The following is a 56,373-nucleotide window of genomic DNA, read 5'->3' on the forward strand; positions in this document are numbered from 1 at the left end:
ACGAAGGTGACGCCCCGGCGCCCGGCCCAGGCCTCGATGCGGGAGGCCTTGAAGTCCGAGGACCAGCCGATCTTGGAGCAGAGCGGCGCGACGATCTCCTCGACGCGGGCGACCGCGCCGTCCGCCTGGCCGAAATGGTTGGCGAGCACGATCTCGCCGCCCGGCCGCAGCACGCGCAGGAACTCGTCGAGGGCGCGCTCGGGGTCGGGCACCAGGGTGATCAGGAACTGCGCCACCACCGCGTCGAAGCTCGCATCGGCGTAGCCGAGCCGGCAGACATCCATCACCTGCAGGCCCCTGACATGGGCGAGGCCGCGGCGGCGCACCTTCTGGGCGGCGCGCCGGAGCATGTCCTCCGAGAGGTCGACCCCGTAGAGCTCGGTCCCGGCCGGGTAGTAGCCGAGGGAGAGGCCGGTGCCGACGCCCGCTTCCAGGATGCGGCGGCCGCAGGCGACCGCGGCCGTCACGGCGTCCCGCGCGGCCGGCTCGGTCAGCTTGTCGTAAACCACATCGTAGACCGGCGCCCAGCGCGCATAGGCCTTGCGCATCAGGGCGGTGGTCGGGCCGGCCGCCCGCGGCTCGCTCAGCATCTGTGGTGTCTCTCCCTGGGCAGGCCGCGGGGCCGGCGCTGCCGCCCGCGACGCCTGCGCTCCTGCATCGTCCGGCGCTCAGGCCGCCTCGCGCCGCGCCGCCTCGACCTTCTGGATGGTGCCGCCGCCGAGCACCCGCGCGCGCGGCCCGTCATCCGCGTAGATGGCGCAGGCCTGGCCGGGGGAGACGCCGTCCTCCGGCGTCTCCAGTACGACCTCCGCGCAGGCGAGCGCCCGGTTCCAGCGCAGGGCCGCCGGGCGCGGCTCCCGGGTCGAGCGGACCCGCACCGCCACGGGCATCCCGTCGAGGTCGGCCAGGGGCTCGTCGCCGAGCCAGTTCGTCTCGGCGATCCGGATCACCGAGGTGGCGAGCGCCTCGCGGGGGCCCACCACCACGCGGGCCGTCTCGGGATCGAGGCGCACCACGTAGAGCGGCTCGCCGGTCGCGAGCCCGAGGCCCCGCCGCTGGCCGACCGTGAAGCCGATGATGCCCTCGTGGCGGCCGAGCGTGCGCCCGTCGAGATGGACGATCTCGCCGGGCCGCGCCGCGTCGGGCCGCAGCCGCGCGATCACGTCCTGGTAGCGGCCCTGGGGCACGAAGCAGATGTCCTGGCTGTCGGGCTTGTCCGCCACGGCGAGGCCGAATTCCCGGGCGAGCCGCCGGGTCTCGTCCTTGGGCAGCTCGCCGAGGGGGAAGCGCAGGACGTCGAGCTGCTCGGGCGTCGTCGCGTAGAGGAAGTAGCTCTGGTCCCGGGCCGGATCGAGGGCGCGGTAGAGCGCCCGCCCGCCGCCCGGCCGGGCCCGGCTGGCCACGTAGTGGCCGGTCGCCAGCGCGTCGGCGCCGAGGTCGAGGGCGGTGGCGAGCAGGTCGCGGAACTTGATCGAGCGGTTGCACTCGACGCAGGGGATCGGCGTCTCGCCGTGGATGTAGCTCTCGGCGAAGCGGTCGATCACCGCCTCGCGGAAGCGGTCCTCGTAATCGAGGACGTAGTGCGGGATGCCGAGCGTCTCGGCGGCCCGCCGGGCGTCGTGGATGTCCTGGCCGGCGCAGCAGGCCCCGCGGCGATGGGTGGCCGCGCCGTGGTCGTAGAGCTGGAGCGTGATCCCGACGACGTCGTAGCCCTGGCGCCTGAGCAGCCCGGCGACGACCGAGGAATCGACCCCGCCCGACATCGCCACCACGACGCGGGTGTCCTGGGGGGCCTTGGGCAGATCGAGCGAGTTCATCGTCCTCGAGGATCGGGCGCGGGGATCGGTGCGGCCGCGGGCACGCTCCCGGCACCGGCTGACCGCCCTTCCTATAGTGATGGACGGCGCGTTCTGCCAGGGCGGGCGCGGCCCGCGACCCGGCAAGATCTGCCGCGCGCCCGGCAGATCGCGCCGGCGCGCGGCGCCGCGGCGCCGCGGCGGCGTCAATTTCCCGTTTCTTCTCAGATGTTTGGAGGCCAATCGGGTCTGGCCCCGCGCTTGCGTGGCGCCACGCGGTCGAGGGAGCGGTCCGGCATGAGCGTGGCGAGGCCCGGGGAGGCAGTTCAGGCGGCGGCGCGGGAGGTTCCGCGCCGGCCGGCGCCGCGCGCCGCGGCCGATTCCGCCGCGTTCCGGATCGCCCGGGACGCCGCCGGCGGGACGGCCCGCCCGGGCGCTGCCGGCAGCGGGATCGCCCCCGCGACGGCCCCGGCCGAGAGGCGCGAGGCGCCGGAGGCGCGCCGGCCCGCCCCGGCCAGGCCGGGCGCGTCCGGCGCCGCCGGGAGCCCCCGGGCCGAGGCGGCCGCGCGGCCTCCCGAGCGTCCGGGCGCGCGCCCGCGGGACGCGGAGCGGCCGGAGACCGGGGAGCCCGCCTCCGACCCTCGGGCCGCCGCGCGGGACGCGCCGCGCGCGACCAAGGAGAGGGCGTCCCGCAGGGGACCCGACGCGGAGGATCGCCCGGACGGGAGCGAGGCCCGGGGCGACGCGGTTCCGAACGCCCTCGCCCAGGCGGCGAGTCCCGACGCGACGCCGCCCGCGCCGCCGACCGGCGCGGCGCCGGCCGGCGATGCCGCCCCGGCGCAGGCCGGCGACGGCCCGGCGGCGGTTCAGGCCGGGACGGCCCAGGCCGGGACGGCCCAGGCCGGGACGGCCGAGACCGGAACGGCTCAGGCCGGAACGGCTCAGGCCGGAACGGCTCAGGCCGGAACGGCCCAAGCCGGCGGCGCGCAGGCCGGGGGCGCGCGGGCCGAGGGAGCGGCGGGCGGCGGACGCGCGGCGGGCCGCGCCGCCGAGGATGCGGCCGAGGCGGCCCCGGATGCGGGACCCGGCAGGGCCGAGGCGGGCGCTGCGGGCTTCGCGGCGGCGCTCGCCGACGCCAAGGCCCCCAGGGCGCGTCCCCGGCGGGCGGCGCGGCCGCGTCGCCCGCCCAGGCGGCCCCGGCGCAGCCCCCTCCCCCGGTGCCCCTCGGCGCGGTGCCGATGACGATCGGCCTGCGCTCGCTCGCCGGGATGAACCAGTTCGAGATCCGGCTCGACCCGGCGGAGCTCGGCCGGATCGAGGTGCGCCTCGACCTCGACCGGGAGCGCGGCTCGGTCCGGGCCCACCTCACGGTCGAGCGGCCCGAGACGCTGGCGCTGCTCCAGCGCGACGCCGGCAGCCTGCAGCAGGCGCTCGCGCAGGCCGGCTTCTCCGCCGCGGACGCGGTCCTGAGCTTCTCGCTCCAGGACGGATCGGGCGGCCAGGGCCAGCCCGGCCGGGAGGGGCGCTCGCCCGATCCGGGACGCGGCGCCCTCGACGGCTCCGTGAGCGAATCCGACCCGATCCCGCTCGCCCCCGTCCGGCGCGGCGGGCGGCTCGGGCTCGACATCCGCATCTAGGCGGAGCGGCGCGCCGCCGCTCCGCCCAGGTTCTCCTTCCCGCACCGCCTCGCCCGGGCCCGAACCGTCCGGTGAACGAGGCGCGAGCCCCCGAACGGCGAGGCAGCCATGGCCACGGGCATCAGCAGCACACTCACCGGCTCGGCCGGCACCAAGACCAACACGGCGAGCGATTCCGCCACCATCGCGGGCAACTTCAACCAGTTCCTGACCCTGCTCACGACGCAGCTCAAGAACCAGAACCCGCTCGACCCCCTCGACACCAACCAGTTCACACAGCAGCTGGTGCAATTCGCCTCGGTCGAGCAGCAGCTCAAGACCAACGACCGCCTCGACACGATGGTGGCGGCCAGCAAGGCCGCGACGGCCTCCTCGGCGGCCGGCCTGGTCGGCAAGACCGTGACGGCGGACGGGGCGACCGCCGCCCTGGCGGGGGGATCCGCCAGCTGGACCCTCACGGCGGCGCGGGCGGCGACCCGGGCCGTGCTGACGATCACGGATCAGAAGGGCAACGTCGTCGCCACGCGGACCCAGTCCCTCGCGAATGGCGGCCAGAGCTTCACCTGGGACGGCCGCTCCTCGACCGGGCTCACGGCGCCGGACGGCACCTACACGCTCAAGGTCCAGGCCACCGACGCCACCGGGCAGACCGTGAGCGTCGACACCAAGGTCACGGGGACGATCGCGAGCGTGGACGTCACCGGGTCGGAGCCCATGCTGAGCATCGGCGGGCGCAGCGTGCCCCTCAGCCGGGTCCAGGCCATCGGCGGCGCCCAAGCCTCTGGATCCACCTCCGCCTCCGGATCCTAGGCGCATCGGACCCGTGATCCACAGCCCTTGGATAACCCGAGGCGGACGAATCACATCCTAACTTTGCGATTCAAGCAATCTTAAACGCGGCTGGCTAGCGTGAATGGCGACAGGTCAGTCGAGTGTAAGAGCGTATCATGACCGAGCCGCACCGCCCGAGGGTGAAGTACGTCATCGGGCCCGACGGAAGCCCCCTGACGATCGCGGATCTTCCGCCGACCAACACCCGCCGGTGGGTGATCCGCCGGAAGGCCGAGGTGGTGGCTGCGGTGCGCGGCGGCCTCCTGAGCCTGGAGGAGGCCTGTCAGCGCTACACGCTGACGACCGAGGAATTCCTGAGCTGGCAATACTCGATCGAGCAGCACGGCCTCGCCGGCCTGCGCACGACGCGCATCCAGCACTACCGCCAGTGACCGGCGCCCCGGCCCGTCCGAGACGCGCCGGGCCTGCCCCGAAGGGCCGCGCGGGACCGCCGGTCCCCGGCGCCGCGACGGGGCCGGCGCCCCTCCTCAACCATAGGCCGCGATCGCGCGGGCCTGACCGGGCTCGGGCACCAGGATCCCGGCCTGGGCGTATTCGTTGAGCTTGTTGCGCAGGGTGCGGATCGAGATGCCGAGGATCCGCGCCGCATGGGTGCGGTTGCCGAGGCAATGGTCGAGCGTGTCGAGGATGAGGTCCCGCTCGACTTCCGCGACGGTGCGCCCGACGAGGCTGCGCGTCACCGCCTCGGCCGTCTGAACCGCCCGCGCCGCCGTGCCGGCCCCGCCGTCGAGGGCCTCGCCCTCCGGGGAGCGGATCGCCTCCGGGCCGATCTCCGCCCCCTGGGCCAGGAGGACGGCCCGGTGCAGGGTGTTCTCCAGTTCGCGCACGTTGCCGCGCCAGGGATTGGCGACGATGAGGCGGCGCGCCTCGGCCGAGAGCGGCCGCGCCGGGATGCCGTTCACCTCCGCGTATTTCCGGGCGAAGTGCTGGGCGAGTTCGAGGATGTCGGCCGGGCGCTCGCGCAGGGCCGGCAGGCGCAGGTGGACGACGTTGAGGCGGTAGAGCAGGTCCTCCCGGAAGGTGCCCTTGCGGACCTCCTCGGCGAGGTTGCGGTTCGAGGTGGCGAGCACCCGCAGATCGACGCGCACGCCCTGGCTGCCGCCGACCCGGTCGATGACGCGTTCCTGCAGGGCGCGCAGCAGCTTGGCCTGGAGCCGGACGTCCATCTCGGAGATCTCGTCGAGGAGGAGCGTGCCGCCGGAGGCCTCCTCGAACTTGCCGATGCGCCGGGCCACCGCGCCGGTGAAGGCCCCCTTCTCGTGGCCGAAGAGCTCGGATTCGAGCAGCGCGTCGGGGATCGCCGCGCAGTTGACGCTGACGAAGGGCTTGCCCGCGCGGGCGGACTTGGCGTGGACGTGGCGGGCGAGCACCTCCTTGCCGGTGCCGCTCTCGCCGCTGATGAGCACCGAGGCGTCGGAGCGCGCCACCTGCTCGGCGAGCTTCACGACCCGCTCCATGGCGGGGTCGCGCCAGACGAAGCTGCGCGCGTCCGCCGCCACCGCCTCCAGCACCGCGGCGATCAGCTCGGGGTCGGGCGGGAGCGGGATGTACTCCTTGGCCCCGGCCCGGATCGCCGCCACCGCCGCCCTGGCATCCGAGCCGGTGCCGCAGGCGACGACCGGCGTGCGGATGCGCTCCTCCGCGAGGGCGTCGACGAAGGCGCGGACCGGCAGCCCCACGTCGATCATGACGAGGTCGGCGCCCTTGGCGCGCAACACCGTGAGGCCCTGCTCGACGCCGTCCGCCTGGGTGACGGCCGCGCCCCGGCTCATGGCGATCTTCGAGGCGGTGACGAGTTCGCCGTTCAGGCGTCCGATGATGAGAAGGCGCATCGCGGGCACTCCGCAGTCTGTCGGGGATCGGGCGGGGCTGCGGCTCATCCGACATCCGGTTGATTGCGTCGCAATGCGGATGTCGGCTTCGCTCAGGCGCCGCGCGGGCTCGTGATCCGGGATCCGCTTCGATCAAGCGGATCCCGGATCAGCCGTCGCTCTTGACGATCTCGGTCATGGTGACGCCGAGGCGCTCCTCGACCAGCACCACCTCGCCGCGCGCGACGAGGCGGTTGTTGACGAAGATGTCGATCGCCTCGCCGACCTTGCGGTCGAGTTCCAGCACCGTGCCGGGGCCGAGGCGCAGCAGGTCGCCGACCGGCATGCGGGAGGCGCCGAGCACGGCGGAGACCACGACCGGAACGTCGAAGACCTGCTCCAGGTCGGCGGCGCTCTTGGGGGCCGGGGGGCCGTCGCGCAGCGGGCCGTGGCCGTTCGGGTCGTAGGCGAGGTCGGCCTCGCTGAGCTGGGGCAGGCCGAGTTCGTCGTCGGGCGCCATCGGGTGCGTCTCCGGGTCTAAAGGGGGTCGAGGGCGGCGCGCAGGGCGGCCTCGATGGCGGCGCGCTCGCGCACGACGCCGCCGTCGGCCCATTCCATGCGGGCGTCGCCCGGCATCAGGTCGGGATCGCCGAGCACGATCAGGCGGCCCTCGAAGCCGCGCTCGCGGGCGAGCCGGGCCAGGGCGGCCTGGGTCTCGTCCACGAGGGCGTCGTTCACCCGCACGGCGAGGTGGGGCACGCCGCGCAGGTGCTGGAGGGCCGCGCGGGCGGTCTCGAGGATCGCCGCCACCGGCCGCGCGTCGAGGGCCTCGCCGGCGATCTTGCGGCCGAGCGCCAGGGCGAAGTCGAGGGCCTGGGCCTCGCGCTCGGCGTCGCGGGCATCGGCCGCCGCGAGCAGGCCCGCCGCCGTCACCGCGACCCGGGTGAGGGCGTCGGCGAGCCGGGCCTGCACCTGGGACTCGGCCTGGGCGCGGCCCTCCTGCAGGCCGGCCGCCCGGGCCTCGTCGATCGCCCGGCGCAGCTCCGCCGCGGCCCGCGCGGAGGCGGCGGCCTCGGCCTCGGCGCGGGCGGCGGCGGCGGCGCGCTCGGCCTCCTCGCGCGCCCGCGCCACGCTGCCCCCCGGCACCCGGAAGTCGTTGTCGAACAGGAAGCGCCGCGGCTCGGCCATCAGTAGACCAGCTCCTCCTCGGCGCTGTTCTTGGCGATCATGATCTCGCCCTTCTCGGCGAGCTCCTTCGCCGTCTCGGTGATCCTGGCCTGGGCCTCATCGACCTCCTTGAGGCGGATCGGCCCGAGGGAGGCCATCTCGTCCTGCAGGTTCTTGGCCGCGCGGCTCGACATGTTGCTGAAGAAGAAGGCCCGCACCGGCTCGGACGCGCCCTTGAGCGCCCGGCCGAGCACGTCGCGGTCGATCGCGCGCATGAGCGTCTGCACGCTGCCGGCGTCGAGCTTGAGCAGGTCCTCGAAGGTGAACATGAGCTGGCGAATCTTCTTCGCCGCGCCGCGGTTGTTCTGGTCGAGGGCGGTGAGGAAGCGCGCCTCGGTCTGGCGGTCGAAGGCGTTGAAGACGTCCGCCATCAATTCGTGCGCGTCGCGCCGCGTGGTCTGGGCGATGGTCGAGACGAACTCGCTGCGCAGCATCTCCTCGATGTGGCGCAGGGCCTCCTTCTGCACCGTCTCCATCCGCAGCATCCGGTTGAGCACGTCGATGGCGAAATCCTCCGGCAGGATGGTGAGGACCCGCGCGGCGTAGTCCGAGCGCACCCGCGAGAGGATCACCGCAACGGTCTGCGGGTACTCGTTGCGCAGGAAGGAGGCGAGGATCTCCGGGTCGATCTGGGTCAGGCTGCTCCAGACCCGCCGGGCCGAGGCGCCCTTCACCTCGGCCATGATCTGCGAGACCTGCTCGGGCGGGAAGATCTTGAGGAGCAGCGCCTCGGTGCGCTCGTAGTTCGAGCTGACGCCGCCGCTCGACGAGAGCTTCGAGACGAACTCGACGATGAGCTGCTCGACGGTCTCCAGTTCCAGCGAGCCGAGCTGGACCATGGCGTGCGAGACCTTCTTGACCTCGTCCTCTTCCAGGAGGCGCCAGATCGGCGCGCCGGCCTCGTCGCCGAGCAGCAGCAGCAGGGCCGCGGCCCGCTGCGGGCCGGGCAGCTCCGCCAGGCGCGGGTTCTCGGCCAGCGTGTCCGGGAGGGCGGGTTTCGGGGAGACGGCCATGGGGGCGTTCGGGATCCTCTCGGGGGTTCAGCGGTCCTGGATCCAGCCGCGCAGCACCTCGGCGGTCTCGACCGGGTTCTGGCGCACGATCTCGGCCACGCGCGCGATCGTCTCGGCCTGGATCTTGCCGTTGATCTTGGCGAACTCGACGAGCTGGCGCGCCGGGCTCTCGGGCAGGGCCGGCGCCCCCTCCCCCTCCGCGCCCGCGGCCGGCAGGACCGCGACGGCGGCCAGGGCCGGCTCGGGCGGGGCCTCGGCGGGGAGCACGCGGCGCAGCAGCGGGCGCATGACCGCCAGCACCACCACGAGCGTCAGCAGGGCCAGGACGGCGAGTTCGACGAGGCGCAGCACCTCCTCCTTGGTGGGCTTCAGGAGCGAGGCGAGGAGCCCCTCCTCCGGAAGCTCGGCCGGGACGGCGGTGTCGGCGAAGCGCAGGTTGGCGACCTCGACCTGGTCCCCCCGGCCCTTGTCGTAGCCGACCGCCGTGCGCACCAGGGCGGTGATGCGGTCGAGCTCCTCCTGGCTGCGGGGCGCGTAGACCGGCTTGCCGTCCGGCCCCGGCTGGTAGCTGCCGTCGATGACGACCGCCACCGAGAGGCGCTTGATCCGGCCGCCCTCGTTGACCTCGGTGCGCGTGACCCGGGAGATCTCGTAATTCGTCGTCTCCTCGTTCTTGTTCGAAGTCTCGCGGGTGCCGTTCGCCTGGGCGGTCTCGCGGGCGCCCGGCAGCTCGTTGCCGACGCTGACGCCGGTCTCGCCGGGCCCCTGCGAGGCCGAGGTCTCCGAGCGGGTCTGGCTCGAACGCACGACCCGGCTCTCGGGATCGAAGCTCTCCGAGCGGCTCTCGATCCGGCTGGGATCGAGCTCGGCCGCGACCTGGACGCGGGCGCGGCCCGCCCCGACGATGCCCGCCACGATCCCCTCGACCTGCGCGCGCAGGCGCTGCTCCAGGCTGGCCTGCCGCTCGTCGAGGCCGAGGACGGCCTGCGCGTCGTCGCGCCCGGCCCCGTCCGCCAGGAGGCGCCCGCGCTCGTCCACGATCGAGATCCTCTCGGGCTTGAGCCCCTCCACCGAGGAGGCCACGAGGTGGCGCACCGCCCGGACCTGGCCGGGATCGAGGTCGCCCGCGAGCTTGAGCACGATGGCGGCGCTCGGAAGCTCCCGGTCGCGGTTGAACAGCCGCTTCTCCGGGATGACGAGATGGACCCGCGCCGCCTGCACGCGGCCGATCGCCCGGATCGAGCGGGCGAGTTCCCCCTCCTGGGCGCGCAGGTGGTTGACGTTCTGGACGAAGGTCGTGGTCGAGAAGGCGTCGCCCTTGTCGAAGAGCTCGTAGCCGACGCCGCCCGCGCTCGGCAGGCCCTTGCCGGCGAGGTCCATGCGCAGGCGGGGCAGGTCGGCACGAGGCGCCAGGATCGTCTGCCCGAGATCGCCGCGGGTCTCGTAGCGGATGCCCCGCGCTTCCAGGTCCCGGATCACCGCGCCCGCATCCTGCAGGGAGAGGTCCGCGTAGAGCACGCCCAGTTCGGGCCGCGAGACGCGCAGGATCACGAACGCGAAGAAGCCCACCAGGACGAGCGTGACCGCGCCCATGGCGGCGAGGCGTGCCGGCCCGAACTTCGCCATCAGATCGAGAACCGGTTGCACGACGCGCTCAACCCGCCACAGGGGCCGCTCCGGCCCGTAGGCAAAAATTGCCGGCGCATGGTTAGTGGCCGGTTAACGGGGCGCCTCGCCGAGTCCGGCAAAGCGCCGCCGCTCCCGGCTCGCCGTCGCGAGACCTAACGGGACGTTGTGCCGTTCCGGACGATCGGGCGAGATCGGCAGGATGCGCCGGCTCGACGGCGATGGGCCGATTCCTCCGACGGGATGTGCGGGGAAGTCGTGCAGGGCGATTGTCGAACGCGCCGCCGGGAGCGCGACGGGGATGGAACCCGCGCCGGGGCGATCCCGAATCGTCCGCCCGCGACCGCCTTCCTCGGCGCCGCGCCGCCGGCGCGGCCGATTCGCGCAGATCGCCACGAGGAAGGTCGCGGCACGCGGCGCAGCCCCGACCGTCCTGGCCGGACCGGCCCTGGCGCAGGGACGGCCGGCGAACGGTTCGGCGGCGTCCGCCGACGCCGAGGAGAACGACGAGCCCGTGTCGAATTCGGCCGGGGGCGGCGCGCGGCGAGGAGGACGGGCCGGGATCGCCCGGCCGGCGGCCCGGCCCGTCCGGTCGCCGCCGGAACCATCCGGTCCGCCCGCCCCTTGTCCCGCGATCGTCACGGGACCACGGAGCAGACAATGCGGGACCACGTCGCCTCGTTCGGCATCGGCGTCGCGACGGGCCTGCGGAGCATGACGGCCTGCGCGGCGCTGAGCTGGGCCGCCGCTTCGGGCCGGACGCGGGCGCGGTGGATCCCCGCCGGGCCGGGCGCCCGCGCGGTCGCGACCGCGGCGGCCCTGGCCGAGATGGCGGGCGACAAGATGCCCTTCGCGCCCGACCGCCGGATCCCACCCTCCGTCCTGGCGCGGCTCGTCATCGGGGCGGCCGGCGGCGCGGCCCTGGCCGGGCGGGCCTCGCCCGGAGGCGGGGCCGTCGCCGGGATGGCCGGCGCCCTCGCCGGCACCCTGCTGGGCCGCGCCGCGCGCGGCGCCCGCACGCGCACCGCCTCCGACTGGGCCCGCGCGCTGTCCGAGGACGCGGCCGCCGCCGGGCTCGCCGCGCTCGCCGTCCGCTCCGCCGCACCGCCCGAAGGCCGGACGGAACGACCGGCTCCCGTCCGCCCCTAGACCCGAACCGCCCCCGCCGCGCGGCGCCGGATTGCCGCCGCCGCGGAAGGCGCGACCCGCCTCAGGCCCCGAGCGCCTGCCTCGGCCGCGGGTTCAGAAGATCTCTTTAATCTTTGGGCGCGGTCGGATCATCGGCACTGGCGCCGCGCATTGCTTCGCTCTCGGCTCCAGGCTTGCCACTGATATCCAGCGGCGAGACCAGGTGATAGAGAACCAAAGAATCAAGCTCGATCCACGGCAGCTCTGCCCTCTGCACCAATTGGAGTGCATGATCGGCCGATATCTGATGCTCGAGCGCGATCATTTGGACTGTCTTCCATCCCGGCGACATGATTTTTGTTCTCTCTTTGGAGAATACTTAGGTTCAATCATCGTATACGGCGCAGCAATCCGCGCCCCAGCGCGAATGCAGGGAGAGAGATCTATGATTCACTGATCCCTGTCGCAAGCACCCGGTCCGTCCGCGCAGATCGGGCGGCCATGGCGCGGCAAATGGTTGCGCGGCGCGAACCGCGCCCTCGCCCAAGGCTTGTCGTCCGCGTGGACAACCGCAGGAGGGGTGCATGGCCGAGACCCGGAAACCGCTCAACCCGCTGGAGCGGGAGGAGGCGATCGGCATCAGGGACGGCAGCGATCACGCCGGGGAGCCCGTCACCGACAGCCGCCACGGCGTCGGGACCGCGGCGCCGGCGCAGCGTCCGGCCACCCGGGACGGCGAGACGCGCGACGGGGGCACCGCGGGCCGCCGCGGGACCTGAGGCCGGCGGCGGTTCCCCGCGAGCGCCGTTCGCCAGGCGCGGCGTCGGCGCGCCCCGGCGCGATGCTCCGCGACCGATCAGCGGCCGGACGCGCCCCGCTTCCGGGCCGTCGGCCTAAGGCGCCGGCCGGCGCGCCGGCCCTGACCAGGGCCTCGCGCCGGCGCGGCCAGGCTCTCCCTCGCGAGCGATGGCCAGCGGGCGCGGCGCGTGCGGCACCCGCCATGCCGAGGAGCGTCGTGCCGGGCTCGCGCGGCGCGCGGTCGGGACGGACCTGCACGGGCCCGCGCGGCCTCAGGCCGGGACCGCCCCGCCGAGCAGGTGCTCCAGGATGCGGCCTTCCAGGGCGGCGAGGGCCGGGTCGCCGCGGCGGCGCGGGCGCGGCACCGTCACGGGGAGGTCGAGGGCGATCACGCCCGCCTCCACCACCAGGATGCGGTCGGCGAGCGCCACCGCCTCGGCGACGTCGTGGGTGACCAGCAGCGCCGTGAAGCCCTGAAGCTGCCAGATCCGCTCGATCAGGTCCTGCATGCCGATGCGGGTGAGGGCATCGAGGGCGCCGAGAGGCTCGTCGAGGGCGAGGAGTCCCGGGCGGCCGACCAGGGCGCGGGCGAGCGCCACGCGCTGGCGCTGCCCGCCCGAGAGCGTCGCGGGCCATTGGCCGGCCTTGTCCGACAGGCCGACCTCCGCGAGGGCGGCCGCGGGGCGCGCCCGGCGCGCCCGCCGGGCGCCCTCCTCGCCGAGGCCGACCGCGACGTTGTCGAGCACCCGCGCCCAGGGCAGCAGGCGCGGCTCCTGGAACATGATCCGGCGCAGCCGGCGCGGATCCCGCGCCTCGCGCGGGCCGGCCTCCAGGGTGACCTCGCCCGCGCTCGGCGCCTCCAGGCCGAGGACGAGGCGCAGCAGGGTGCTCTTGCCGCAGCCGGAGCGCCCGACCACCGCCACGAACTGGCCGGCCGGGATCGCGAGGTCGAGGCCGCGCAGGACCGGCCTCCCGTCGAAGGACTTGGCGAGGCCGCGCAGCCCGACGGCGAGGCCCGCCGAGGCGGGTGCGGGGGCGCGGCGCGGGGGCGCCGGGGAGAGGGCCGCCTCGTCGAGCCGGCGCAGGGCGGTGACGGTCATGGTCGCTCGTCGCTGTGGGGGATGAGGGAGGTCAGGCGGCCCGGTAGGCCGGGTTCCAGGACAGGCAGAGCCGCTCGAGCCGGCGCGTCAGCACGTCCGCCACCTTGCCGAGCAGGGCGTAGATCAGGATCGCCAGCACCACGACGTCGACCAGCATGAACTCGCGGGCCTGCATCGCCATGTAGCCGAGCCCGGACGAGGCCGAGATGGTCTCGGCCACGATGAGGGTCAGCCACATGATGCCGAGCGCGTAGCGCAGGCCGACGAAGATCGACGGCAGCGCCCCCGGCAGCACCACGCGCAGGAACAGGCTGGCCGGCGACAGGCCGTAGACCCGCCCCATCTCGATCAGCTGCGGGTCGACGGCGCGGATGCCGTGCAGCGTGTTGGCGTAGATCGGGAAGAACACGCCGAGCGCCACCAGGAACAGCTTCGCCTCCTCGCCGATGCCGAACCACAGGATGACGAGGGGGATCAGCGACAGGTGCGGCACGTTGCGGATCATCTGCACGGTCGTGTCGGTGAGCCGGTCGGCGGCCCGCGACAGGCCGTTGGCGAGGCCGAGCGCGAAGCCGATGCCGCCGCCGACCAGGAAGCCCGCCGCCGCGCGCAGGAAGCTCACCCACAGGTTCGTCCACAATTCGCCCGTGCGGCCGAGCCGCCAGCCCACCGCCGCCACGTCGAGGGGCGCCGGCATGAACCGGGTCGAGACCAGGCCGAGGGAACTCGCGGCCTGCCAGCCGACCAGGATCAGGACGGGCAGGAGCCAGGGCGTCAGGCGCGCGGCGGCCGGGGCGAGGACGCCCGCCGGGAGGCCGCCGCGCGCGGGCGCGGGCGCGCCGGCCCTCACCGGCCCGCCCCGGCGCGGGTGGCGGGCGGCTGCGCCGCCCCGGCGCTTTGGCCGAGATGCGCCGCTACGGCGCCTTGGTGCAGGAGCGCCGTCCCGGCGCCTTGGTGCAGGAGCGCCGCGAGCTGGCCGGCCGCCTCGCCGACCCGCGCGCGGATCGCCGGCGCGACGAGGACGCCGTCCTGGAAGTCGGGGTCGGAGGCGTAGACCGCGCTCGGTACCGCCAGCGCCGCGAAGAAGCCGAGGAGCGGCCGGAAGGAATGCTCCACCACCAGGGCGTGGCGCGCGCCCCCGCCCGTCGCCGCGATGGCGACCGGCTTGTTCGCCAGCGCGGCTGGGTCGACGAGGTCGAAGACGTGCTTGAACAAGCCCGTATAGGCGCCCTTGTAGACCGGCGAGCCGACCACGAGGGCGTCCGCCTGCTCGATCGCGTCGATGATCCGGCGGGCCGGCAGCGGCAGCTGGTCGCGCGTCCAGGCCGCGCCGAGCCCCGGCCCCGCATCGACGAGGTCGTAGAGGCGGACCTCGACGGCCGCGCGGGCGGCGGTCTCCTCGGCGATGGCCTCGACGAGGGCGCGGGTCTTGGAGGGGCGCTGCAGGTTGGCGCTGAAGCCGACGAGTTTCGGACGCGTCATCGGGGGATTCCGCTGCGTAAGGGGGCGGTCGCGCGGCCGGGCCGCCACGAGGAGAGCGACCGCGGACGGAGATGAATGCTCGGCCAGAACTTGCCCTCGGTCAATGAAATGTTCCTTTAAAAGAACAAGACCTCGGAGGCGGGCCTCCTTCCCGACCGGCCCGGCAGAGAAGACTCTCCCGCATCGCCGCCGGTTCGGCCGGGATCGGCGGGGCGCGGGACCGGCCGGGCGCCGGCTCTTGTCCGGTTTATCGAACGATGCGGCGGCCCGCCCGATGCCGCGCGCCGGGCGCGGCGGTCCCGGGCCGGCGCGCCGCACGCTCCCGCACGGATCCGCACCGGATCCGGACCGGCGCGCCCGCCGGTGCGGAGCGCGACGCAACGAGGGCGAAGCTGCCCGTGGCGGCGCCCCGCCGCTTCGGCGAGCCTGCACGTGACCGGCCCGTGCGGCCGGGTCACCCGGAGTTCCCCGATGCTGCTCACGCCCCTCCCGGCGGCGCGCGCCCGCGCGCCGCGCGCCGACGCTCGGCCGACCGCATGGTCGACCGCTCGGCCGACCTCTTGGCCGACCTCTTGGCCGACCTCTTGGCCGACCTCTTGGCCGACCGCTCGGCCGACCTCTTGGCCGACCGCTTGGCCGGCCGCCCTGCGCCGGGCGCTCGCCCTCTCGGCGCCCGTCCTCCTCGGCCTGCTCGCCTGGCTCGGCGGCCTCGACGGCGCCCGCGCCGCACCGGGCGGCGGAGCGCTGCTGCTGCGCGGCCCGGCCCGCGAGGCCGCGCCGGTCGAGGCGCCGCGCCTGCGGACCGACATCGCCGTGACGGTGAGTGGCGCCACCGCCCGCGCCACGCTCACCCAGGTCTTCCGCAACACCACCGACCAGTGGGTCGAGGGCACCTACGTCTTCCCGCTGCCGGAGGACGCCGCCGTCGACACGATGACGCTCGTCGTCGGCGATCGCGTCATCGCGGGGGAGATCCGCGCGCGCGAGGCCGCCCGCACCGCCTACGAGGCCGCGCGCGAGACCGGCCGCGCCGCCGCCCTCACCGAGCAGGAGCGCCCGAACCTGTTCACCACCAGCGTGGCCAATATCGGCCCCGGCGAGACCGTGCTGGTGCAGATCGCGTTCCAGCAGCCGGTGCGGCTGTCGGGCGGCACCCACGCCCTGCGCCTGCCCCTGGTCGTCGCGCCCCGCTACAGCCCGGCGCCCGGCTTGCTCCAGCCGGCCGCCGAGGGGCCGGCGCGCGACCCGGTGCCCGACCGGGCGCGGATCGCCCCGCCGGTCCTCGATCCGGCCGTGCACGGGCCCGTCAACCCGGTGACGCTCACCGTCACCCTGCGGGCCGGCTTCCCCCTCGGGACGGTGGAGAGCGCCACCCACGCGATCCGCGTCGAGGAGACCGGCCCCGACAGCCGCCGGGTGACCCTCGCGGACGGCCCCGTGCCGGCGGACCGCGACTTCGCGCTGACCTGGCGCGCCGCTCCCAGCGCCGCGCCCGCGGTCGGGCTCTTCCGCGAGCGGGTCGGGGAGGACGAGTACCTGCTCGCCGTGGTGACGCCGCCCGAGGGGCGGGCGCCGGCGCGGCGGCCCCGCGAGGTCACCTTCGTGATCGACAATTCCGGCTCCATGGCCGGCGCCTCGATGCGGCAGGCCAAGGCGAGCCTGCTCGTGGCCCTCGACCGGCTCGGCCCGGCCGACCGCTTCAACGTGATCCGCTTCGACGACACCATGGACCTGCTCTTCCCGGCCCCGGTCCCGGCCGACGAGGCGCATCGCGACGCCGCCCGCCGCTTCGTGGCGGCCCTGGAGGCGCGGGGCGGGACCGAGATGCTGCCGCCCCTGCGGGCCGCCCTCGCCGACCCGCATCCCGAGGAGGGCGACCGCGTGCGCCAGATCGTGTTCCTGACCGACGGCGCGATCGGCAACGAGGAGCAGATCTTCTCCGCGATCAGCGCCGGGCGGGGCCGCTCGCGCCTGTTCATGATCGGCATCGGCTCGGCCCCGAACGGGCACCTGATGACCCACGCGGCGGAACTCGGCGGCGGCAGCTACACGGCGATCGGCACGATCGACCAGGTGGCGGAGCGCACGGCCGAGCTGCTCGCCAAGCTGGAGAGCCCGGTCGTCACCGACCTCGCGGCCGCCTTCTCGGAGCCCGGCGTCGAGGCGACCCCGCGCCTCCTGCCCGACCTCTACCGGGGCGAGCCGGTGGTCCTCGCCGCCCGCCTGCGGGAGGCGACCGGCACGCTGACCCTGCGCGGGCGGATCGGCGAGGCGCCCTGGCAGCAGGTGCTGACCCTCGCCGAGGCGCGGGAGGGCAGCGGCATCTCGAAGCTCTGGGCGCGGGCGAAGATCGGCGAGGCCGAGACCGCCCGCCTCACCGGCCGCATGAGCGCCGAGGCCGCCGACGCCGCGATCCTGCGGCTCGCCCTGGCGCACCGGCTGACGACCCGGCTCACCAGCCTCGTCGCCCTCGACGTCACCCCGCGGCGACCGCCGGGCGTCGCCCTCACGGCCGCCGACCTGCCCCTGAACCTGCCGGCGGGCTGGGACTTTTCGGCTCTGTTCGGCGGCGAGGGGCGGATGCCGCGCGCGCGGCGGGCCGAGGCTCCCGTCCCGCGCGCCGCGCAGGAGGGCCGCGGGGTCGACCTGCCGCAGACCGGGACCGACGCGCCGGCCCTGCTCTGGCTCGGCCTCGTGCTGGCCGGCCTCGGCGCCGGGCTGCTCGGGCGCGGCGCGGGCTCGCGGAGGCCCGCGTGACCGGGCGGCGTGGGCCCGGGAGGGCGGCGCTCGCCGCCCTCCTGCTGGCGGCCGGCCTCGCCCTCCTGGGCCAGGCCGGCTCGATCCGGGCCAAGGGCCTCCTCGCCCAGGCGCTGCTGGAGCGGGCCTTCGCGCGGAGCCTCGCCGCGGGGGGCCGGCCGGTGCGGCCCTGGCCCTGGGCCGACACGGTGCCGGTCGCCCGGCTGACCCTCCTCGGCCGCTCCCTGGTCGCCCTCGACGCCAGCAGCGGGCAGGCCCTGGCCTTCGGTCCCGGCCACGTGCCGGGCACGCCTGAGGCCGGCGAGCCCGGCACCGCCGTCTACGCGGCCCATCGCGACCTGCATTTCCGCGGCCTCGACCGGCTGCGGACCGGCGATCCGGTCGCGGTGACGCGCCGGGACGGGGTGCGCCTGCGCTTCCGGGTCACCGGGACCCGGGTGGTGCGCCACGACGCCTCCGGCATCGACCCGCACGCGCCGGGGCGGCGGCTCGTCCTCGCCACCTGCTGGCCCCTCGACGGCGCGACCCGGGGGCCGCTGCGCCTCCTGGTCGAGGCCGCGCTGATCCCCGGGGAATAGCGCGGGCGCGGCTTGCGCCGGGTGCGGTTCCGTGCGGTTTTGTCCGCGGGGAGCCGGGGCGGATGGGCGCGGGCGACACGGACCTGCCGGAGAGCGAGAGCCTGCGCGTGGCCGAGACGGTGCGCGAGGCGCTCGCGCGCCGGCGCATGTCGCGACAGGCCCTGGCCGACGCGGCGCGGATCAGCCTCTCGACCCTGGAGAAGGCGCTGGCCGGCCGCCGGCCCTTCACGCGGGCGACGACGGTGCGGCTGGAGGAGGCGCTCGGCGTCTCCCTGCGCGGCCCCGCCCCGGCGGCGCGCCACGCGCCCGAGCGCCTCGGCGCCTATTCGCGCGAGGCGGTGGCCTGGCTGGAAGGCCGCTACCTGACGCTGCGCCCCTCCTTCGGCGACGCGGCCGCGCTCTTCGCCTACCGCACCGAGATCCTGTGGGACCCGGAAGGCGGCCGCCTCGTCTTCCGCGAGGCCGAGCGCCTCGACGCGCCCTTCGCGCAGAGCGGGGAGGTCTCGGTGCCGAACCTCTCGGGCACCATCTACCTCGTCACCAACTGGCAGGGGCAGGTCCGCCTCGCCATGCTGGGCCGCCCGACAATCCACGGGGAGCTCTACGGCCTCCTGACCACTTTGCACGCGGGGCGCGGCGCGCAGCTCACCCCCGCCGCCTGCCCCCTCGCCCTGCTGCCGGATCGCGGCGAGGTGCCCTCCGGGCGCATCACCCCGGGCATGCCGGCCTACGCGCCCTGCCGCCGCCACCTCGCGCGCGTCTGCGACGAGGGGTTCGGGGTGGTCTTCCCGGTGCCGGGGTGATGGGGCGGTAGGGTGCGGGCCCCCGCGGAGCGGGGGTGGGGCTGTCTCCCGCGCGGGACGGGGTCGCGTGGGCATGCCGACGCCGCAAGCCCCGCCCCCGTGCGGGGGCGAGGCGTGGCGGCCCCGGCCGGGGCCTGGTTCCGGCTCAGCGGAACAGCGTCATCAGGTTCTGGCTCGCCCCGTTGGCGATGCTCAGCGACTGCACCGCCAGCTGCTGCTGGGTCTGCAGCGCCTTCAGCCGCGTCGATTCCTCCTCGATGTCCGCGTCCACCAGCGTCCCGATCGTCGCCTGGTTGGCCTTGATCAGCGTGTCCACGAACGAGGATTGCCCCTCGATCTGCGTCTTGCTCGCGCCGAGCTTCGTGCCCGCATCCGTCACCGCCGCGATCGCCTTGTCGACCGCCGAGATGATGTTCTTCAGGTCCGCGTCGCCGTTCGTGCCCACCAGCTTCGAGATGTCCAGGTTGGCGATCGAGTAGGAGCCGCCCCCGAACTGCGCGTTGTAGGTGCCCATCGCGGTGTCCAGGATGCCCTGCGCCTGGGTGACCCCGGCGTCGGTGCCGGTCCCGGTGCGCGGCACAACACCGCCTGCCGGGACGTCCGTGCCAGTGGTGGTGCCCGCCGTGAAGCCGAACGCCGCGTCCGCGTTGCTGATGATGATCTTCGAGCCCGCACCGGCCGTGTCGGTGCTGGTCAGGACGAGCTTCCCGCCCTGGACCGACGCCGCGACCTTGGCAGCGGTCGTGGCCGAGAGCGTGGTGTTGATCATCGCCGCCACGTCGGTGGCGTTGACGGCATTGTTGCCGGCGGAGGTCTTGGTGGCCAGGGCGGCATAGGCCGCCGCGTCCAGCGTGATGGTCTTCGAGGTCGTGCCGTCGCTGATCGTGATGGCCTTGCTGCCCGTCGAGAGGTCGAGGTTGGTGAAGGCGCTGCCCTGCACCATCGCCACCGTGGCGACGCCCGTGGTGGTGCCGAAGCCGACGTCGATCAGGGCCTTGCCGGCCGAGGGGTTGCCGACGGAGACCGACAGGGTGGTGGCCGCGCCGGTCGCGGTCGAGTTGAAGGTCAGCCGGCCCGAGGAATCCAGGCCCGCCGTCACCTTGCCGGCCAGGGTCGCGGAGGCGGAGATCTGGTTGTTGATGGCCTTCAGGAACTCGTCGGTCGTGACCTTGGACAGGTCCTTGGCAGCCGTCGCCATCGTGGACGAGTTGAGCACGATGTTGCCCGTCTGGCCGCCCACGGAGATCGCCAGCGAGACCTCGTTGATGGCGCTGAAATCCGCCGTGCCGGCCCCGGAGCCGAACCCGCTCGTGCCGGTGAGGGAGGTCGAGCCGACGACCTGGGCGTTGGTCGCGGCCGCCGTGACGCTGGTCGAGTTGGTGTCGTAGAGCTTGATCTGGCCGACGTTGATGTTGATCATCGAGAAGTTGATCGTGCCGTCGCTGGCGCGCGAGAAGCCCGCCACCACGTTCTGGACGGCTTTGTAGCTGGTGTTCGTGGCAGCCGAGTTGACGGAGAGCCAGTTCTGCCCGCTGGAGACCGAGGAATCGGCGGTCGCCTTCATCTTGCTCTGCAGGGTCGCGATCTCGGTCTGGACCTTGGAGCGGTCGGTGCCGGAATTGGTGGCGGTCTGGAGCTTGGCGCGCAGGTTCTGCAGGTCGGAGAGGATGCTGTTGAGGCCGTTATAGGCGGTGCCGACGGCCGAGGAGGAGAGGCCGAGCGAGTCCTTCACCGCGCCCAGGGAGGCGTTGTCGGTGCGCACCGTGGTGGCGATGGACCAGTAGGCGGCGTTGTCGGAGGCGGCGGAGACGCGCTGCCCGGTCGAGACCCGGTTGCTGGTCATGTCGAGCTGGGCATTGATCGACTTGAGGGTGGTGAGCGCAGTCATCGCCGCGGAGTTGGTGAGCAGGCTGGTCATGGTGAGGGAACTCGCGATGAACTGAAGGAACGGGTTGCAAATCCGGGCTCGCACCGGAGAAGCGGACCGGCTTCATGCCTTGGACCGATCGCAGGTCCGACCGACGACGCACTAGACGCGGGCTTTCACCGAAAGAACGGAACGACATCATGTCTAGGGACAACCATAATCCCTTCCGTACTGCTGACGTCGAAGAATAATCCGATAGACAATTGTTCCTCGACCTGATCTTTTTGGCCTTGATTCCCCTAAGGAAGTTTGAATCTCTCTCGCGTCTCTTCGTTCGAATACATTCGCCTCAAGCTTAAGGTTAACTGATCATTGATCTGGACGAGCTGCCCGAGAGTCCATGCGCCGAGCGCGGAGATCTCTCTTTTAAGTTGTGTCGCGATCTTTGGAGTACCGCAACCACTTGTCATATCGAAGTGATTCCGTGCCGGCGTGCCGATCGGAGCAGTTTTAGGTTGTGTCTATGCGTGGGTGCGAGCGGAAGGTGGCGGCGGCACCCCGCCTGCGCACCGGGCAAGACCGGCGGCCGGCTCACCGGGAAATCTTGGGAATTACTGTTTTCTTTGCTTTCTAGTTCTTGTGCCCCGCGGCGCCCGCAATCCGGGTTCGGCCTGCATCAATCGAGTGCGGCGCAGCATCAGAACGTCCGCGGCGGCCGGGCCTGGCGTGATCCGGCCGGCGCTTCGGCCGTGTCGGGAGGCGTCGTGCGAAGCGCAGGTGCGTGGCGAAGTCCGCGGCCTGGGGCCGGCGGGCCGCGACGGTTCGCGCGGGCGAGCCCCGGCCCGGAGGAGGATCACGGGCTGGGTGTGGCGCCGCCGGCGAGGGCCGTCAGGGCGTACGGCGGGGTCGCGGGCTGCCAGGGTGCGCTCGCCCTTCCCCCGCAGGCCTCCCCCTGGTCGATGACCCGACGGGCCGCGCGGCGACGGCGATCGCGTCCGCGCCCGACGGTCGCGTGCCGCCCGACGAGGAGGGAATCGGGCCTCTCCGCGGATGGCGGCCTCTCGCGGCTGATGGCCCCGGCGCGTGTCGGTCCAGGCCGCGGACCATGGTCGCGGGCGGCCTGGGGCGCGGGGCTGCGCGGGATCCTCCCCGCCCCGCCGGGCGTGGCGGCGATCGACCGGATCGCAGCCCGATCCGTGCCGTGCGCGCGCACCGTCCGCGCCGCGCGGATCTCGGGGGACGGGGGCATGCCGCGTCGCGCCCCCGCGCTGCCGCGCGTCGGCGCATCCGGGAGAAACCGGGCGTTGGTTCACGGGACCGCGCCCGTGCCGGGTGCGTCACGCGAAAAACCCCGCCTCCTCGCGGAGACGGGGCGCGCTGCGTGGCGGCCCCGGCGGTGCCGGGGCCGGGGCTTGGTCGCGTATTCCGGCTCAGCGGAACAGCGACAGCAGGTTCTGGCTCGACGAGTTGGCGATGCTCAGCGACTGCACCGCCAGCTGCTGCTGCGTCTGCAGCGCCTTCAGCTTCGTCGATTCCTCCTCGATGTCCGCGTCCACCAGCGTACCGATCGTCGCGGTGTTCGCCTTCATCAGGGTGTCCACGAAGGTCTTCTGGCCGTCGACCTGCGTCTTGGCCGCGCCCAGCTTGGTGCCCGCGTCCGTCACCTTGCCGATCACCTGATCGATCATGGTGATGATGTTGGCCACGTCGGTGTCGCCGTTGGTGCCGACGAGCTTGGAGATGTCGAAGTTCACGACGCTGTAGGAGCCCGACATGCCGCCGCCGGCCGTGTAGGTGCCGTTCGAGGTGTCGAGCAGGCCCTTGCCGGTCGTGGTGGTCGCGTTGGTCCCCTTCGCCACGGAGCCGGTGACGCTGGCGGCGCCGAAGCCGATGTCGACGGTGTTGTTGGCCGTCGTGTCGACCTTGACGGTATTGGTCGCACCCGTCGCGGTCCGGGTGAAGGTCAGGCGGCCCGCGGTGTCCAGGCCGGCGGTGACGCTCGGCACGCCCGCGGTGGTCAGCGTGCTGGCGCTGATCGCGTTGTTGAGCGCCGAGAGGAACTCGTTGGTGGTGACCTTGGTGAGGTCCTTGGCGGCGGTGGTCAGCGCGGCCTTGTCGAGCTTGATGGTCGCGTTGCCGGTCTCGGTGGTGATCGTCAGCTCGACCGTCTGGGCGGCCGAGAAGTCGGCCGTGCCGCCGGTGAACGCCGTCGTGCCGGTCAGCGAGGTGCTGCCGAAGACCTGACCCGACGTGGCCGGGACGGTGACGCTGGCGCTGGAATTGGCGTCGAGCAGCTTGATGCTGCCGACGTCGACGTTCACGTACGAGAAGTTGATCGCGCCGGCCGAGTCGCGGGAGAAGCCGGCCACGATCTTGCGGATGGCCTGGTAGTCGCTCGCCGACGAATCCACCGAGATCCAGTTCTGGCCGCTCGACACCGACGAGTTGGCGGTCGCCTTCATCTTGCTCTGGAGCGCCGCGATCTCGGTCTGCACCTTGGCGCGGTCGACGCCCGCCTGGGTGGCGGTCTGGAGCTTGGCGCGGATGTTCTGCAGGTCGGTGAGGATGCTGTTGAGGCCGTTATAGGCCGTGTCGATGGTCGAGGCGCCGAGCCCGAGCGAGTCCTTCACCGCGCCGAGCGAGCTGTTGTCCGTGCGGACCGTCGTGGCGATCGACCAATAGGCGGCGTTGTCGGCAGCGTTGGAGACGCGCTGGCCGGTGGAGACGCGGTTGCTGGTCGTGTCGAGCTGGATGTTGATGCTCTTGAGGGTGGTCAGGGCCGTCATCGCGGCGCTGTTGGTGAGCAGGCTGGTCATCTGAGCTGATCCGGGTTGTGAGGCAGACAGGCAACATCGGATCCGGGCTCACACCGGAGTAGCAAATGGCCTCATGCCATAGATCCAAGACTTGGATCTAACCCGCTACGCATTACAAACCGGATTCTCACCGGATCGGCAAAATGACATCATGTCGACAGGTTCAAACTAACCTGCTTGCCGAGCTGCCGCCGGAACTTCCTGCGGGTGCGATCACGATCACCCTGGCGATGGATCCACTATGCCCGGCTCACCGTTACTGGTGGCTTAATCGCAATGGCAAAAGGGCTCGGGCTTTCACCATGTTCGATTGATGGAGGCCGCGATGAAGCGCGGTTCGGCATGGCCGAGGAAGCGCGGCTTCACGGCGCCCCGCGAGGTCCGGCGCGGCGCGCCACGGCGGCGCGCCCCGGTCGGCACCGCCCCATCCGGCTCCGGTCCGTCGGGCCGCGGCCGCGCTCCGCCCGCCGCGACCGACCCGCGCAGGAACCCGCCCCCTCGGGAAAGCGCCCGTTCCGGGCGCGTCACGCGAAAAACCCCGCCTCCTCGCGGAGACGGGGCGCGCTGCGTGGCGGCCCCGGCGGTGCCGGGGCCGGGGCTTGGTCGGAGGATCCCGGCTCAGCGGAACAGCGAGAGCAGGTTCTGGCTCGACGAGTTGGCGATGCTCAGCGACTGCACCGCCAGCTGCTGCTGCGTCTGCAGCGCCTTCAGCTTCGTCGACTCCTCCTCGATGTCCGAATCCACCAGCGTGCCGATCGTCGCGCTGTTGGCCTTCATCAGGGTGTCCACGAAGGTCTTCTGGCCGTCGACCTGCGTCTTGGCCGCGCCCAGCTTGGTGCCGGCATCCGTAACCTTGCCGATCACCTGATCGACCATGGTGATGATGTTGGCCACGTCGGTGTCGCCGTTGGTGCCGACGAGCTTGGAGATGTCGAAATTCGCGACGCTGTAGGAGCCCGACATGCCGCCGCCGGCCGTGTAGGTACCGGTCGCCGTGTCGAGCAGGCCCTTGCCGGTCGTGGTGGTCGCGTTGGTCCCCTTGTTGACGACGCCGGTGACGCTGGCGGCGCCGAAGCCGATGTCGACGGTGTTGTTGGCCGTCGTGTCGATCTTGAGGGTGTTGGTCGCACCCGTCGCGCTCCGGGTGAAGGTGAGGCGGCCCGCCGAGTCCAGGCTGGCGGTGACGCTCGGCACGCCCGCGGTGGTCAGCGTGCTGGCGCTGATCGCGTTGTTGAGCGCCGAGAGGAACTCGTTGGTGGTGACCTTGGTGAGGTCCTTGGCGGCGGTGGTCAGCGCGGCCTTGTCGAGCTTGATGGTCGCGTTGCCGGTCTCGGTGGTGATCGTCAGCTCGACCGTCTGGGCGGCCGAGAAGTCGGCCGTGCCGCCGGTGAACGCCGTCGTGCCGGTCAGCGAGGTGGTGCCGGAGGCCTGCGCCTGGGTCGCCGCCACTGTCACGCTCGAGCCGGCATTGGCGTCGAGCAGCTTGATGCTGCCGACATCGACGTTCACGTACGAGAAGTTGATCGCGCCGTTCGAGCCGCGGGAGAAGCCGGCCACGATCTTGCGGATGGCCTGGTAGTCGCTCGCCGACGAATCCACCGAGATCCAGTTCTGGCCGCTCGACACCGACGAGTTGGCGGTCGCCTTCATCTTGCTCTGGAGCGCCGCGATCTCGGTCTGCACCTTGGCGCGGTCGACGCCCGCCTGGGTGGCGGTCTGGAGCTTGGCGCGGATGTTCTGCAGGTCGGTGAGGATGCTGTTGAGGCCGTTATAGGCCGTGTCGACGGTCGAGGCGCCGAGCCCGAGCGAGTCCTTCACCGCGCCGAGCGAGCTGTTGTCCGTGCGGATCGTGGTGGCGATCGACCAATAGGCGGCGTTGTCGGCAGCGTTGGAGACGCGCTGGCCGGTGGAGACGCGGTTGCTGGTCGTGTCGAGCTGGGTGTTGATGCTCTTGAGGGTGGTCAGGGCCGTCATCGCGGCGCTGTTGGTGAGCAGGCTGGTCATCTGAGCTGATCCGGGTTGTGAGGCAGATAGGCAACATCGGATCCGGGCTCACACCGGAGTAGCAAATGGCCTCATGCCATAGATCCAAGACCTGGATCTAACCCGCTACGCATTACAAGCCGGATTCTCACCGGATCGATGGCGCGACGTCATGTCTGCAGGACATTAGAGAACCTGCCCATCGAACATTGATCGATGACTTGGTGGCAGCGAATATCAACTGCCTTCATCGACGCTATAATGGTCGTATGGGCGGCCTTACTGGTGACTTAAGCCGGTCCGGCGAAGGCGGTGGACACCCGGCCCGTCCACAGGGCAGTTTCGGGCAAGGTTACCAACCTATGTCGTCGGGGTGTGGGAGAGAGCGGGACGCATGGCACGGCCGGGACTGACGAATCCGACGCGGGCCTTCATCAAGAAGGGCGCGCGCTTCTTCCTCAACGGCGCCCTGATGCGGGCGAGCGACAGCGTCACGCTCGACATCCACGCGGTCGACGTGCTGCTGATGCCGAGCCACCTGATCGAGGCCGACGAGGTGCGCACCCCCCTGCAGCGGCTCTACTACCTCGTCCAGCAGATGCTGATCGAGCCCGGCCGCATGGCCGAGTGGCAGGAGGCCTACCGCGCCCTCCTGGTGGCCGGCGTCGGCCTGCCCGAGCACGAGACGCTGCGGCCGATCCTGCGCCTCGTCGAGCGCGAGAAGTACCAGAGCGCGATGGCGCTGCTGCGCAAGACCATGCGGGGCGAGGAGGCTCAGAGGGCCGCCACCGAGGCGACGAGCCGGCGCGTGTAGGGGTGGCGGGGCGCCCCGAACACCGCCTCGGGCGTCCCCTCCTCGACGACGGCGCCGCCCTCCATCACCAGCACCCGGTCGGCCAGGGCCTCCACCACCGCGAGGTCGTGGCTGATGAGCACGGCGGTGAGCCCGTGCCGGGCCCTCAGATCCGCGAGCAGGCGCAGCACCTTCGCCTGCACCGCGAGGTCGAGGGCCGCGACCGGCTCGTCCAGGACGACGATCCGCGCCCCCGCCGCCAGCGCCCGCGCGATCGCGACGCGCTGCGCCTGCCCGCCCGAGAGCTCGTGCGGGTAGCGGTCGAGATGGGCCGGCTCCAGGCCGACGGAGTCCATCAGGGCGGCGAGGCGCGGCGGGCGCTCGGCCGCGTCGAGCCCGGCGAGGAAGCGCAGGGGCGCGGCCAGGGCTTGGCGGATCGTCCGGCGCGGGTTGAGCGCCGAGACGGGGTCCTGGAACACGTACTGGATCGTGCGGCCCAGCACCCGCGGCCCCGCCCGGACGAGGTCGGGCAGCGGCCTTCCCTCGATGACGATCGACCCGGCGCTCGGCCGCACCAGCCCGACGAGGCAGCGCGCGAGGGTGGACTTGCCGCAGCCGGATTCGCCCACGATGCCGAGCGTCTCTCCCGGCGCAACCCGGAACGACACGCCCCCGAGCGCCGTCACGGCCGGCCGGCCGCGGGCGAAGAGGCCGCCCCGCGCCGGGTAGGTCTTGGCGAGGCCGCGCACCTCCAGGGCCGGGCTCACGCGCGTTCCTCCGGCACGGATCGGCCGCCGGCCTCGTCCGCCTCCAGCAGCGCCCGGGCGCGCCCGAGCACCGGCACCGCGGCGATCAGGCCGCGGGTGGTGGGGTGCTGCGGGCGCGAGAGCACCCGCGCCGCCTCCCCGGCCTCGACGATCCGCCCGCCCTGCATCACCGCGACCCGGTCGCAGAGCCGCCGCACCACCCCGACATCGTGGCTGATGAACAGGATCGCGAGGCCCCGCTCCCGGCGCAGCCGGTCGAGCAGGTCGAGGATCCCCGCCTGCACGGTGGCGTCGAGGGCGGTGGTCGGCTCGTCCGCGACGATCAGGTCGGGATCGTTGGCGAGCGCCATGGCGATGCCGACCCGCTGGCGCTGCCCGCCGGAGAGCTCGTGCGGGTAGGCGCGGGCGATGCGGCCGGGATCCGGCAGGGCGACCGCGGCGAGCAGCCCCTCGGCGCGGCTCGCCGCCTCCCCGGCCCCGACCCGGCGATGCGCCCGGATCGCCTCCGCGACCTGGTCCCCGACCCGGATCAGCGGGTGGAGCGTGGTGAGCGGGTCCTGGAACACGTAGGCGATCCGGTCCCCGCGCAGGCGGCGCAGGGCGGCGGGCGGCAGGGCGAGGAGGTCCTCGCCGCGAAAGCGGATCGCCCCCCCGGTGACGAGGCCCGGCGGCGAGGGGACGAGGCGCAGGATCGCGTGGGCGGTCACCGACTTGCCCGAGCCCGAGGCCCCGATGAGGCCGAGGCACTCCCCCGGGGCGACCGCGAGGTCGACGCCCCGCACCGCCTCGGCGCGGCCCGCCGGCGTCTCGAAGGCGACGCGCAGGCCCGCGACCGCGAGCCCGTCGGCGGGCGGGGGCCCGGCCGCGGGCGGGGCGGCGGGGAGCGGAGGGCGCGCGACCCGGGTCGCGGCGCCCGGCCGCGCCGCCGGGCCGCCGGCGAGGCGCGGGTCGAGGGCGTCGCGCAGCCCGTCGCCGACGAGGTTCAGGGCGAGCACGATCAGGAGGACCGCGAAGCCCGGCACCGCCGCCACGGCGGGCGCGCCGATCAGGACGCGGCGCCCCTCCCCCAGCATCGCCCCGAGATCGGCCTGCGGCGGCTGCGCCCCGAGGCCCAGGAAGGACAGGCCGGCCGTCTCCAGGATCATCCAGCCGACCGTGGTCGAGGCGGTGACGGCGATCACCGGCAGGACGTTCGGCAGGATCTCGACGAGGAGGATGCGGGCCGGCCCCATGCCGGAGAGCCGCGCCGCGGCGACGAAATCCTGCACCCGCAGGGTCGCGGCCACGCCCCGCACGGTGCGGGCGAAGAACGGGATGTTGGCGACCACCACCGCCGCCAGGGCGTTGAGGAGGCCCGGCCCGAGCGCCGCCACCACGGCGAGGGCGAGCAGCAGGTAGGGGAAGGCCATCAGCACGTCGACGAGGCGCATCAGCAGCGCCTCGGTCCGGCCGCCGGCGAAGCCCGCGACGAGGCCGAGGCCCGAGCCGATCCCGGCCGCGAGCGCCGCCGCCGCGAGGCCGACCGCGAGGCTCACCCGGGTGCCGTGGACGAGCCGGGCCAGGAGGTCGCGGCCGAGCGCGTCGGTGCCGAGCCACGCGCCCGGCGTGAGGGGCGCCAGCAGCCGCGCGGCGGGCGCGGTGGCGTCGGGATCGGCGAGGGGCAGGAGCGGCGCGGCGAGCGAGACCGCGCCGACGAGGACGAGCGCGACGAGCCCCGCCGCCGCCGGGCGGTTGCGCATCAGCCGGGCGAGGAGGCCGCTCACCCGCCGATCCTCGGATCGGCGAGCCGCTGCAGCAGGTCGGCCGCGAGGTTCACCAGCACGTAGGTCGTCGCCACGACGAGCACCCCGCCCTGGACCAGGAGCACGTCCCGGGTGGCGATGGCGCCGACCAGCATGCGGCCGATGCCCGGCCACTGGAACACGGTCTCGACGTAGACCGCCCCGCCGAGCACGAAGCCCGCCTGGGTGCCGATGACCGGGATCACCGTCACCAGGGCGGCGCGGGCGGCGTGGAGGAGCACGATCCGCCCCTCGCCGAGGCCCTTGGCGCGGGCGGTGCGGACGAAGTCCTGGCGCAGCACCTCCAGCATGGCGGCGCGGGTGAGCCGGGCGATCACCCCGGCCGCCACCACCGCCAGGGTCGCGGCCGGCAGGGCGAGGTGGCGCAGGAGATCGGCCAGGGTCTCCTCGCCGTAGATCGCGTGCATGCCGCTCACCGGCAGCAGGCGCCAGCGCACCGAGACCAGCAGGATCAGCAGGAGCCCGAGCCAGAAGGACGGCACCGAGAGGCCGACCAGCACGCCGAGCGTGGCGAGCCGGTCGACCCAGCCCGATTGCCGCAGGGCCGCCGCGACCCCGAGGGCGAGGCCGAGGAGCGCGGCGAGGGCGAGCGCCGCCCCCGCCAGGATCAGCGTCGCGGCGAAGCGCTCCGCCACCTCGTCGAGGACGGGGCGGTTGAGGCTGTGCGAGCGGCCGAGATCGCCGGTGAGCACGTGCGAGAGCCACGTCAGGTACTGGACCGGCAGGGAGCGGTCGAGGCCGAGGTCGCGGTTGATGCGGGCGACCGCCTCGGGCGTCGCGTAGGGGCCGAGCAGGGCCAGTGCCGGGTCGCCCGGGATCAGCGCCATGATCAGGAAGACGATCACGCTGAGGCCCAGCAGGACCGGGACCAGGGCGGCGAGCCGGCCGAGGAGGTAGCGGCCCATCACGGCCCCTCGCGCTTGCGCACGCCGGCGAGGCGGGCCGTGAAGGTCGGGTCGAGGGCGAAGCCGCGCACGGCCTCCCGCACCACCGCCGCCTGCTTGCCGTGGACCACGACCGCGAAGGGCGCGTCCGCCACGACGAGGCGCTCCGCGGCCCGGTCGAGATCCCGGCGGCGCGCCGGGTCGGTGCTGCGGCGGGCCTCGTCGAGGAGCCGGTCGAGATCCGGGTTGGCGTAGCCGCCCGCGTTGAAGCCGCCCTTCCCCGGCAGCGCGTCGCTCGCGAGGGCGAGCGAGGGCAATTGGTCGGGATCGTTGGTCATCCAGGCCATCTCGGCCATGTCGGCCATGTCGGCGTCCTCGCCGAGGCCGCGATTGACCCGGGCCAGGTAGGCGTTCCACTCGTAGGTGACGAGCCGGACGTCGAGGCCCACGCGGGCGAGGTCGGCTTGGATCGCCGTGCCCATCGCCACCGGGTCGAGCATCCCCGACCCGCCCTCGGCGACGAGGAGCGTGAGCCGCGCCCCCTCCGCCCCGGCCTCGCGCAGCAGGGCGCGGGCGCGGGCGGGATCGTGGCCGTAGCCCGCGAGGTCGGGATCGTAGGTGCCCGCGAAGGCCGGGGCGATGATCCCGCGCGCCGGCACGGCCGTGCCCTGCAGCACGTGCTCGGCCAGCGCCCGCCGGTCGATGGCCCAGTTCACCGCCTCGCGCACCCGGCGGTCCCGCAGCGGCCCGGCCCGCATATTCAGGATCAGGTACCAGAGGTGGGGCCCGACCGCCTCCGCGACCGAGAACCCGGCCCGGTGCCGGAACAGCGCGAGGGCGTCGGGCGGCATCTCCGCCACGACGTCGACGTCGCCCGCCAGCATCTCGGTCGCGCGGGTGTTCGGGTCGGCGAGCGGGCGGAAGATCACGAGCCGCGAGGCGGCCGGCCCGCCCCAGTAACCCGGGTTGCGGGCGAGCGTCACCTTGCGGCTGCTCTGCCACGCCTCGAAGCGGAACGGCCCGGTCCCGACCGGGTTGCGCCCGAAATCCTTCCCCCGCGCCATCACGGCCCCGGGCGGGACGATGAGCCCGGTCGGCGTCGCGAGGTTGGCCAGGAAGGGCGCGAAGGGCTGGCGCAGGGTGAAGCGCACCGTCCGGGGATCGAGGGCCTCGACCCGCTCCACCGCGCGGAACAGGAAGGCGAGCGGGAAGGGGCCGGTCGCCGCCGCCGGGTGGGCGGGTTCGAGGAGCCGCCCGAAGGTGAAGGTCACGGCCCGCGCGTCGAGCGGGCTGCCGTCGTGGAAGCGCACGCCCGCGCGCAGCCGGAACGTGTAGCGGCGGCCATCCTCCGAGAGGCTCCAGCTCTCGGCGAGCGCGGGCTCGATCTCCAGGCTGCCGGGCTTGGTGCGCACCAGCCCGTCGTAGAGGTTGACGAGGATGCGCGCGTCGTTCGTCGCGGTGGTGACGCCGGGATCGAGGGAGGCGGGCTCGGCCGACTGCCCGACCACCAGCACGTCGTCGGGCACCTCCGCGGCCCGCGCCCGCCCGGCAACGCCCGCCGCGGCCGCGAGGGCGGCGAGGACGAGGCCGACGAGGGCGGGGCAGGCTGGGCTCACGGCCTTGGTCTCGCGCGGGCAGGACGGGCGCGGCGACGCCGCGGTCGGGCCAACGCGGGGGAGCGGGATTCGTTGCCTCAGCGGCAGGGCCGGGCTCGCGCCTCACCCGCTCCGCAGGCGCCGCGCCGGCTCGTTCGACCGCGCCCAGATCTCCTGCAGGCGGCCCGGTTCGAGCAGGGCCCGGAAGGTCTCGATCGGCACCGGGGGGCTGAACAGGTAGCCCTGGGCCGTCGTCGCCCCGCCCTCGACCAGGAAGCGCAGGTCCGCGTCGGTCTCGACGCCCTCCACCACGGTCTCGAATCCGAGCGAGCCGGCGAGCGACAGGATGGTGCGCACGATCGTCTGCTGCTCGGGATTGCCCGCCACGCCGTCGACCAGGGAGCGGTCGAGCTTGAGCGCGTCGATGGGCGCGCGAGCGAGCGTGGCGAGGTTCGAGTAGCCGGTGCCGAAATCGTCGATCGAGACCCGCACCCCGAGCCCGCGCAGCCGCGTCACGTGGCCCTGGATGGTGTCGGAATCGCGCATCGCCACCGTCTCGGTGATCTCCAGTTCGAGGCAGGAGGGCGGCAGGCCGGCCCGCGCCAGCCGGTCCTCGACCGTCTGGGCGAAGGTCGGGTCCTCCAGCTGCAGCACCGAGACGTTGACCGCCACCGTGACGTCGTGGCCGCGCGCCAGCAATTCCCCGATCTCCGCGAGGGCGCGCTCGAGCACGAAGACGCCGAGATCCGGGATCAGCCCCGCCTCCTCGGCGATCGGGATGAACTTGCCCGGCGGGATCGCGCCGCGCTCGGGGTGGTGCCAGCGCATCAGCGCCTCGGCGCCGACGACCCGCCCGTCCGCCAGGGACACTTTGGGCTGGTAATGCACGCTGAACTCGCGGGTCTTGAGGGCGCGGCGCAGCTCGCTCTCGATGCCGAGGCGCTCCTGCACCCGCTGGGCCGCCTCCGCGGTGAAGAAGGTGCAGGTGCCCCGCCCCTGCCGCTTGGCCTCGTACATGGCGATGTCCGCCCGCACCAGGAGCTCGTCGTAGCCGGCCTCGCCCTCCGCCAGCGCGATGCCGATGCTGGCCCCGACCACCATGTGGGCGCTGCCGACCTCGTAGCTCTCGCTCACCACGGCCACCAGGGCCTCGCCGCACGCGCGCAACCCGTCGCGGGTGAGGGCGCCGCTCACGACGATCAGGAACTCGTCGCCGCCGATGCGCCCGAGCAGCACGCTCTCCCAGGCGCCCGCCCGGCGGCGCTCCTCCAGGAAGGCGACGAGCCGGCGCGCGAGCTGGGAGAGGAGCGCGTCCCCGGCCCGGTGGCCGAACGTGTCGTTGACCGACTTGAAGCGGTCGAGGTCGAGGAACAGGAAGGCCGTGCGGCCGCGGCCCTGGCCGAGGATCGCGGTGCCGTCGAGCCGCATCTTCTCGCGGTTGGCGAGCCCGGTGACCGGATCGAAGAAGGCGAGCTGGCGCACGCGCCCGAGGCTCTCGCGCAGGTTCGCCAGCATCGTCTCGAAGGCTTGGCCGAGGCTGCGCACCTCCCCGAGGCCGCGCGCCCGGAAGGGCACGTCGAGGTCCCCGCGCGCCACGGCGCTCGCCGCCGTCGCGAGTTCCGGCAGGCCGCTGGTGACCCGGCGCACGGCGGCGAGCACCATCACGACGAGGGCGCCGAGGGAGACGGCGGCGAGCAGCAGGAACCACGCGAAGAGCGAGCGGGTCTGCATCACGCCGAGCCGCAGGATCTCCTGGGTGGCGGCGCCGACCTCGGCCACGCTGGAATGGGCGCAGACCGCGAGGGTGAGGCGGTGGGGCATGCAGCGCGCCACCCGCGCGCCGTCCTGCGAGACGAGCAGGTCGTCCTCGCCGAGATCCTCGCGGGGCACGAGGCCGGAGGCCGGGGCGCCGGCCGCCGAGATCGGGCGCTCCCCGGCGAGCACGACGACCCCGACCTTGGTGAGGGCCGAGAAGTTCAGGAAGGTCGGCTCGCGCGGCGCGAGCAGGCGCAGGCCGACCAGGGCGCCGGCCACGTCCCCGAAATCGTCGAAGACCGGCTCGATCTGGATGCCGCCGATCCGGCGCTCGGCCGGCAGCCCGAGGAGCGCCCCGATCTCTTCCGGCAGCGCGATCATCCGGCCGATCGCCCGGCGCCGCGCGCGGCTGTTCTCCGCCAGCACCTCCCGGATCGGCGACTCGAGCTCGGCCCGGCCGAGCGCCTCCGCCAAGTCGAGGAGGTCGTCGCCCGCGCTCGTCCCGGTCACGATCCCCTTCGGGTCGGTGACGATCAGCGCGTCGAGATCCCCGGTCACGGCGGCGGGGGCGAGGAGTTCGCGCAGGGCGACCGGGTTGGCGCTGCCCACCGCCTTCACGATGTCGAGCCGCTGGGCGAGGAAGCGCGTCTGCCGGGCGGCCTCCTGGAACAGGCCGTCGAGGCGGGCGCCGGCGAGGCCGGCCTCGCCGTCGAGCTTGCGCGCCACCTGCTCGCGGGAGAGGAGCGCCACCGTCCGCGCCCGCTCGGCCGCGTCCTGGTTCAGGCGCTGCAGGGCGAGCAGGCCGGTGACGGCGAAGGTCAGGGCCCCGGTGACGAGGACGGTGATGGCGAGGTAGCGGCCGATCTGCGATCCGGGCCGCCGCCGCCAGACCCGGCGCGCCGCGACCGCGAGGCGGCGCAGGGGGCGGGCGTCCGCCCCCGGCCGGCCGGCCGGGGCCGATCCGGGGGACTCGTGCCGCTGATATCCGCCGTTTCGGGCACGCGCCTCGTCCGATCGATCACGTCTCTCCTTGAGCTACCGGCGAAGTGTTGAGACCAACCTAAAATTCCGCGCCCTCGTCCCCGCCCGCAAAGTAGCTCCCAGGAGGATTGCCAAGGTACTCATCGGATCGATCTGAATGACGGCGATCTCGCGCGGCGAGGGCGGCGGGATCGACAGGCGCGGGATTGCGCGAGCGGCCGCGTCGACGGGTCTGCTCGGGACCTTCTCCGCCGAGATCCTGCGCACCGGGAGGCCGGTCACGGGGTCCGTGCGGCGCGCCGGGGGCGGGCCGCCCGCGGCCGCTCGGGTGGAACAGGCCTCGCGCCGGGCACGTTGGCCGGCACCAGAACCAGAAGAGGACGACCGATGACCGCCAAGCCTCCTCCCGTTCCGCCCGCCAACCAGTCCCACAAGGGGCCCGGCAGCGCCCAGGGGGCGCCCACGGAGCTCGGCAAGGCCGGCAGCCAGACCAAGGATCCGGACAAGATCGGCCAGGCCGGCAATTCCAAGGTGAACACCACCAACCAGGGATACCAGCAGGACCGATGAGCACCTCGCGCAAGGCCTCCCAGACCGACCGCCACCACGGCGGGCCCGGCAGCAGCCACCAGGACGCGACGGAGCCCCAGCGGCCCGAGCGGCACGACCCCCAGCCGGGCAGCCCGACGAACGGCGCCACGTCGCACGTCTCGGGCGGAGGCGGCGAGCGCGACGCGCATCACCGCCACAGCAAGACCGGGCAGGCCCCGGACCGGACCGAGCGCTCGCACTAGCGCCGCGCCCGATCACGGTGCCATCGGGCGCAAGCTCTCGGTCGTTGGTTGTGCTGCATTGTCTTCGACGAACCGGCATCCCCTTCGTCGGACAATGCTCCAGGGCTTCCCCGCCGCTCAGGGGTCCCCTCGGCGGCCCTGCGCCCGCCGCGCAGGGCTGAGGTCGGCGGCCCTGCGCGCGCCGCGCAGGGCTGAGGTCAGCGGCCCTGCGCGGCCGCGAAGGCCGCCCCGTCCGCGAGGCCCTGCGCGAAGGCCCGCCGGATCCCGTCCGGATCGGTGATGTCGAACTGGCCGATGGCGACGGGGGCGGAGGGCTGCAGGTAGGTCCGGCCCGGATGCTTCGGCAGGGACCGGTAGCGCCGGGTCAGCAGCACGAGGCTGCGCCCGCCCGCCGCCTCGATGCCGGCGAGCGGCGCGACCGGGACGTTGTCCACGAGGCCTCCGTCGAGGGCGGGCCCGTCCCCGACGCGGCCCACCGGCATGAAGGGCGGCACGCTCGCGCTCGCCATCAGGGCCGCGGCGAGCTCCTGCGCGCCCCCGAGGTCGCGCACCGACACGAACTCCTCCCGGAAGCCGAGGGCTCTCCCGCCGCGCGGGTGCACGGGGGCCCGCCAGGTCTTCTCGACCTGGTAGGTGAGGATGCCGAGCGGGATCGCGGCGGCGAGCGGCAGGCGGCGCGGCGGCCGCGCCAGGGCGATCCTGACCTCGGCCGGCCCGGCGCGCAGCGCCGCGAAGGCCGCCGGCCCGAGCACCGCGTCGATGAGGTCGCGGTAGAGGGCGGAGACCGGAAAGGCCCGCCCGCCCCGGCAGGCTGCGCGCCAATCGAGGTTCGGCGTGCCGGCGGCGCAGCCCTCGGCGACCCGCTCCATCACCGCCCGCCCCTGCCCGAGCAGGCTGTAGCAGGCCGCGAAGGCGCCTCCCGAGACGCCGACCACCAGGGAGGGGGAGAGGCGCAGGCGCTCGGCCGCCGCCGCCCAGAAGCCGCCCTGCCAATAGCAGCGATTTCCCCCGCCCGCGAAGGCGACCGCGTCGAACATCGCCGTCAGCGCCGCGCCTCCTCGTCCGCCCGCGCCACGCCGCGCCACGCGAGCACCACCCGCTCGAGGGAGGCGAGGTCGTCGGCCGGGAGCGTGCCGAGGGTGCGGACCACGTAGGCGGTCTGGGCCGCCATGCCGCTCCGCGCGAGGTCCCGCCCGACCTGCGTGAGGTGGAGGGCGTGCGAGCGCCGGTCGCCCGGGATCGGGCGCCGCTCCACCAGCCCCGCCTCGACCAGCCGGTCGACCAGCCCCGAGACGTTGCCCTTCGTGACGTAGAGCCGCTCGGCGAGGTCCTGCTGGGTGAGCCCCTCCTGCTCGGAGAGCGTGGAGAGCACGTCGAATTGCGGGATCGACAGGCCGAGCGCCCGCAACTCGGCCGCGACCGCCGCGGCGACGCGCCGGTTGAGCCGGACGAAGCGGAACCAGATCCGCATCGGGTCCGGGGGAATGGCGGCGAGGGAGGCGGAGCGCGGCGAGGTGGGGGTCATCGAGATAGTTTATATCAGAACCATCTCGGCGCCAGCGGGGCGGAACCGATCCCCCGCCGCCGGAGGCGCGTCCCGCCGCTCGCCCCGGCCTCGCCCGGGGCCCGCCCGGGGGCCCGCCGGGCGGCGGATCACGCGCGATGCGATGACCAAGCGCGTCGGCGACCTCCAGGCGGCGATCGGGGGGGGGCGCCGAGGCCATGGCGGCGATCAACGGGGCGGTCACCGAACTCTCGCGGCTGATCCGGGATCCGCTGCGATCAACCGGAGCCCGCATGACCCTCGCGATGGCGAGCGCGGTCGAGGAGCGGACGGCCTCGACCCGGGAGGTCGCGAGCCCCGTCGTCGCCGTGCCGCAGGCGGCGCGGGAGACCGGCGGCTCGCCCAGGCGGTGCGGGAGGTTTCGGTGAGCCTCGCCGGCCGGTCGAGCGGTCTCGGCACCGGCGTCGAGCGCTGCCTCAAGGCCGGGCAGGGCGCGCGGGGAGCTGGCCTCCCCGCTACACCGCCATGGTGGTCTTCACCGTCTCGACCAGCTGCTTGAGGCTGAAGGGCTTGGGCAGGAAGTTGAATTCCTCGCCCTCCGGCAGGTTCTTCTGGAAGGCGTCCTCGGCGTAGCCGGAGACGAAGATCACCTTGAGGGTGGGGTGCCGCTTGCGCAGCTCGCGCAGCAGCGTCGGGCCGTCCATCTCGGGCATCACCACGTCCGACACGACGAGGTCGACCGGCGTGTCGCGCTCGCCGATGATGGCGAGCGCCTCCAGCCCCGAGGCGGCCTCGAGCACCGTGTAGCCGCGCGCCGCGAGCGCCCTCGCGTTCACCGCCCGCACCGGATCCTCGTCCTCGACGAGCAGGATGGTGCCGCGGCCGGTGAGGTCGGCGGCCGGCGCCTTGCGCTCGGGGGCGGCGCCCTCCGCCGGGGCGGCGGCGGCCGGCGCCGCGGCGGGGGCCGCCTCCGGGGCGGGCACCTCCTCGGGGATCGGGACGTAGCGCGGCAGGTAGATGCCGAACACCGTGCCCTCGCCGACCGTCGACTTCACGTCGATGTAGCCGCCCGACTGCTTGACGATGCCGAACACCGTCGAGAGGCCGAGCCCGGTGCCCTTGTTCACCTCCTTGGTGGTGAAGAACGGCTCGAAGATCTTCTCCATGATCTCCGGCGTCATGCCGGTGCCGGTATCGGCCACCTCGACCAGCACGTAATCGGCCGCCGGCAGGCCGGTGAGCTGGAGGGCGCCCGCCGCCTCGGCGGCGACGTTGGCGGTGCGGATCGCGAGGCGCCCGCCATTCGGCATCGCGTCGCGGGCATTCACCGCGAGGTTCACGATCACCTGCTCGAACTGGTTCACGTCGGCCTTGACCGGCCAGAGGTCGCGCCCGTGCTTGAGATCGAGCTCGACCCGCTCGCCGAGGAGGCGCTTGAGCAGCAGCGTCAGGTCCGAGAGCGCGTCGCCGAGATGGATCACCTCCGGGCGCAGGGTCTGCCGGCGCGAGAAGGCGAGCAGCTGGCGCACCAGGCTCGCGGCCCGGTTCGCGTTCTGCTTGATCTGCATGATGTCCTGGAAGGCCGGGTCCACCGGGCGGTGGCTGGCCAGCAGCAGGTCCGAGTAGCCGATGATCGCCTGCAGGACGTTGTTGAAGTCGTGCGCGATGCCGCCGGCGAGCTGGCCCACCATCTCCATCTTCTGGGCTTGGTTGATCTGCTGCTGCAGCTGGAGCTGGGCGGTGGTGTCGAGGGCGTAGAGGATCACCGTCTCCTGGCCGCCGTCGGGCTCGGGCCCGCCCGCGGCGCGCACCTCGGGGCTGAGCCAGATCCGGGCCGAGCGGTTGCCCGGGGCGGCGACGCCGACCTCCACGGGGGCGACGTCGCCCCGCCCCTCGGCGGCGAGCCGGAAGGCGCCGTCGAAGGTCTGGCGGTCGCGCTCGGCGATGCAGTCGTGGGCCGAGGGGCCGAGTTCGCGGCCCTCGCCGGTGCGCGGCAGCGTGCCGAAGAGCCGCGCGAAGGAGGCGTTCGCCCGCACGAGGCGCCCCGCCGCGTCGAGCGTCGCCACGGCGATCGGGCTGGTGTTGAAGAAGCGCGCGAAGCGCACCTCGGCGGCGCGCTGCGGCTCGTCGGTCTCCTCCCCGGCCGAGCGGTTGAGCACCAGGGTGCGCGAATCGCCCGGGCGCCCGTCCTGGCCGTAGGCGACGCGGTGGTAGATGCGGGCGGGGAGCGGGTGGCCGTTGCGGCGGCGCAGGTCGAGGTCGAAGACGTCGGTGCGCACCTCGCCGGGCTGCGCGTTGCCCGCCACCAGCACCTCGCCCACCGCCGCCGGCAGGATCTCGGCGAGGCGCAGGCCCCCCGAGCCGACCTGCGCGAGGTCGTAGCCGAGCCACGCCGCCAGGGTGGCGTTCATGTAGACGACGCCGCCGCGCGGATCGACCGACAGGAAGCCCGCGGGGGCGTGGTCGAGGAAGTCGATCGTGTGCTGGAGGACCTGGAAGACGTTCTCCTGGCGCTCGCGCTCGTGGGTGATGTCGCTGACGGCCCAGAGCGCGACCGGGCGGCGCGGCAGCGGCAGCGGCCGCACCGCGATCCGGTACCACGCGAAGTCCCGCTCGCCCCCGCCGGGCGGGGGTGCCATGCGGATCTCCTCCGAGAGGCTGCGCCCCTCGCGGGCGGCCTGGGCGAGGCGGTAGACCGCCTCCGAGACGTCCGGGCTGCCGACGAAGATCCGCTCGACGAGGCGCAGGTTCGAGAAGCTGTCGCTCCCCGCCAGCGCGAGGTAGGCGGCGTTGGCGTAGATCGGCCGCGCGCCGTCCTCGACGGCGATCATGCCCTCGGGGGCGGCGTCGACCACCGCCTTGGTGACGTCGTTGCGCCCTCCCTGCCCGGTGAGCTGCAGGGCGCCGATGGCGAGGGCGAAGAGCGAGAACACGCCCGCCATGGCGAGCACCGCCAGGAGCCCGAGGATCAGCGGCTGGGCCTGCTCGTTGGCGACGAAGCTCAGGCCCACCGCCGCCCCGACGAGCAGGCCGGCGAGGAGCAGGAGCAGGCTCACCCGGCCGGGGCGCTCCGAGCGGTCGAGGGCGGTGGCCTCGGGCGGGGCTTGGGGACTCAACTCGGGCATGACGCCGTGATCCATCCTGAACATGCCGGTCGATGGCCCCCGCCCGCGCGGCCGCATCCTGGTGGACCAAGCTTGCGCGGGGATGGGTTTCGCCGCCGGCGGCGGGTCGCGCCGCCACGGGCCGGTTATGCCCGAGCCACCCGGGCCGGCAAGTCCCGAGAAGCCAAGTCCCGGCAAGGCAAGTCCCGGGAAAGCAAGTCAGGACGAGGCCAATCCCGATGCGGCCGCGACGTCATCGGCGCTGCTGGCGCAGCACGAAGCCGATCACCTCGGCGACCGCCTTGTAGTGCTCGGTCGGGATCGCCTGGTCGATCTCGACGGTGGCGTGGAGGGCGCGGGCGAGCGGCGGGTTCTCGACCACCGGGACGCCGTTCTCGGCGGCGAGCGCGCGGATGCGAAGCGCCAGCACGTCGACGCCCTTGGCGACGCAGACCGGGGCGGCCATGCCGGTCTCGTACAGGAGGGCGACGGCGAAGTGGGTCGGGTTGGCGACCACCACGGTGGCGCCCGGCACCGCCGCCATCATGCGCTTCTTGGCGCGGGTGGCGCGGATGCGGCGCAGCCGCGCCTTCACCTCGGGGCTGCCCTCGCTCTCCTTCATCTCCTCCTTGATCTCGGCCTTGGTCATGCGCAGGCGGGCGCGCCAGCGCAGGCGCTGATAGGCCGCGTCGCCGAGCGCGATCACCAGGTAGGCCGCCAGGATGCCGGCCATCAGCCGCAGCACCAGGGCGAGGGTCGCGGGCAGCAGGGCGGAGGGTTCGAGCCGCGCGAGCGCGTCGAGCCGGTCGCGGTCGCCCCAGAGCACCAGCGCCGCCACCGTGCCGACGAGGGCGACCTTGAGGATGCCCTTGCCGAACTGGAACCACGCTTCCGGGCCGAACAGGCGCTTGAGGCCCGCGGCCGGGGAGACGCGCTCCCACTTGGCCCCGAGGGTCTCGGTGGTCCAGACGAGGGGATGCTGCAGGAGCCCGCCGACCAGCGCCGCCGCGACGGCCGCGCCCACCGGAGCCGCCAGCGCGAGGGCGAGGGCGGCGAGCGCCCGGCGGGCCAGGGCCGCGTAGCCGGCCGCGTCGCCCGGCACCTGGTGCAGGCCGGCGAGGAGGTCGCGCAGCTCGACCGCGAGGCCGCGGGCGATGCTCCCGGCGCCGACCAGGAGCACGAGGGTGAAGCCGCCGAGGAGGAGGAGCGTGTTGATCTCGGTGCTGGTGGCGACGTCGCCGCGCTTGATGGCGTCGTCGAGCCGCTTCTGGGTCGGCTCCTCGGTGCGGTCCTCCTGCTCGCCCTCGCCCGCCACTCAGGGCCTCCCGATCTCGCCGAGCCAGCGCCCGAGATCCTCCACGAACACGCCCATGACCACGCCGAGGCTGGCGAGCAGCACCGCCATGCCGATCAGGATCGAGGCCGGGGTGGCGACGAAGAAGACCTGCATCTGCGGCATCAGCCGCGACAGCACGCCCAGGCCGAGGTTGAACAGGATGCCGAAGGCGATGAAGGGCGCGGCGATCTGGACCGCGAGGGCGAAGCCGCGGGCGACGGCCCGGATGGCGAAGGCCGCCGCGTCGCCGGTGGCCGGTACGCCGATGGGGGGCATCAGCGCGTAGCTGTCGCGGATGCCCGCGATGGCGAGGTGGTGGAGATCGGCCGCGAGGACGAGCGTGATGCCGAGCATCGTCAGGAAGCTGCCGAGCGTCGCCTGCTGGCCCGAGGTGGTCGGGTCGACGGTCATCGCGTAGGCGAGGCCGAGCTGCTGGGCGACGATCGTGCCGGTGGTCTGCAGGGCGGCGAGCACCGCCCGCACGCTGAGGCCGAGGACGAGCCCGACCGCGATCTCGCCGATCAGCACGCCGATGAGCGCGGGCCCCGTCCCCGCCTGCTGCGGCAGGAGCGGGCGCACGAAGGGGAACAGGACCAGGGCGACGAGGAGCGCGAAGGCGAGCCGCAGGCGCGGCGCCACCACGGTCTCGCCGATCCCCGGCATCAGCATCACGAGGGTGCCGACCCGGGCGAAGGTCAGGAGATAGGCGGCGGCGAGGCCGGGCAGCAGCAGGTTCACGCGGGGGCGCCCCGGGGCTCACCCGCCCGCGGCGATGCGGGCGGCGATCCGGCCCATGTAGCCCGCCAGGGCGTCGCCCATGAAGGGGAGCATCAGCAGCATGGCGGCGAAGACCGCGACGATCTTGGGCACGTAGATCAGGGTCTGCTCCTGGATCTGCGTGAGCGCCTGGAGCAGCGACACGGCGAGCCCGACCACGAGGGCGATCATCATCAGGGGACCGGCCACCTTCAGGAAGGTGACGATCCCGTCGCGGGCGATGTCGAGGATGGCGAGGCCGGTCATGGGAGGTTCGGGAGCCGGGAGGTTCGGGAGCCGGGAGGTTCGGGAGCCGGGAGGTTCGGGAGCCGGGAGGTTCGGGAGCCGGGAGGTTCGGGAGCCGGGAGGGACGCGAGGGCGGCGGGGCCGGAGGGGAGAGCGGTTCTCCCGCGCGCCTTTCGCTCGCGCCGCCCTAAATAGAAACTTGCTATGCCAGCGTGCAGAACTCTGATCACATGCACGCTCAGGTTTCATCCGTGAGGGGCGGCGAAGCCGGTGCGCAACTCATACCAGCGGTCATCTCTCATGACCGGTGGTGCTCTCGAATTTTCGCCAAGCCTTCGGCTTCGAATAGAAAATTCGAGACGGACCAACGGCTCGATGCGTCGGCATCCTGAGCCGTTGGGATCAGATCTGCATCCGCATGATGTCCTCGTAGGCGGAGATCACCCGGTCGCGCACCGCGACGAGGGTCTGGAGCGCGGTCTCGCTCTCGGCCACCGCCGTCACCACGTCGACGACGTTGGCCTTGCCGGCACCGACCGCCATCATCTGGTGCTCGCCGCGCTTGCCCGCCGCCTCGACCCCGTCGATCGCCGAGGCGACGAGCTGGCCGAAGCCGGCCTCCGGCGCCGCGGGCTTCGCGGCGGGATTCGCCCGGCCGAGGTTCTGGATCGCCGCGTAGGCACCGGCCGCGAAGGCGTTGGTGGGCATGGGATCAGACCTTCAGGATGTCGATGGTGCGGGAGATCATGCGGCGGGCCGCCGTGACCATGTTCAGGTTCGCCTCGTAGCTGCGCTGGGCCTCGCGCATGTCCACGGTCTCGACGAGCAGGTTGACGTTGGGCAGCTGCACGTCCCCCTTGGCATCCGCCACCGGGTTGCCGGGATCGTGCTTGGTGCGGAACGGGGCTTGGTCGCGGCGGACCCGGCCGAGATCGACCATGCGCGCGTCGAGCTCCCGGTCGAGGCGGTTGGCGAAGGTCGGGACCTTGCGGCGGTAGGGTTCGACGCCGGCGCGGGTCGGCTCGGAATCCGCGTTGGCGATGTTCTCGGAGATCACCCGCATCCGCCCGGACTGCGCCCGAAGCCCCGATGCCGCGATGCCGATCGCTTTCATGAAGTCCATGCTGCGCCTCCGCCCGACTCGCCCGCGCCCGGGCCCGCGCTACTTGCCGACCGCATTGCGGAGGAGCTGCAGGCTCTTCTGGTAGAGCGAGGCCGCGAGTTGATAATCCGCCTGGTTGTCCGCGGCCTTGAGCATCTCGTCCTCGAGGCTGACGGCATTGCCGCTCGGCACGACGTCGAAGCGGGTGCGGGTGCGGTCCTCCGACGGGGTGAAGCCCGTCCCCGCCATGTGCAGCGGGCTCGTGCGCTCCACCCCGATGCCGGGCAGGCCGGCGGCCGCGACGCTGCCGTCCGGCTGGAAGACCGGCGCGCGCAGGTCGCGCGCCTTGAAGCCCGGCGTGTTGGCATTCGCAACGTTCTCCGCCAGGACCTTCTGGCGCGTCTGGTGCCATTGCATGCGGTTGCGCAGCATGCTGACGAGGGGGAGATCGGCGACTGGCACGGGCGGCCCCAGCTTCGGTCGGCAAAATCTGCCGGGCACATGGTTAAGAGGCGGTTAAGCATGCGCGCGGCCGCGGCGGCTCCGCCTGCCGTCGGGTCGCCAAACCCTTCATGAAGTTGTTAAGAGGTCTTAACGTGGCCTGCGCGGCGGGAACGCCCGCGTGGTAGAACCCCTTCGTATCGCGTCGGTGCCCCGGCACCTCACCTGTGAGAGACCGTGCATTGCTCTCCTCGCTCCTCGGGCCGGACAGTTCGCCCTTGATCTCCTACCTGATCGTGTTCCTGGTCATGGTGGTGCTTCTCAGCGCCTTCGCGTTCGGCGCGAAGCGCTTCGCCCGCGGGCGCCTGAACCTGAGCAACGGAGGGGCGCAGCGCGGCCGCCAGCCGCGGCTCGGCATCGTCGACATCTACGAACTCGACCGCCAGCGGCAGCTGATCCTGTTGCGCCGCGACAACACCGAGCACCTGCTTCTGGTCGGCGGCCCCAACGACGTGGTGGTGGAACGCAACATCGTGCGGGTGGCGGGCGCGCGGCTGCCGGCCGACCTCGCCGAGCGGGCCGAGCCCGCCCCCGAGCCGCCCCTCGCCCTTCCCGCCGAGGCGGAACCTGCCACGCTGCCCCCACCGCTGCCGCCCTTCCCGGAAGCCCCCTTCCCGGTGCCGCCGCCCGCCCCGGTCGCGACCCAGCCGGAGCCGGCCTTCGCCTTCCCGCCGTTCCCGCCCCGGGCACCCGAACCGCCCACCGAGCCGCCGCCCGCGCTGCAGCCCGAGGCCGCGCCGCGCCCGGCCGTGCCGCCGCGGCCGGGGCCGGGGCCGCGGCTGAATGCGAGCCGGCGCGTCGAGCCGCCGAGTCTGCGCACCGGCCGGCAGACGCCGCCGCCCCTCGACATGCCGCCCCGCATCGTCGAACCGCCGGCCGTCCCGGCGCAGGCCGCTCCGGCGCAGGCCGCTCCGGCGCAGGCCGCTCCGGCCCCGGCGGGCACGCGCGGGGCCGAGCCGCGGGTCGTCGACGCGGCCATCCTGAACGACATGGCCCGCCAGCTCGAGGAGGCGCTCCGCCGGCCCTCCTCGGCCGTCGCCCCGTCCCGGCCGGCCGCCCCCGTGATGAGCCGCCCGACCGAGCCCGAGCCCGTCGCGCCCGTGATCCCGGCGCCGCCGCCGCCGCCCGAGCCGGCGCCCCCGCCCCCACCCCCGTCCCGGAGCCGGTCCCGGAGGCCGCCGCACCGCCACCGCATCATCCGGAGCCGGAGCCCCCACCGCCGGAGCCCGTGCACGAGCCGATTCCGGAGCCCGCGCCGGAGCCCATGCCCGAGCCCGTGCCCGAGCCCATGCCCGAGCCCATGCCCGAGCCCGTGCCCCCGGCTCCGCTGGCCGAGCACGGGCCCGAGCCCGCGGCGGGGCACGCGCCGGCGCATGAGCCCGCGCCCCCGCGCCCGAACCAGTCCCGCCACCGCCGGAGCCGGAACCCGAGCCCGAGCCGCCGCCTCCCCGCCTCCGGCCCCGGAGCCCGAACCCGAGCCCAAGAAGGCGGCCCCGAACCCGTTCTCCGTGGAGGAGATCGAGGCCGAGTTCGCCCGGCTGCTCGGTCGCCCGCTCGATCGGCGCTGACCCCGCGGGGCGTCCGGCGCTGTGGCCCTCCCGCCGCGCCGGCCGAGAAGCGCGGCCGCGGGAGCGGCGCGGCCTTGCGCGCGGCGCGCGCCGCGCGCCAGGGTGCGGGCATGGGCCTTCCGACTGCGCCAGAGCGCTCGCCGCCGAACCGGATCCCGCTGCGGCGCGTGATCGCGCGACGAATCACGGACCGGCGCGCGGCGAGCTGGGCCGCCGCGAGATGGGCCGTGCGGGGCCGGCGGGCGGCCCTGCTCGCCGGGCTCGGCCTGCTCGGCTCCGCGACGGCGGGGCTCGCCCAGAGCGTGACCGTCGATCTCGGCCCGAGCGGCGGCGTGACCGAGCGGGCGCTCCAGCTCGTCGCCCTCATCACGGTCCTGGCCCTCGCGCCCTCGGTGCTGGTGATGGCGACCGCCTTCACCCGCATCGTCGTGGTGCTGTCGATCCTGCGCTCGGCGCTCGGCACGCAGACGGCGCCGCCCAACGCGGTCATCGTCAGCCTCGCCCTGTTCCTCACCGCCTTCGTGATGGCGCCGACCGCCCGGGAGGCCTACCGGACCGGGATCGAGCCGCTGGTCGCCGGGCAGATCAGCCAGAGCCAGGCCTTCGAGCGGGCCTCCCAGCCCTTCAAGGCCTTCATGCTGCGCTCGGTGCGGGAGAAGGACCTGCGGCTGTTCCTCGACCTGTCGAACGCGCCGCGGCCCGCCACGCCGGAGGCGGTGGGGCTGGAGATCCTCACCCCGGCCTTCATGATCTCGGAGCTCCGGCGCGCCTTCGAGATCGGCTTCCTGCTCTTCATCCCGTTCCTGATCATCGACCTCGTGGTCGCCTCGGTGCTGATGTCGGTGGGCATGATGATGCTGCCGCCCGCCACCGTGGCCCTGCCCTTCAAGCTGATCTTCTTCGTGCTGGTCGACGGCTGGACCCTGGTCGCGGGCTCGCTGGTGCAGAGCTACGGCGGCTGAGGCCGACCGGGCGGGTGCGGCTCAGCCGGGCGGCGCCCCGCCGGCCCGGCGCGCCTCCGGCCCGGGCTCGGCCGCCGGCCGCCCGCGCTCGGGCACGGCGCTCTCGGGGTAGCGCGCCCGGTAGGCGCGCAGGAACGAGGTCAGGGTCTCGGCGCTGATCACGCGGCCGGCCGCCTCCCGGAAGGCGGCGCCGCGGATCGCGTTCGGGGCCGAGACCAGCGCGAAGGTGCGGGCATCGGGGCTCTCGGCCATCTTGGGCATGAACTTCGCCCGCAGGCGGTCGAGGCTCAGCCCCTCCTCCGCGAGGGCGTAGGCGATGGCGGCCCGCATGACGTTGGTTCGCTCGGCCTCGCCGAGCGGCCCGGCCTCGCGCCAGCGGGTGCCGGCCAGGGCCTCGTGCGCCTCGCCGGCCTCGCGCCAGCGCCGCGCCCCCCACAGGATGTCGGCGCGCAGCTGCGCGACCTCCCCGCCCTCCAGGCCCTCGACGAGTTCGAGGGCGAGGTCGGTGCGCGACAGGTCCGAGAGGGCGCGGGCCTCGAGCAGGATGCGGGCCTCGCGCAGCCGCGCGGGCAGTTCCGGCAGGCGGGTGGCCTGGAGCACCTGCAGGGCGAGGAGCGGCTTCTCGTCCATGAGGCGGATGCTGGCGAGGCGGGCGGCGACGGTCGCCCGCGCGGCGCCGGTGAGGCGCTTGTCGACTTGGTACTGGAGGAGGTCGGCGGCCGCGTCGAGGAGGTCGAGGGCGACCAGCCGGTCGGCGAGCCCGCGCACGATCTCGTCGCCCTGGCGCCCGAGCGGGGTGAATTCCTTGAAGTCGTAGTAGAGGGCGAGGGCCTCGACCCGCCCGAGCTTGGCGCCCTTGTCGGTCAGGAACAGGTCGGCGAACAGCCCGACCGTGTCCTGGTGCAGGCTCCGGGTCGCCGGGTGCTCGGGGAACAGGCGGGTGGCCTTGCGGGCGGTGGCGAAGGCGTCGCGCCAGCGCCCGGCCTCCGCGTAGGCGCGGCTGAGCCGGGCCAGGGTCTCGGCCTCGATCCGGTCCCCGTGCCAGAGCAGGGCCAGCCGTTCCAGGCGGGCGAGGATCTCCTCCCGGGGCACTGCCCCGCCCGCCTGGGCGAGGTCGATGAAGCGCAAAGCCGCCTCGGCGGCCACCGGCGGCGCGCCGCCGTCGATCAGGCGCTGGTACTCGCCGCGCGCCATCGCCTCCTGCCCGATCTGCTCGGTGAGCCGGGCGCGCAGCAGCGCGACCTGATCCCGGGCCAGGGGCGCGTCGCCGAGGGACGCGGCGGCCGCGATCATGCGCTGGGCGTAGGTGAGGTCGCGGGCATCGAGGGCGAGGGAGGCGGCGGCGAGCAGGACCGGCAGCCGCAGCTCGTCCGGGTAGGCCTCCGCCACCGGCATCGTGGATTTCAGGGCGGCGAGCACCGCCGGACCGGCGACGCGGCCGCCGCGCGCGTCGAGCATGGCCCGCCACAGGCGGATCTCCGGATCGCGCGCCAGCTTCGCATCGCCCAGGATCTCGGCCGCCCGCGCGTCCCGCCCCAGCCGGAAGGCCGCGATGGCGGAGAGGATCCGGGCGCCGCGGTCGAGGGCCACCACCGCGTCCTCGCGGCCCGCGAAGGCGAGCACCGCGCCGGCCTCCGCGTCGAGGCCGTTCGCCAGGAGCACCCGGGCGAGGTCGAGCCGCGCGGGCGAGCGCCGGGGTCGGTCCGCCGCCGCCGCGGCCTGCTGCGCCGCCCGGATGCGGGCGAGCACGTCGCCGGAGCGGTCGATGCGCCAGCGGTCGGCCTGCACGGCGAGGCCGTCCGGGGAGAGCGGCGGGCCGGCCTCGGCCGGGTCGGGGGCGATCGGGCTGACCGCGAGCCCGCCTGCCCGGGAGATCACCACCTCGGCGAGGCCGGGGCGGACCACGAGGTCGTCGGCGAGCGCCAGCACGGCGACGCCCTGGCGGCTCGGCAGCAGCTCGAAATCGACGAAGCGGGCCCGCTTGGGCACCCCGGCGAGGAGCGGCCCCCGCGCCGTGACGACGGCCACGCGCTCGCCGTTGCGCGTGAGCCAGAACACCGAGCCGGCCTGGGCGAGCGGCACGGTCACGGCCGGCCTCCCGGCCCCGTCCGCGCCGCGCTGGGGCCCGAGCAGGTCGCCGGGCGGCAGGCTGCCGTCGCCGAGGACGAGCGTCCAGCCGGTCCCTTCGGCGGCGAGCTGGGCGATGATGCCGGGTTCGAGGGCGAGGCGCAGCACCGCGTAGGCGCCGTCCTGCCGCGGCGCCTCGGCGAGCCGGGCCGGGAAACCGGGCGGCAGCGCCGCCGGGTCGAGGCGCACCGGGCCGGGCGTCTCGAAGACCAGGGTGGCGATGCCGCCCCGCTCGAACAGGGACGCGGGCGGGCGCGCCGCGAACGGGAAGGCGATCCGGGCCGTCTCGCCGCTGCGGGCGACGCGTCCCTCGACGGGCCCCGCGGGACGCGGGTCCGGGACGGGGGCGGCCTCGGCCGCGGCGGGTGCCTCGCGCGCCGGGTTCTCCCGCGCCGGGTTCTCCCGCACGGGATTCTCCCGCGCCGGGGCCTCGCGCGCCGGGGCCTCGCGCGTCAGGTCGATCCGGCCCGGATTGTCCCGCACCAGCTCGCCCGGCGGCGTCTCGGTCCGGGCGGCGGGCCGGGCGGGGCCGGGCGCCTCCGCGCGGGCGGCGGCCGGCTCGGGCGCCTCCGGATCCGCGGCCTTGCGCAGGTCGATCGTGTAGCCGTCCTCGTCCCGGTAGCCCTCGCCCTCGTAGCCCGGGGCGAGGGTCAGGGCGAGGCGGGCCCGGTCGGGGCCGGCCTCGGCGGTCAGGCCCTCGGCGGCTGGCCTCAGGCGGATGCGCGCGTCGCTCGGCGCGACCGTGTAGGCGCCCGGGAGGGCGAGCTCCAGGATGCGGCCGCGCTGCTCCAGCTCCGCCGGCGCCCCTCGCGGGAGCCGCACGGTCAGCCGGTGCAGGGTCGGGAGTTCGGCGGTCTCCAGGCGCAGCGGCTGCGGCGGCCGGGCCGCGAGCGCCTCCCGGCGCAGACGCGCCTCCGCCTCCTCCGCGCGCTTGGCGAGGTCGGCCACCACCTCGGGGGGCAGACCCGGCGGCAGGCCGGTCCAGGTCTCGGGCAGGAGGTCGACGAAGACCTTCTCGGCCGCCTCCAGCACGTTGACGCCGAAGGGGCGCTGCAGGGCGATGCGCAGGCCGCTGCCGTCCGGGTCGCGGCGCATCTGGCCGACGTAGCCGGGCAACTCGGCGGCCAGGCGGTCGCGCAGCGCGCCGCCCGCCGGCTCGCGGAAGCGGATGACCAGGATGCTGCCCGAGACCTTGGCGGTGACCTTGACGGTCTGGTCGAAGGTGAGGGCGATGCGGCCGAAATTGCGCTGCTCGCTCCCCGCCACGGCGACGAGCTTCGCCGCCGCCGCTCCGGCCGTGCCGAGGAGCAGCGTCGCGAGCGCGATGAGGAGCCGCGCCCCGCACCGGCCTGTGCCCGTCCGACCCATCCCCACACGATTCCCCGAGCGGCCAGCCACCGTGTCACGGCAGGGCTAACGGGGGTTTAAGCGCGGGCGACCCGCAGCGGGCGTCCACGCGCGCCGGGGAGCCGCCGCCCGTCGCCGCTCACGCGCCCACGGCGATCCTGGCCTCGACGCCGACCAGGCGCGCGAGGCCGCGCAGGCGGCTGACCAGGCGGTCGCTCGCCAGCGCCCGCAGATCCTCCGGCAGGTGCAGCACCAGGGCGCCGTCGCGCAGGAGGAGCGGCGTGCGCGGCAGCACCCCCTCCATCGCCACCGAGATCGGGAAGGCGACCCGCAGGGCCGCGCCGAGGAGCCGCGCCAGCTCGAACAGCCGCCCGCCCGCCAACTGGCGCAGGGTCGGGCTCGCCTTCTCGGGCGCCACGCCCTCGTGGCGGAAGAACACCGCCACCGCCAGGTAGGCCCGGCCCGGATGATCGATCGCCACGAAGGAGCCGTGCGCGATCAGGTTGAGGCTCTGCTCGCCGCGGTAATCCGGATGGGTGCGCCAGCCGATATCGGCGAGCAGGCAGGCGGCGTGGCGCAGGCGCCGCTCGTCGGAGGTCTCCGGCCGGTCGAGGCTCGCCATGAAGGCGTCGGTCCAGGCCTGGAGCTCGGCGCCGTGGCCCGGGCAGCGGGCGCGCAGGCGGTTGAGCTCCTCGGCGGCCGCCAGGAGCGGGTCGAGGGCGCGCTGCGCCGGATCGAGCAGTTCGTAGAGCAGCCCCTCGCGCACGCCCGTCGCCGAGACGGCGATCTCCCGCGGGCGCCCGCTGCGGATGATCTCCTCCAGCACCACCGCCCCGTAGGCGAGGAGCGGGCGGCGCGCCTCCGAGACGCTCTCGACGGCGGCGAGCGTCGCCGCGTCGACCCGCTCCACCACCTCCAGGAAGCTCAGCTCGTCGGCCGGGGCGATCGTGTAGCCGTGCATGACGTGCAGCGGGTAGCCGCGGGTGGCCTGGTGCAGGCGGGCGAGGGCCCGCCAGGTGCCGCCCACCGCGTAGAAGGTGCGCCCGCGCAGGGTCTCGAGCTGCGGCGCGGCCCGCTTGAGGGTGTCGGCCGCGAGCCTGCGCGCCTTCTTGAGGGAGCCGCCGCTGAGGTCCTGCAGGGCGAGCCCGCCGAGCGGCGTCGTCACGCCCTGGCCGACCGCGACGCCCCGCACGTCGACGAGTTCGAGGGAGCCGCCGCCGAGGTCCCCCACCACCCCGTCGGGCGCGTAGAAGCCCGAGACCACGCCCAATGCCGAGAGTTCCGCCTCCCGGCGGCCCGACAGAAGCTCGATCGGCTGGCCGATCGCCTCCTCGGCGGCGCGCAGGAAGTCGGGGCCGTTCTCCGCGTCGCGGGCCGCCGCGGTGGCGAGCACGTGGATGCGCCCGACCCGAATCGTGCGGCAGAGTTCGCGGAAGCGCGCCAGCGCCTGGAGGGCGCGGCGGATGCCGTCCTCGTGCAGGCGCCCCGTCGTGGCCACGGCGCGGCCCAGACCGCACATCGCCTTCTCATTGTAGAGCGGCGTCGGCGCCCGCGAGAGCCCCGAATAGGCCACGAGGCGCACCGAGTTGGAGCCGATATCGACGATCGCGACCGGCTCTCCGGGCGCGATCTCGGCCACGGCGGCGCTCGGCGGGACGGGTGCGGTCGTGTGCGCGTCCATGGAATTCCTCGCGGCGTCGGCGCCGGGCGGCTGCGGCGGGGCGCAACGCCGTGTCGTTGCGGCAGCTTATGACCGGAAGCAGCCCACCTGTCAGCCACCCTGGCCGCGCCGGCTCAGCGCCCGCGGACTCGACTTCTTCGACGCCTTGCCGCGCCCGGAGAGGCTCGGATTCGTCATGAAATAGCTGTGCGCGTTGAAGGGTTCCTCGCCCGAGGCGGGCTGGATGCGCTCGCTCGCCCCGGAGGCCAGCACCCGCCAGCTCTGCTGGTTGTCGAGGAGATTGGCCAGCATGATCTGGTCGAGAACCTGCTGGTGCACGGTGGGGTTGAGGATCGGCAGCAGGGCCTCGACGCGGCGGTCGAGGTTGCGGCTCATCAGGTCGGCCGAGGAGATGTAGAGCTTGGCCTTGGGATTCGGCAGCCCGACGCCGTTGCCGAAGGCGTAGATGCGCCCGTGCTCCAGGAACCGCCCGACGATCGACTTCACCCGGATGTTCTCGGAGAGGCCCGGCACGCCGGGCCGGAGGCAGCAGATCCCGCGCACCACGCAGTCGATCTGCACCCCGGCCTGGCTCGCGTCGTAGAGGGCGTCGATCACCGGCGCGTCGACGAGGGAGTTGCACTTGATCCAGATCGAGGCCGGGCGCCCGGCCCTGGCGTGCTCGATCTCCTCCTCGATGTGCTTGAGGAGGCGCGCCTTGAGAGCGAGCGGCGAGACCGCCATGCGCTCCAGCTCGGCGGGCTCGGCGTAGCCGGTGATGAAGTTGAAGATCCGCGAGACGTCCCGGGCGATCACCGGGTCGGCGGTGAAGAAGGACAGGTCGGTGTAGATCCGGGCCGTGATCGGGTGGTAGTTGCCGGTGCCGACGTGGCAGTAGGTGACGAGCCGGTCGCCCTCGCGGCGGACCACCATCGACAGCTTGGCGTGGGTCTTCAGCTCGATGAAGCCGAACACCACCTGCGCGCCGGCCTTCTCCAGGTTGCGCGCCCAGCGGATATTGGCCTCCTCGTCGAAGCGGGCCTTGAGCTCGACGAGGGCGGTCACCGACTTGCCGGCCTCGGCGGCCTCGGCCAGCGCCGCCACGATGGGCGAGTTCGAGGAGGTGCGGTAGAGCGTCTGCTTGATCGCCACCACGTTCGGGTCGCGGGCGGCCTGGGCCAGGAACTGCACCACCGCGTCGAAGGACTCGTAGGGGTGGTGGACCACGAAGTCCTTCTGGCGGATGGCCGCGAAGCAGTCGCCGCCGCTCTCGCGGATGCGCTCGGGGAAGCGCGGGTTGTAGGGCTTGAACTTCAGGTCGGGCCGGTCCATCGAGACGATCTGCGACAGCTCGTTGAGGGCGAGCATGCCCTCGACCAGGAATACCCCGTCGGCCGGGATCTCCAGCTCGTCGGCCACGAAAGCGCGCAAATCCTCCGGCATGCTCGCCTCGACCTCGAGGCGAATGACGACGCCGCGGCGGCGCTGCTTGAGCGCGGTCTCGAAGTGGCGGACGAGGTCCTCGGCCTCCTCCTCGATCTCGAGATCCGAGTCGCGCACCACCCGGAAGCCGCCCTGGCCCTTGACGAGGTAGCCCGGGAACAGCCGGCTCGTGAACAGCACGATCACCTGCTCGACGGCGATGAAGCGGGAAGCGCCGGTGCCGGCCGGGTCGGGCAGCCGCACGAAGCGCTCGACCACGGCCGGCAGGCGGATCAGCGCCCGCAGCAACCGCCCGTCCCGGGGCCGCACCAGCATCAGCGCGAGGGTCGAGCCGAGATTCGGGATGAACGGGAAGGGATGGGCCGGGTCGATGGCGAGCGGCGTCAGCACCGGGAAGATGTGCTGCAGGAAGTACTCCTCCAGCCAGGTCGCCTCCTCGGCCGAGAGCCCCATCCCCTCGACCAGTTCGATGCCGTGGGCCTGCAATTCCTCGCGCAGCTCGCGCCAGCGCCGCTGCTGGTCGCGGGCGAGTTCCGACACCTCGGCGGCGATGCGGGCGAGCTGCTCGGAGGGGGTCAGCCCGTCCTGCGACGGGGTGGCGACGCCGGCGCGGACCTGATCGTGCAGGCCGGCGACCCGGACCATGAAGAACTCGTCGAGGTTGTTGGCCGAGATCGACAGGAAGCGCAGCTGCTCCAGCAACGGGTGGCCCGTATTGGAGGCCTCCTCCAGCACCCGCCGGTTGAACTGGAGCCACGACAATTCGCGGTTGACGAAGCGGGCCGGCTCCCTGCGCAGGGCCCGTCCCGCCGCGACCGCCTTGTCGATCGGCCGGGCCCCGTGCGCCGGGGTCTCGGGCCGCGGCCCGACCGCGTCCGGGGCTTCGATCACCTTGGCGTGGGCGACGGGTTCGATCACGGCGGGAGCCTCCTCGGGGCTGGGACGGGTGGCGGCTTGCCTGGGGCCGGTGCGCGGCCTGACAGCGCGGTCTGACATCTCGATGAAACCTCAGGGGCTCTCCTCGCCGGCGGCCGCGTCGAGGGCGGCCAGGGTCGCGAGCGCGAGCGGGCGGGTGATGCGCCGTCCGCGGCTCAACCCCTCGTGGTCGAGGGCGGCGACGACGTCGCGGGCGCGGCCGAGGGAGCGGTCGATGCGCAGCGCGAGGGCGTCGACGACGCTGGTATCGACCACGAGCTGGCGGTCGACGAAGAGCTTGACCAGCACCGCCCGCAGCAGGGCCTCGTCCGGCGGCGCGAGGCCGAGGGTGGGGGCGAGCCGCAGGCGCGAGCGCAGGTCGGGCGTGGCGAAGCCCCAGCCCTCGACCGGGCCGCTGCCGGTGACGACGAGGCCGCGCCCGCGCTCGCGGGCGAGGTTGAGGAGGTGGAACAGGGCGGGCTCGTCGCGCCCGGACGGCCTGTCCGCATCCTCGACCACGAGGGCCGGCTCTCCGGCGAGGTCCGGCAGGGCGGCCCGCGTCACGGCGCCGGCCGCCACGATGCGGGCCCCGGCCCGCTCGGCCCAGATCGCCGCGAGGTGGCTCTTGCCGCTGCCCGGGGGACCGGTGAGGACGAGGACCGGGTCGGGCCAGTCGGGCCAGGCCTCGATCCGCGCGTAGGCGTCCTCGTTGCTCGGGCCGACCAGGAAATCCTCGGGGCCGAAGCGGGGATCGAGGGGCAGGTCGAGGGCGAGCTGGCGCGGAGCCTCCGGCATCAGGCGCGGCTCCGCGCGTCGTGGTCCGCCGGCGGCCGCGCCGCGGCCGGCAGCGGCGCCGGCGCCAGCGGGAGCGCCGCCGGCAGCGGCGCCTCGCCCCAGTAGAGGCTGCTCTCCAGGTAGCGCCGCACCGCGAACCGCGCGACGACGCCGAGCGCCGCGGCGATCGGCACGGCGAGCAGCAGGCCGAGGAAGCCGAACAGCGAGCCGAAGGCGAGGAGCGCGAACATCAGCCAGACCGGGTGCAGGCGCACCGCGTCGCCGACGAGCTTGGGCTGCAGCACGTTGCCCTCCATGAACTGGCCGACCAGGAACACCCCGAGCGTGGCCAGGATCCAGGGCCAGTCCGGCCAGAACTGCACCACCGCGACCCCGGTCGAGAGCAGGAAGCCGGTGAGCGAGCCCACGTAGGGGATGAAGGTGAGGAAGCCGGCGAGCAGCCCGATCAGCACGCCGAAATTGAGCCCGATCAGGAACAGGCCGAGCGCGTAGAAGGTGCCGAGCAGGAGGCAGACCAGGCTCTGGCCGCGGATGAAGCTGGTGATCGCCCGGTCGATGTCGCGGGCGATGAGGCGCACGGTGTCCCGGTGGCGGGGCGGCACCCAGCCGTCGAGGGTGGCGGTCATGCGGTCCCAGTCGATCAGGAGGTAGAAGGCGACGACGGGCGTGACGACGAGGAGCGACAGGATCCCGACGACGGCCTGGCTCCCCGACCAGAGGGAGCCGGCGAGGTTGACGAGGAAGCTGCCGGCCTGCCCGACGAGGCGCCCGACCGAGGCCTGCAGGTCCTGGAGCGTGCCCGCCCCGCCCGCCCGCTCGAGGAGCGGCCCGGCATTCTCGGCGATGATCGCCTGGATCCGCGAGACCACCCCGGGCAGGGCGGCGGCGAGCGCGCCGATCTGGCGGGCGGCGAGGGGCACCGCGATGATCAGCGCCAGCAGCAGCCCGAGCACGAACACCGCCAGGATCAAGAAGGTGGCGGAAAGCCGCCCGATCCCGAGCCGCTCCAGCCGGTCGGCGACCGGGTCGAGCACGTAGGCGAGGGCCGCGCCGGCCACGAAGGGCACCAGCACGTCCCGCAGCTCGTAGAGCAGGAAGACCACGACCGCGAGCACGGCGAGCCCGATCGTGGCGCGGCGCTGGAGCATTCCCGGTTCCCGTGGCGGCGCGTCCCCGCCGCCCGGCGCAGATAGGGATGCGGCCTCCCCAGGGTCAAGCCGCTGCTGCGGGCGGGTCACGGCGCCTCCTCCCGGCTCATGTGCCGCATCCAGAGGAGGCCGTAGACCAGCACGGAGGCCGCCGCCAGGGCGGCGACGAGGATCGCCGCCAGGGTCTCGGCCGGGTGGGGCGGCGCCCCGAAGGCGCGCAGGCCCAGGAGCCCCCCGGCGAAGACGATCTGCAGCGCGGTGTTGAGCTTGCCGATCAGGAGCGGGCGGATCGCCATGCGCCGGTCGAGGAGCCACGCGAGCAGGATCGCCCCCAGCACCATGACGTCGCGCGAGACGATCACGATGGCGAGCCACGCGGGCACCGCGCCGACCACCGCGAGGGCGACGAAGATCGAGACCAGCAGCGCCTTGTCGGCCAGCGCGTCCAGGTAGGCGCCGAGTTCGCTCTTCATGTTGAAGCGGCGGGCGACGTAGCCGTCGACCGCGTCCGAGAGGCCCGCCAGCGCGAAGCCCGCGAAGGCGAGCGCCCAGGCCCCCTGCCCGATCATCGCGATCACGAAGGGGACCAGGACGAGGCGGCCGAGGGTGATCAGGTTGGGGATCGTCATGCGGGGCGGTCGATCTCTCCGTCCCGCCATGGTGTCAGAAGCCGCGCGCCGCCTCCACCCGGCGACTCGCACCCGGCGACTCGCACCCGGCGACTCGCACCCGGCGACCCGCACCCGGCGACTCGCCGCCCGCGCCGGAAGCGGCTACACGGGGCGGCAGCGCAAAGCCGAAGGGTTCACGGGTGATGGCGGGCGAGAACGGGCTGACCTATGCCGCAGCGGGCGTCGACATCGACGCGGGCAACGCCATGGTCGAGGCGATCAAGCCGCTGGTGCGCTCGACCCGCCGCCCCGGCGCGGATGCGGAGATCGGCGGCTTCGGCGGCCTGTTCGACCTCAAGGCCGCGGGCTTCTCCGACCCGATCCTGGTCGCGGCGAACGACGGCGTCGGCACCAAGGTCAAGATCGCGATCGAGACCGGGCGCCACGACACCATCGGGATCGACCTCGTGGCGATGTGCGTCAACGACATCGTGGTGCAGGGGGCCGAGCCCCTGTTCTTCCTCGACTACTACGCCACGGGCAAGCTGGTGCCGGGGGTGGGCGCGGCGATCGTGACGGGCATCGCCGAGGGCTGCCGGCAGG

General features: G+C 73.9%; 50 protein-coding genes (2 of these 50 running past the window's edge). 16 read left to right on the forward strand and 34 right to left on the reverse strand.

The genetic code is table 11. From position 1 onward, the window contains the following. Positions 1-590, reverse strand: partial view of a class I SAM-dependent methyltransferase gene (locus QA634_RS25730; protein WP_012334829.1) — the 5' portion only. Its footprint begins 64 nt before the window's first position; only the first 590 of its 654 coding nucleotides appear in the window; its start codon is at positions 588-590; its stop codon lies beyond the left edge, outside the window. Positions 591-668: 78 nt separating this feature from the next. Then, positions 669-1,817 carry a tRNA 2-thiouridine(34) synthase MnmA gene (mnmA, locus tag QA634_RS25735; RefSeq protein WP_012334830.1) on the reverse strand — a complete coding sequence of 383 codons (1,149 nt, stop codon included), beginning with the start codon at positions 1,815-1,817 and terminating at the stop codon, positions 669-671. Positions 1,818-2,093: 276 nt separating this feature from the next. Between mnmA and QA634_RS25740 the strand changes: the two genes are divergently transcribed. The 4 genes from QA634_RS25740 (at position 2,094) to sciP (ending at position 4,656) form a co-directional block, all read left to right on the forward strand. Further along, positions 2,094-3,038, forward strand: a complete 945-nt coding sequence (locus QA634_RS25740; protein WP_283026890.1) for a hypothetical protein — start codon at positions 2,094-2,096, stop codon at positions 3,036-3,038. Further along, positions 3,035-3,433: a flagellar hook-length control protein FliK gene (locus QA634_RS25745; protein ID WP_283026891.1), complete on the forward strand. Its 399-nt coding sequence runs from the start codon at positions 3,035-3,037 to the stop codon at positions 3,431-3,433. The genes QA634_RS25740 and QA634_RS25745 overlap by 4 nt, the downstream gene beginning before the upstream one ends. A gap of 108 nt (positions 3,434-3,541) precedes the next feature. Beyond that, positions 3,542-4,243 carry a flagellar hook assembly protein FlgD gene (locus tag QA634_RS25750; RefSeq protein WP_012334832.1) on the forward strand — a complete coding sequence of 234 codons (702 nt, stop codon included), beginning with the start codon at positions 3,542-3,544 and terminating at the stop codon, positions 4,241-4,243. A 137-nt stretch (positions 4,244-4,380) separates the two neighbouring features. Continuing rightward, entirely contained in the window at positions 4,381-4,656 is a 276-nt protein-coding gene (sciP, locus tag QA634_RS25755; protein ID WP_012334833.1) for a CtrA inhibitor SciP, read from the forward strand. Positions 4,657-4,752: 96 nt separating this feature from the next. On the opposite strand, the gene flbD is transcribed toward sciP, so the two are convergent. The 5 genes from flbD to fliF form a co-directional block, all read right to left on the reverse strand. Then, positions 4,753-6,117 (reverse strand): sigma-54-dependent transcriptional regulator FlbD, encoded by a 1,365-nt coding sequence (flbD, locus tag QA634_RS25760; RefSeq protein WP_012334834.1) that lies wholly within the window; start codon positions 6,115-6,117, stop codon positions 4,753-4,755. A 148-nt stretch (positions 6,118-6,265) separates the two neighbouring features. Further along, positions 6,266-6,616 carry a flagellar motor switch protein FliN gene (fliN, locus tag QA634_RS25765; protein ID WP_012334835.1) on the reverse strand — a complete coding sequence of 117 codons (351 nt, stop codon included), beginning with the start codon at positions 6,614-6,616 and terminating at the stop codon, positions 6,266-6,268. A gap of 17 nt (positions 6,617-6,633) precedes the next feature. Continuing rightward, entirely contained in the window at positions 6,634-7,284 is a 651-nt protein-coding gene (locus tag QA634_RS25770) for a FliH/SctL family protein (RefSeq protein WP_012334836.1), read from the reverse strand. Further along, positions 7,284-8,336, reverse strand: coding sequence for a flagellar motor switch protein FliG (fliG, locus tag QA634_RS25775; protein WP_012334837.1), 1,053 nt, complete (start codon positions 8,334-8,336; stop codon positions 7,284-7,286). The genes QA634_RS25770 and fliG overlap by 1 nt, the downstream gene beginning before the upstream one ends. A gap of 27 nt (positions 8,337-8,363) precedes the next feature. Continuing rightward, positions 8,364-9,983: a flagellar basal-body MS-ring/collar protein FliF gene (gene fliF, locus QA634_RS25780; RefSeq protein WP_012334838.1), complete on the reverse strand. Its 1,620-nt coding sequence runs from the start codon at positions 9,981-9,983 to the stop codon at positions 8,364-8,366. 639 nt (positions 9,984-10,622) lie between these two features. On the opposite strand from fliF, the gene QA634_RS25785 reads away from it, so the two are divergent. Continuing rightward, entirely contained in the window at positions 10,623-11,111 is a 489-nt protein-coding gene (locus QA634_RS25785) for a hypothetical protein (RefSeq protein WP_012334839.1), read from the forward strand. A gap of 106 nt (positions 11,112-11,217) precedes the next feature. Here QA634_RS25785 and QA634_RS25790 read toward each other — a convergent pair whose 3' ends face one another. Further along, positions 11,218-11,415, reverse strand: a complete 198-nt coding sequence (locus tag QA634_RS25790; RefSeq protein WP_018261050.1) for a hypothetical protein — start codon at positions 11,413-11,415, stop codon at positions 11,218-11,220. A 259-nt stretch (positions 11,416-11,674) separates the two neighbouring features. On the opposite strand from QA634_RS25790, the gene QA634_RS25795 reads away from it, so the two are divergent. Next, the gene (locus tag QA634_RS25795; RefSeq protein WP_012334840.1) at positions 11,675-11,869 is read left to right on the forward strand and encodes a hypothetical protein; all 195 of its coding nucleotides are present in this window, start codon (positions 11,675-11,677) and stop codon (positions 11,867-11,869) included. A 291-nt stretch (positions 11,870-12,160) separates the two neighbouring features. On the opposite strand, the gene QA634_RS25800 is transcribed toward QA634_RS25795, so the two are convergent. The 3 genes from QA634_RS25800 to msuE are packed head-to-tail and all read right to left on the reverse strand — an operon-like array spanning position 12,161 to position 14,470. Then, positions 12,161-12,988, reverse strand: coding sequence for an ATP-binding cassette domain-containing protein (locus QA634_RS25800; protein WP_012334841.1), 828 nt, complete (start codon positions 12,986-12,988; stop codon positions 12,161-12,163). 31 nt (positions 12,989-13,019) lie between these two features. Next, positions 13,020-13,838 carry an aliphatic sulfonate ABC transporter permease SsuC gene (gene ssuC / locus QA634_RS25805; RefSeq protein WP_012334842.1) on the reverse strand — a complete coding sequence of 273 codons (819 nt, stop codon included), beginning with the start codon at positions 13,836-13,838 and terminating at the stop codon, positions 13,020-13,022. After that, positions 13,835-14,470, reverse strand: a complete 636-nt coding sequence (gene msuE, locus QA634_RS25810; RefSeq protein WP_012334843.1) for an FMN reductase — start codon at positions 14,468-14,470, stop codon at positions 13,835-13,837. The genes ssuC and msuE overlap by 4 nt, the downstream gene beginning before the upstream one ends. Positions 14,471-14,941: 471 nt before the next feature. On the opposite strand from msuE, the gene QA634_RS25815 reads away from it, so the two are divergent. The 3 genes from QA634_RS25815 to QA634_RS25825 all read left to right on the forward strand — a co-directional run bounded on the left by QA634_RS25815 (position 14,942) and on the right by QA634_RS25825 (position 18,608). After that, positions 14,942-17,227 (forward strand): marine proteobacterial sortase target protein, encoded by a 2,286-nt coding sequence (locus QA634_RS25815; protein WP_012334844.1) that lies wholly within the window; start codon positions 14,942-14,944, stop codon positions 17,225-17,227. Then, positions 17,224-17,805, forward strand: coding sequence for a class GN sortase (locus QA634_RS25820; RefSeq protein WP_012334845.1), 582 nt, complete (start codon positions 17,224-17,226; stop codon positions 17,803-17,805). The genes QA634_RS25815 and QA634_RS25820 overlap by 4 nt, the downstream gene beginning before the upstream one ends. Positions 17,806-17,867: 62 nt before the next feature. Next, positions 17,868-18,608, forward strand: coding sequence for a helix-turn-helix domain-containing protein (locus tag QA634_RS25825; protein ID WP_012334846.1), 741 nt, complete (start codon positions 17,868-17,870; stop codon positions 18,606-18,608). 145 nt (positions 18,609-18,753) lie between these two features. Here QA634_RS25825 and QA634_RS25830 read toward each other — a convergent pair whose 3' ends face one another. The 3 genes from QA634_RS25830 to QA634_RS25840 all read right to left on the reverse strand — a co-directional run bounded on the left by QA634_RS25830 (position 18,754) and on the right by QA634_RS25840 (position 25,295). Then, entirely contained in the window at positions 18,754-20,526 is a 1,773-nt protein-coding gene (locus QA634_RS25830; protein ID WP_012334847.1) for a flagellin N-terminal helical domain-containing protein, read from the reverse strand. 1,379 nt (positions 20,527-21,905) lie between these two features. Then, positions 21,906-23,291: a flagellin N-terminal helical domain-containing protein gene (locus QA634_RS25835; protein ID WP_012334848.1), complete on the reverse strand. Its 1,386-nt coding sequence runs from the start codon at positions 23,289-23,291 to the stop codon at positions 21,906-21,908. Between the two features lie 618 nt (positions 23,292-23,909). Then, a complete protein-coding gene (locus QA634_RS25840) occupies positions 23,910-25,295 on the reverse strand; it encodes a flagellin N-terminal helical domain-containing protein (protein WP_012334849.1) in 1,386 nt (461 codons plus the stop codon). 373 nt (positions 25,296-25,668) lie between these two features. On the opposite strand from QA634_RS25840, the gene QA634_RS25845 reads away from it, so the two are divergent. Continuing rightward, on the forward strand, positions 25,669-26,088 hold the full coding sequence (locus tag QA634_RS25845) for a flagellar biosynthesis repressor FlbT (protein ID WP_012334850.1): 420 nt from the start codon (positions 25,669-25,671) through the stop codon (positions 26,086-26,088). On the opposite strand, the gene QA634_RS25850 is transcribed toward QA634_RS25845, so the two are convergent. The 5 genes from QA634_RS25850 to QA634_RS25870 form a co-directional block, all read right to left on the reverse strand. Next, the gene (locus QA634_RS25850; protein ID WP_012334851.1) at positions 26,049-26,834 is read right to left on the reverse strand and encodes an ATP-binding cassette domain-containing protein; all 786 of its coding nucleotides are present in this window, start codon (positions 26,832-26,834) and stop codon (positions 26,049-26,051) included. The two genes, QA634_RS25845 and QA634_RS25850, sit on opposite strands and share 40 nt — an antisense overlap. After that, complete coding sequence (locus QA634_RS25855) at positions 26,831-28,597, reverse strand: dipeptide/oligopeptide/nickel ABC transporter permease/ATP-binding protein (RefSeq protein ID WP_012334852.1); 1,767 nt, start codon at positions 28,595-28,597, stop codon at positions 26,831-26,833. Before QA634_RS25855 ends, QA634_RS25850 begins: the two co-directional genes overlap by 4 nt. Then, the gene (locus tag QA634_RS25860; RefSeq protein ID WP_012334853.1) at positions 28,594-29,541 is read right to left on the reverse strand and encodes an ABC transporter permease; all 948 of its coding nucleotides are present in this window, start codon (positions 29,539-29,541) and stop codon (positions 28,594-28,596) included. Before QA634_RS25860 ends, QA634_RS25855 begins: the two co-directional genes overlap by 4 nt. Then, on the reverse strand, positions 29,541-31,136 hold the full coding sequence (locus QA634_RS25865; protein WP_012334854.1) for an ABC transporter substrate-binding protein: 1,596 nt from the start codon (positions 31,134-31,136) through the stop codon (positions 29,541-29,543). Before QA634_RS25865 ends, QA634_RS25860 begins: the two co-directional genes overlap by 1 nt. Before the next feature lie 102 nt (positions 31,137-31,238). After that, a complete protein-coding gene (locus tag QA634_RS25870) occupies positions 31,239-33,620 on the reverse strand; it encodes a putative bifunctional diguanylate cyclase/phosphodiesterase (RefSeq protein WP_283026899.1) in 2,382 nt (793 codons plus the stop codon). A 618-nt stretch (positions 33,621-34,238) separates the two neighbouring features. Here QA634_RS25870 and QA634_RS25875 point away from each other — a divergent pair. Beyond that, positions 34,239-34,421 carry a hypothetical protein gene (locus QA634_RS25875; RefSeq protein WP_012334856.1) on the forward strand — a complete coding sequence of 61 codons (183 nt, stop codon included), beginning with the start codon at positions 34,239-34,241 and terminating at the stop codon, positions 34,419-34,421. Then, a complete protein-coding gene (locus QA634_RS25880) occupies positions 34,418-34,645 on the forward strand; it encodes a hypothetical protein (RefSeq protein WP_012334857.1) in 228 nt (75 codons plus the stop codon). Before QA634_RS25875 ends, QA634_RS25880 begins: the two co-directional genes overlap by 4 nt. 197 nt (positions 34,646-34,842) lie before the next feature. Here QA634_RS25880 and QA634_RS25885 read toward each other — a convergent pair whose 3' ends face one another. Both QA634_RS25885 and QA634_RS25890 read right to left on the reverse strand, forming a co-directional pair. After that, on the reverse strand, positions 34,843-35,682 hold the full coding sequence (locus QA634_RS25885; RefSeq protein ID WP_012334858.1) for a patatin-like phospholipase family protein: 840 nt from the start codon (positions 35,680-35,682) through the stop codon (positions 34,843-34,845). Positions 35,683-35,687: 5 nt separating this feature from the next. Continuing rightward, positions 35,688-36,170 (reverse strand): MarR family winged helix-turn-helix transcriptional regulator, encoded by a 483-nt coding sequence (locus QA634_RS25890; protein ID WP_012334859.1) that lies wholly within the window; start codon positions 36,168-36,170, stop codon positions 35,688-35,690. A gap of 272 nt (positions 36,171-36,442) precedes the next feature. Here QA634_RS25890 and QA634_RS25895 point away from each other — a divergent pair, with 272 nt between their 5' ends. Continuing rightward, positions 36,443-36,577, forward strand: coding sequence for a hypothetical protein (locus tag QA634_RS25895; RefSeq protein WP_265576421.1), 135 nt, complete (start codon positions 36,443-36,445; stop codon positions 36,575-36,577). Positions 36,578-36,664: 87 nt separating this feature from the next. Here the strand turns inward: QA634_RS25895 and cckA are convergent, their stop codons facing one another. From cckA to flgB, 7 genes are all read right to left on the reverse strand, one after another. Next, positions 36,665-39,274, reverse strand: coding sequence for a cell cycle histidine kinase CckA (cckA, locus tag QA634_RS25900; RefSeq protein ID WP_012334860.1), 2,610 nt, complete (start codon positions 39,272-39,274; stop codon positions 36,665-36,667). A 232-nt stretch (positions 39,275-39,506) separates the two neighbouring features. Further along, entirely contained in the window at positions 39,507-40,568 is a 1,062-nt protein-coding gene (locus QA634_RS25905; RefSeq protein ID WP_012334861.1) for an EscU/YscU/HrcU family type III secretion system export apparatus switch protein, read from the reverse strand. Beyond that, positions 40,569-41,327 (reverse strand): flagellar biosynthetic protein FliR, encoded by a 759-nt coding sequence (fliR, locus tag QA634_RS25910; protein WP_012334862.1) that lies wholly within the window; start codon positions 41,325-41,327, stop codon positions 40,569-40,571. It abuts the gene before it with no gap. 18 nt (positions 41,328-41,345) lie between these two features. Further along, positions 41,346-41,612, reverse strand: coding sequence for a flagellar biosynthesis protein FliQ (gene fliQ, locus QA634_RS25915; protein WP_012334863.1), 267 nt, complete (start codon positions 41,610-41,612; stop codon positions 41,346-41,348). A 381-nt stretch (positions 41,613-41,993) separates the two neighbouring features. Beyond that, positions 41,994-42,299, reverse strand: coding sequence for a flagellar hook-basal body complex protein FliE (locus QA634_RS25920; protein WP_012334864.1), 306 nt, complete (start codon positions 42,297-42,299; stop codon positions 41,994-41,996). 4 nt (positions 42,300-42,303) lie between these two features. Then, a complete protein-coding gene (gene flgC, locus QA634_RS25925) occupies positions 42,304-42,714 on the reverse strand; it encodes a flagellar basal body rod protein FlgC (protein WP_012334865.1) in 411 nt (136 codons plus the stop codon). A 39-nt stretch (positions 42,715-42,753) separates the two neighbouring features. Beyond that, positions 42,754-43,155, reverse strand: coding sequence for a flagellar basal body rod protein FlgB (flgB, locus tag QA634_RS25930; RefSeq protein WP_012334866.1), 402 nt, complete (start codon positions 43,153-43,155; stop codon positions 42,754-42,756). Between the two features lie 257 nt (positions 43,156-43,412). Here flgB and QA634_RS25935 point away from each other — a divergent pair, with 257 nt between their 5' ends. Next, a complete protein-coding gene (locus QA634_RS25935; protein ID WP_283026901.1) occupies positions 43,413-44,762 on the forward strand; it encodes a hypothetical protein in 1,350 nt (449 codons plus the stop codon). A gap of 110 nt (positions 44,763-44,872) precedes the next feature. Next, positions 44,873-45,724, forward strand: coding sequence for a flagellar type III secretion system pore protein FliP (gene fliP / locus QA634_RS25940; RefSeq protein WP_012334868.1), 852 nt, complete (start codon positions 44,873-44,875; stop codon positions 45,722-45,724). A 21-nt stretch (positions 45,725-45,745) separates the two neighbouring features. On the opposite strand, the gene QA634_RS25945 is transcribed toward fliP, so the two are convergent. The 6 genes from QA634_RS25945 to QA634_RS25970 form a co-directional block, all read right to left on the reverse strand. Beyond that, entirely contained in the window at positions 45,746-49,219 is a 3,474-nt protein-coding gene (locus tag QA634_RS25945; protein ID WP_012334869.1) for a hypothetical protein, read from the reverse strand. Between the two features lie 118 nt (positions 49,220-49,337). Continuing rightward, complete coding sequence (gene ppx, locus QA634_RS25950; protein WP_012334870.1) at positions 49,338-50,879, reverse strand: exopolyphosphatase; 1,542 nt, start codon at positions 50,877-50,879, stop codon at positions 49,338-49,340. Positions 50,880-50,969: 90 nt separating this feature from the next. Next, on the reverse strand, positions 50,970-53,219 hold the full coding sequence (locus QA634_RS25955) for an RNA degradosome polyphosphate kinase (protein ID WP_012334871.1): 2,250 nt from the start codon (positions 53,217-53,219) through the stop codon (positions 50,970-50,972). A gap of 90 nt (positions 53,220-53,309) precedes the next feature. Then, positions 53,310-54,011 carry a chromosomal replication initiator protein DnaA gene (locus QA634_RS25960; protein WP_012334872.1) on the reverse strand — a complete coding sequence of 234 codons (702 nt, stop codon included), beginning with the start codon at positions 54,009-54,011 and terminating at the stop codon, positions 53,310-53,312. Further along, on the reverse strand, positions 54,011-55,159 hold the full coding sequence (locus tag QA634_RS25965) for an AI-2E family transporter (RefSeq protein ID WP_012334873.1): 1,149 nt from the start codon (positions 55,157-55,159) through the stop codon (positions 54,011-54,013). Before QA634_RS25965 ends, QA634_RS25960 begins: the two co-directional genes overlap by 1 nt. An 86-nt stretch (positions 55,160-55,245) precedes the next feature. After that, positions 55,246-55,788 (reverse strand): CDP-alcohol phosphatidyltransferase family protein, encoded by a 543-nt coding sequence (locus QA634_RS25970; RefSeq protein WP_012334874.1) that lies wholly within the window; start codon positions 55,786-55,788, stop codon positions 55,246-55,248. 185 nt (positions 55,789-55,973) lie between these two features. Between QA634_RS25970 and purM the strand changes: the two genes are divergently transcribed. After that, a protein-coding gene (gene purM / locus QA634_RS25975) for a phosphoribosylformylglycinamidine cyclo-ligase (RefSeq protein ID WP_012334875.1) crosses the window boundary here: on the forward strand, positions 55,974-56,373 show its 5' portion. It continues 668 nt past the right edge of the window; 400 of the gene's 1,068 nt are visible here — the first part of the coding sequence; the start codon lies at positions 55,974-55,976; its stop codon lies beyond the right edge, outside the window.

The organism is Methylobacterium sp. CB376, from assembly GCF_029714205.1.
Taxonomy (GTDB): Bacteria; Pseudomonadota; Alphaproteobacteria; order Rhizobiales; family Beijerinckiaceae; genus Methylobacterium.

Bases quoted from the DNA above. Each gene is read 5' to 3' on its own strand.
- mnmA (WP_012334830.1), bottom strand. From the start codon at position 1,817: ATGAACTCGCTCGATCTGCCCAAGGCCCCCCAGGACACCCGCGTCGTG.
- QA634_RS25740 (WP_283026890.1), top strand. From the start codon at position 2,094: ATGAGCGTGGCGAGGCCCGGGGAGGCAGTTCAGGCGGCGGCGCGGGAG.
- QA634_RS25745 (WP_283026891.1), top strand. From the start codon at position 3,035: ATGACGATCGGCCTGCGCTCGCTCGCCGGGATGAACCAGTTCGAGATC.
- QA634_RS25750 (WP_012334832.1), top strand. From the start codon at position 3,542: ATGGCCACGGGCATCAGCAGCACACTCACCGGCTCGGCCGGCACCAAG.
- sciP (WP_012334833.1), top strand. From the start codon at position 4,381: ATGACCGAGCCGCACCGCCCGAGGGTGAAGTACGTCATCGGGCCCGAC.
- flbD (WP_012334834.1), bottom strand. From the start codon at position 6,117: ATGCGCCTTCTCATCATCGGACGCCTGAACGGCGAACTCGTCACCGCC.
- fliN (WP_012334835.1), bottom strand. From the start codon at position 6,616: ATGGCGCCCGACGACGAACTCGGCCTGCCCCAGCTCAGCGAGGCCGAC.
- QA634_RS25770 (WP_012334836.1), bottom strand. From the start codon at position 7,284: ATGGCCGAGCCGCGGCGCTTCCTGTTCGACAACGACTTCCGGGTGCCG.
- fliG (WP_012334837.1), bottom strand. From the start codon at position 8,336: ATGGCCGTCTCCCCGAAACCCGCCCTCCCGGACACGCTGGCCGAGAAC.
- QA634_RS25785 (WP_012334839.1), top strand. From the start codon at position 10,623: ATGCGGGACCACGTCGCCTCGTTCGGCATCGGCGTCGCGACGGGCCTG.
- QA634_RS25790 (WP_018261050.1), bottom strand. From the start codon at position 11,415: ATGATCGCGCTCGAGCATCAGATATCGGCCGATCATGCACTCCAATTG.
- QA634_RS25795 (WP_012334840.1), top strand. From the start codon at position 11,675: ATGGCCGAGACCCGGAAACCGCTCAACCCGCTGGAGCGGGAGGAGGCG.
- QA634_RS25800 (WP_012334841.1), bottom strand. From the start codon at position 12,988: ATGACCGTCACCGCCCTGCGCCGGCTCGACGAGGCGGCCCTCTCCCCG.
- msuE (WP_012334843.1), bottom strand. From the start codon at position 14,470: ATGACGCGTCCGAAACTCGTCGGCTTCAGCGCCAACCTGCAGCGCCCC.
- QA634_RS25815 (WP_012334844.1), top strand. From the start codon at position 14,942: ATGCTGCTCACGCCCCTCCCGGCGGCGCGCGCCCGCGCGCCGCGCGCC.
- QA634_RS25825 (WP_012334846.1), top strand. From the start codon at position 17,868: ATGGGCGCGGGCGACACGGACCTGCCGGAGAGCGAGAGCCTGCGCGTG.
- QA634_RS25830 (WP_012334847.1), bottom strand. From the start codon at position 20,526: ATGACCAGCCTGCTCACCAACTCCGCGGCGATGACTGCGCTCACCACC.
- QA634_RS25835 (WP_012334848.1), bottom strand. From the start codon at position 23,291: ATGACCAGCCTGCTCACCAACAGCGCCGCGATGACGGCCCTGACCACC.
- QA634_RS25840 (WP_012334849.1), bottom strand. From the start codon at position 25,295: ATGACCAGCCTGCTCACCAACAGCGCCGCGATGACGGCCCTGACCACC.
- QA634_RS25845 (WP_012334850.1), top strand. From the start codon at position 25,669: ATGGCACGGCCGGGACTGACGAATCCGACGCGGGCCTTCATCAAGAAG.
- QA634_RS25860 (WP_012334853.1), bottom strand. From the start codon at position 29,541: ATGGGCCGCTACCTCCTCGGCCGGCTCGCCGCCCTGGTCCCGGTCCTG.
- QA634_RS25875 (WP_012334856.1), top strand. From the start codon at position 34,239: ATGACCGCCAAGCCTCCTCCCGTTCCGCCCGCCAACCAGTCCCACAAG.
- QA634_RS25880 (WP_012334857.1), top strand. From the start codon at position 34,418: ATGAGCACCTCGCGCAAGGCCTCCCAGACCGACCGCCACCACGGCGGG.
- QA634_RS25885 (WP_012334858.1), bottom strand. From the start codon at position 35,682: ATGTTCGACGCGGTCGCCTTCGCGGGCGGGGGAAATCGCTGCTATTGG.
- QA634_RS25890 (WP_012334859.1), bottom strand. From the start codon at position 36,170: ATGACCCCCACCTCGCCGCGCTCCGCCTCCCTCGCCGCCATTCCCCCG.
- QA634_RS25895 (WP_265576421.1), top strand. From the start codon at position 36,443: ATGACCCTCGCGATGGCGAGCGCGGTCGAGGAGCGGACGGCCTCGACC.
- cckA (WP_012334860.1), bottom strand. From the start codon at position 39,274: ATGCCCGAGTTGAGTCCCCAAGCCCCGCCCGAGGCCACCGCCCTCGAC.
- fliQ (WP_012334863.1), bottom strand. From the start codon at position 41,612: ATGACCGGCCTCGCCATCCTCGACATCGCCCGCGACGGGATCGTCACC.
- QA634_RS25920 (WP_012334864.1), bottom strand. From the start codon at position 42,299: ATGCCCACCAACGCCTTCGCGGCCGGTGCCTACGCGGCGATCCAGAAC.
- flgC (WP_012334865.1), bottom strand. From the start codon at position 42,714: ATGGACTTCATGAAAGCGATCGGCATCGCGGCATCGGGGCTTCGGGCG.
- fliP (WP_012334868.1), top strand. From the start codon at position 44,873: ATGGGCCTTCCGACTGCGCCAGAGCGCTCGCCGCCGAACCGGATCCCG.
- QA634_RS25945 (WP_012334869.1), bottom strand. From the start codon at position 49,219: ATGGGTCGGACGGGCACAGGCCGGTGCGGGGCGCGGCTCCTCATCGCG.
- ppx (WP_012334870.1), bottom strand. From the start codon at position 50,879: ATGGACGCGCACACGACCGCACCCGTCCCGCCGAGCGCCGCCGTGGCC.
- QA634_RS25960 (WP_012334872.1), bottom strand. From the start codon at position 54,011: ATGCCGGAGGCTCCGCGCCAGCTCGCCCTCGACCTGCCCCTCGATCCC.
- QA634_RS25965 (WP_012334873.1), bottom strand. From the start codon at position 55,159: ATGCTCCAGCGCCGCGCCACGATCGGGCTCGCCGTGCTCGCGGTCGTG.
- QA634_RS25970 (WP_012334874.1), bottom strand. From the start codon at position 55,788: ATGACGATCCCCAACCTGATCACCCTCGGCCGCCTCGTCCTGGTCCCC.